Genomic DNA, 57671 nt, shown 5'->3' with positions numbered 1-57671 from the left:
ACCCCCTCTCCTTTTCTTGAGATGCCGTCAGGGGAATTTGTCGTGCGCGAGGAGGAGCGATGAGAGAGATCAGGATCAGCCGCCGGGGAGGGCTCGCCGCGCTGGGCGCGGGCCTGGGCGCCGCCCTGCTCGGCACCAGCCGCACGGACCAGGCGAGGGCGGCGTCGCGCGGGGCCCCGTCGCACGACAGCCGGGCGAAGAAGGACGCCGTCGGCTACAGCGTCACGATTTCGAACGCTTCCGCGCTGGACGGCATGAATGCCATCCTCTTCCAGGAGAACCCCGTGCTTCCGAGCGACGCGGTCACGCTCGCCTGGATGTCGAAGATGTGCCACCCGTCGACGACGATCGAATACAAGTGGACCATCGACTACAACTTCGTCTGGGGGCAGGTCGGCACGCTCGTCCCCGGGACGCAGTTCGTGGCGGGCCAGATCCTGGCGGCCGACCTGACCCAGAACAATCAGGTCGGCCTCTCCTACGTCGACGGTGGTTTCGAATTCGGCCCGACCGGCCCGTCGGGTAAGAACGGGAGCCTGATAATCAAGCAGGACGACAGCGTTCCGGGGCCGGGCAACGACGACCAGGGAAGCGTGGGAATCGGAATGTCGGGAGCCGGCACGTTCGTGGTGCCGACGGTGCCGAACCTCGGGGTCGAGTTCGACCCCAAACCGACCTACTGGCTCGCCTTCGGCAGCTTCGCGAGCAGCGAGGTGATGGACATCTCCGAGCTCACCCAACCGGCCAAGTTGGTGTACCCCGTCGGCATGACCAGCGCCAAGGCCGTCTTCGACGGCAAGGAGTGGAACATCTCCTACGGGAACTGACGGCCGGCCGGGCACGGTGCCGAGCGCCCGCCCCGTCAACCGGGCGCGACGGTGACGGCCCGGTCGACCAGCTCGGGCGGGAGCGGCTGCCGCACCAGCTCCCGCCCGGTCGGGTCGGCGAGCACGAAGTCCCGGTCGCCGTACGGGCGGCGGTAGAGCAGGCGGTCGTCGGTGACGAAGGCGGCATCGGCGGCCGGCAGGGCCCGGACGACCCGGCCGTCGGCGGTCTCGACGAGCAGCGGCTCGTGCTGGCCCTGCACCACCACGAGCCGCCCGTCGGGCGACCAGGCCCACGGGCCGGCCGGGTCGCCGGGCACGGCGACGAACCGGGTCGGCCTGCCGTCGTCGGCGGAGAAGAGCTGCACGCCCCGCCGGGGATGCCGGGCGGACTCCGACTGCGGCCCACCCGATCCGGTCTGCTGGAGCACCACCTCCCGGCCGTCGCGGGTCCAGGTGAAGAAGCAGGAGTCGGTGCAGAAGTAGCGGTCGGTGTCGACGGGGAACGAGTCGAGCGCGCCCTTGCCGTCGAGCCCACCGGCGGGGTCGAGCACACCGATGCGCATCGGATCGCCCTCCGCCCGGAGGGTCAGCAGGAGGCGGCGGCCGTCCGGCGACCACTGCGGCTGCATGAGCCACACTCCGGTCCGGAACCAGGTCGTGCGCTGTCGGGCCGCGTCGGCCAGGCCGATCTCCCCGGGCCGGTCCTCGTCGGCCAGGGCGGTGAGCGTGCCCTCCGGCGCGGGCCACACCCCGGTGTATCCCTGGACGGGGAGGTAGCGGCCCTGGCTGCGGTCGAGCACCCAGCCTGAGCCGCCCTGGTTGGAGCCGCCCCGACCGGCGCCGGTGACCACCCAGCCGCCGGGCAGGGCCAGCGGCGACGTGCTCCAGCTCGGCCCGGGGGTGGGCAGCAGCTCCGGGGTCGCAGTGACCGAGGCCGTCGGCTCGGGCACCGCCGGCCGGACCGGCGAATCCGGCCTCAGCAGCACGAACGGCAGCGCCACGGCGGCGACGGCGACCAGTGCCGCGCCCGCTGCCGCCGCCGCCCGCCGCCGGGCCCGCAGCCGCCGGCCGCGCCGTATCGCCCCGGCCGCCAGGTCCGGCACCGGCCGGGCCTGGCGGGCGAGATCACGTACGGCCGCCTTCAGCGCCTCCTCGGCCGGGGAACTCATCGGGACACCTCCGGGCGATCGGCGTACTCGGCGAAGGCCGGCACGAGCCGGCGCAACTTGGCCAGGGCCCGGGACGCCTGGCTGGCCACCGTCCCCGTCCGGCAGCCCAGCAGCGCGGCGGTCTGCTCGACGCTCAGGTCCTCCAGGTAGCGCAGGGTCAGCACCGCCCGTTGCCGGGGCGGCAGCGTCAGCAGGGCATCCCGCAGCAGCATCCGCAGGTCGGCGTCGTGGCCGCTGTCCCGCTCCGCCGGCACCTCGGGCACCGCGTCGAGCGGCACCTCGGGCCGTCGGGCCCGCCGACGCCAGCCGGAGACCTGGTCGTGGTAGAGGATCCGACGCACGTACGGCTCGGCGTCGCCCCGGATCTGCGGCCAGCGCGTGTACGCCTTGGCCAGCGCGTTCTGGAGCAGGTCCTCCGCGCCGTGCTGGCTGCCGGCCAGGGCGTACGCGACACGCAGCAGGGCCTCGCCGCGGTCGTTGACGAACGCGGTGAACTCCCCGTCGGTCACCTCAGCCACCGTCCACCTCCGATGGTCAAGACGCCGGCCGGGACCGGAAGTTTGCCTCACCCGGCGGGCGGATCGGGCCGGAGCTGGTGGGCCGGGTGGGCGGGGTCGGGGCGCGTCGCGCTGGCGGGGGAGAATGGGGTGTGCGCTGGACCGTGCTCGACTCCCCGATCGGCGAGTTCTCCGTGGCCACCGACGACGCCGCCGTGTGCGGCGCGCACTTCGGGCGGGTGGAGAGCGCCGTCGACGTCCCCGGCGACGAGCTGTCCGGCCGGGCCGTGGCCGAGCTGCGGGCGTACTTCGCCGGGGAGCTGACCGAGTTCACCGTGCCCGTGGCGGCGCGCCGGGGCTCCGAGTTCGAGCGCGCGGTGTGGCGGGAGATGACCCGCATCCCGTACGGGGAGACGTCTACCTACGGCGAGGTGGCCCGGCTGGTCGGCGACGGCGACCCGGGGGCGGCGCGGGCCGTCGGGGTGGCCTGCAACCGCAATCCGATCCCCGTGATCGTCCCCTGCCACCGGATCGTGGGCGCGGGGGCGAAGCTGGTCGGGTTCGGCGGCGGCCTGCCGCGCAAGGTGAAGCTGCTGGAGTTGGAGGCCGGCGTCGCCCTGCGCCGCGCCTGGTCCTGACGGCTGTAGACGCGTCGAAGCACGGCCCACTCGTGGTGCCACTGCCTTCGAAAGGGTCAACCCTGGGCTGGGGCCATGATCGTCTGACGTCTACCGAGAGAAGGAACGGCGTGTCGTGCCTGTAAACGACAGACGATCATGGGCAGGCGGGCGCAGCCGTTCGGATCCCGCGAGATCTTGGAGGATTTCGGCCCCAGAGGGGCCAGAAACTTCCAAGATCTCGGAACTGCGGGAATGGGGATCAGGCGAATCGTCCGGCGCGGAGGCCGGTGAGGAAGGCGGTCCAGTCGGCGGCGGGGAAGAGCAGCGTCGGGCCGGTGCGGTCCTTGCTGTCGCGTACGGCGAACCGGCCGCTGCCGTCGCGCACCGGCCCCGCCTCGACGCAGTTGCCGCCGCCGCTGCCGCTGCGGGTGCTGACGTGCCAGGCCACCGGCAACCCGGTGCTGGTCGATCCGCCGATGCTCGCCATGTGCTCACTCCAGACGCGCTTCCAGATCGAACAGGATCCGCTGTGCGGCACCGTTGCGCAGCGCCGCCCGGCGCAGCCGATCGTAGCGCTGGTGCAGCGATTCGGCCTTCTCGCCTTCCACGACCACAGTCCCGACGGCGGTGGAGATGCAACCGGCCGGCGGGTAGGGGCGGCGCATCCGGAAGACGTCGAAGGTGCCGTCCGGGCAGGCATGGGCTCCCGCGCCAGCCGGCAGGATCATGACCTCGACGTTCGGCCAGCCGGCCACCTTTCGCAGGTGCGCCAGTTGGGCGCGCATCACCGCGGGGCCGCCGACGACCCGCCGGAGGGCGCCCTCGTCGATCACCGTGGACAGCCGGACCGGCTCGGGCTCCTCCAGCCGCTGCTGACGCTGCATCCGCACCTCGACGAAACGGGCGATCTGCTCGTCGTCGGCGGAGTCGTCCCAGGCTCGGATCAGGGCCTCGGCGTAGGCGCGGGTCTGCAACAGGCCGGGGACGACGGCCATTTCGAAGGATCTGATCTCGGTGGCGCGGCTCTCCAGCCAGATCCAGTCGATCAGCGACCCGGCGAGGTTGGCGCTGAACCCATCCCACCAGCCCTTCTGCCAGGCATCCTGCGCCATGGTCTTCAGGTCCTCGCGCCGGCGCGAGTCGTCGACGCCGCACAGGTCGAGGTAGGCGAGCACCTCAGGCACCCGGGGCGGGATCGTCCCGGACTCCATCCGGCTCACGGTGGATGCGTTCCGGTTGATGTAGTCGCCCATGTCCTTGAGCGTCAGCCCGGAGCTCTCCCGCATCGCCCGGAGCTGCTGACCGATCCACTGTGCCCGGAGCGTCGCCGCCTGCTCGTTGACCATCCCGTGCTCCTTGCCCCGTTGAGCCTTCGCCGCCATGCAGGAAAGCATGGTCCGAGAAACGCGGATTCGCAATCTTGCGTAATCGCGATTCGCCATGCATGCTGCGTGTGGCTGTGGTTACCGAAGGTGATCGACGGTCGAGGTAGGACGGACCGGGGTGGGTCGGCTTGGCGGCATGCCCACCCCGGTCCGGGAACGAGCCGAACGGGAGACACATCGCGCTGGACGGCGTCCCGGGGGTACGACTCCCCGACTGTCTACCACGCTGCGCCCGCCACGAGCGGGCACCGGCGCGCGTGCATTGTGCGTACCGCTTCGGTTGTCGGCCGGGGGGTGCGCTGACCCGACAGCGCATCCCCCGGCGTCGAGCCGGGCGGGCGCGCGGACCCCGCCGCGAATCCCCCTCGCGGCGGCGTCGGACCGCGCGCCCGCCCCTTCCGGCGAGGGGTACGCACGAATGGGGCTGCACGAGAACTGGCCGGGGTCGTGACCGGGCGGAAGCTCCCGGTGCTGGTGCGGGCCGCCTGGTTGGTGTTGGAGCACCACCGGCACCGCCGGTGCCGGGCGTGTCGCGACGGGGATGGCTGTCCCGCCGTCGAGGTGGCGCGGGCCCGGATCAGGGCGTGGCGGCGGTACGGGTCGTGAGTGCCGAGGTCAGGGCCGGGGACGTGGTCCACGTGACCGGGGCCGCCAGCGTCCAGTTCGTCAGCCGGCCGATCGTGGCCCGGGTGATCCGGGTGCGGGACGACCTGGTCACCTAGCACGGCTGGTGCTGGATCGACGTCTACCAGCTCGACGCGCGGGGCGAGGCGGTCGAGCGCCGGACGATCTTTGTACGCCCGGACGGGCTCCGCATCCAACGCGACCCGGGGCAGGTTGTGGGGGTACGTCGCGCCAGTCCGTCGACGAGCAGAGGAGTCAACCGATGAAGATCAGACCCGAGGTCGGGCAGCGGCTACATGAGCTGGCCGAAGCCGAGCGCCGCTCGATGCGCGAGCCCGTCGAAGTGGCAGTCCAGGCGTACCTCGACCGTTGCGCGCACGACGAGTGGACGCGGCAGGCCGCCCGGCGGGTCTTCATGGAGGACGCCGGGTTTTTCGAGATGCTGGGCGACCAGTGACGAGATCGCGCTGCGGCTGTCGCCGTACCTGGGGATGCCGGCCTGAACGAACCACGGAGGGCCGGGTCCCGACGGACCCGGCCCTCCGTGATCGTGCTGGGGTCAGCGCGTCAGCGCTCGACCTCGCCCTTGATGAAGGACTCGACGGCGGCGTGCGCGTCGTGGTCGGCGTACTGCACCGGCGGGGACTTCATGAAGTACGACGAGGCCGACAGGATCGGGCCGCCGATCTTGCGGTCCAGGGCGATCTTCGCGGCCCGGACGGCGTCGATGATGACGCCGGCCGAGTTCGGCGAGTCCCACACCTCGAGCTTCAGCTCCGCGTTGAGCGGGGTGTCGCCGAAGGAGCGGCCCTCCAGGCGGATGTAGGCCCACTTGCGGTCGTCGAGCCACGGCACGTGGTCCGACGGGCCGATGTGCACGTCGCTCTTCTGCATCTCGTGCGGGATCTGGGACGTGACCGACTGGGTCTTCGAGATCTTCTTCGAGACCAGCCGGTTGCGCTCCAGCATGTTCATGAAGTCCATGTTGCCGCCGAAGTTGAGCTGGTAGGTGCGCAGCAGCTCCACCCCGCGGTCCTCGAACAGCTTCGCCAGGGCCCGGTGCACGATGGTCGCGCCGACCTGGCTCTTGATGTCGTCGCCGACGATCGGCAGGCCCGCGTCCTCGAACTTCTTGGCCCACTCGGGGTCGGAGGCGATGAAGACCGGCAGGGCGTTGACGAATGCGCAGCCGGCGTCGATCGCGGCCTGGGCGTAGAACTTGTCGGCCTGCTCGGAGCCGACCGGCAGGTAGGAGACGACGACGTCGACCTGCGCGTCGCGCAGCGCCTTGGCCACGTCGACCGGCTCGGCGTCCGACTCCTCGACGATCTCGCGGTAGTACTGGCCCAGGCCGTCGAAGGTCGGGCCGCGCTGCACGCTGACGCCGGTCGGCGGCACGTCGCAGAGCTTGATCGTGTTGTTCTCGCTGGCGACGATCGCCTCCGCGAGGTCCATGCCCACCTTCTTGGCGTCGACGTCGAACGCCGCGACGAACTCCACGTCCGAGACGTGGTAGTCGCCGAAGGTGACGTGCATGAGACCCGGGACGCGGTCGTTCGGGTCGGCGTTGCGGTAGTACTCCACGCCCTGCACGAGGGACGAGGCGCAGTTACCCACACCGACGATGGCGACGCGGACGGAGCCCATAGCGTCTGCCTCCTTCTTCTTCATCACGGCCGCTCTTTCCTGGACTCTCCAGGCGGAGGCGGGCTGTCGTTATCTCGTCGGCCGCCGGCCGTCCCGGTTCCCGGGACCGTCGGGGCACGGCCGGAGCGCTCGTTGGCGATGAGCTCCTCCAGCCAGCGGACCTCGCGTTCACAGGCGTCGAGGCCGTGGCGCTGAAGTTCCAGGGTGTACGCGTCGAGGCGCTCGGCCGCCCGGCCCAGCACGTCGCGAAGCCCTTCGCGGCGTTCCTCGATCTTGCGGCGGCGGCCCTCCAGGATGCGGAGCCGGGTCGCCTGGTCGGTGCGGGCGAAGAACGCGAAGTGCACGCCGAAGCCCGTGTCGTCGTACGTCTCGGGGCCGGCCTGCGCGATGAGCTGGGCGAAGCGTTCCTTGCCCTCCGCAGTGATCTTGTAGACCACCCGCCCCCTGCGGCTGGTCAGTGCGGGGACCTCCTCGGCGGTGGCGGGCGTCTCGTCGGCCTCGGTGATCCACCCGGCCGCCTGCAGCCGGCGCAGGGTGGGGTAGAGCGAGCCGTAGCTGATCGCCGCACGGATCGCGCCCAGCTTGGCCGTGAGCTCCTTGCGGAGCTCGTAGCCGTGCATCGGGGATTCCTGGAGGAGGCCGAGGATGGCGAGATCGAGCACGGGCCACCCTTCCTTACCCCCGACGCGGAGACTCAACCACCGCGATGTATCGGACCGATACATCGCACGTTAGCGGCTCACCCAGGATCAGGGCAAACCCCCATGCCGAATTCTCGGGGTCACCGATTGTGACGGCGGTCGCCTCGCCGCGCCGGACCGCGTACCCTTCTCCGCATGCGTACGCAGCGCCAGGTCGTCGACTACTCGCTCCGGAAGCGAGCGGTGCTGCGTGAACTCCTCGCCGGCCGGGTGGGCACCTACGACGTCTGCGACGCGTCGCCGTACCTGAAGAACGCCGCCCGCTTCCATGGTGAGGCCACCGAGGAGCGCTGCCCGATCTGCCGCAGCGAGAACCTCACCCACGTCCACTACATTTACGGGGACGAACTCAAGCAGTCCGCCGGGCAGGCGCGTACCCTTGCCGAGTTGCCCGTCCTGGCGATGACGCTGCGTGAGTTCCAGGTGTTCGTGGTGGAGGTGTGCCTCGGCTGCGGCTGGAACCACCTCGTCGAGCAGTTCCTGCTGGGCCGGGACGGGCTGGCCGGTGGCGTGGAGGACGGGTCCGACCAGGGCGCGGCCGGTGCTTCGGCCGCCACGGCCCCGGGTGCCGGCCCGGCCGTTCCGCGGAGGCGAGAGGCGCAACGGTGAACCTAGCTGACTCGGTTGGCCCGGTGTGGAGGAGGCGGGACGACCGACAGCTTTTAGGACCGATAGGTCCGATTGATCCGGAAGTGATGCCCTCGGCCCGACTCGTTCGGGCGGCGGCGTCCTGTGTTTCAGCTCACGGCAAACCGGTGGCGGCGCGATCGCGTCCCACCGCGACCGGCAGGGTGTGAGGAATGAACTCGTACGGCGATCCCAGCTCCTCGCGCGGGCGCGCCCAGATACCGGGCGCCAACGGCGACCCCGGTGCGGGCCCGGCCGACGCGTACCGTCGCGGCGACGACGCCCGCGGCAGCTGGTCAGAGGGTACGGCACAGCCGGGCCGCGCCTCCGTGCCGCCCCGCGGCCAGGCCGCGGGAGGCCGCGCCCCGGTGGGTGGCTCGGCGGCCGTGCCGCCGCGCGCCGGCTCCGCGGCGGTGCCGCCGCGCGCCGGTTCGGCGTCGGTGCCGCCGCGCGGCACAGCCGCCTCCGGCTCCGCCTCGGTGGGCTCGGCGTCGGTCGGGCGCGCGGTGCCCGGCCGGGCCTCGGTGCCCGTCTCCCCCGCCCCGGGCGGGTCGACAGCCGGCCGGGCCGGCGCGGGCCGCGCCTCGGTGCCGGTCTCCCCGGCGCCCGTCTCCCCGGCGGGCCGGGCCTCGGTCGGTGTCGGCTCCGCCGGACGAGCGAGCGTGGGCGCCGCGTCCGTGGGCGCCGCCTTCGGCGGCCCCGCCGGCCGAGCCTCCGTGGCCCGCGCGAGCGTCTCCCCGACCTCGGGCATCGGCGCGCCGCCCGGCGGGGGTGACCGCGGCGGCCCCGGCGGCCCCGGCGGCCGGGGCCCCGACGGTCGGGCGAAGTCGGCGCGGGCCCGCAAGCGCCGACGGGCGAACATCCTCATCGCCAGCTTCGCGGTCTTCATCATGCTCGCCGGCATCGGCGTCGTCGGCTTCACGTACTACTCGACCAACGTCGTGCTGCCCGAGGACACCACGCCGCCGCAGGCGACGACGCTCTACGCGATGGACAACAAGACCATCATCGCCAAGGTGGGCGAGCAGAACCGCACCCTGGTCACCATCGACCAGATCCCGCAGCACGTGCAGGACGCGGTGGCCGCAGCCGAGGACCGCAACTTCTACCGGCACTCCGGTGTGGACTACAAGGGCATCGCCCGCGCCGCGTGGAACAACGTATCCGGCGGCGACAAGCAGGGCGCGTCGACCATCACCCAGCAGTACGCCCGCAACGCGTACGACAACCTGAAGGACGACACCTACGCCCGGAAGGTCAAGGAGGCGATCCTCGCCTCCAAGCTGAACGACAAGTACGGCAAGCCGCAGATCATGCAGCACTACCTCAACGTGATCTACTTCGGCCGGGGTGCGTACGGCATCGAGGCGGCGGCGCAGACCTACTTCGGCAAGCCGGCGAAGAGCCTGACCGTCGCCGAGGGCGCGGTGCTCGCCGCGCTGATCAAGCAGCCGGTCGCCAGCGAGACCCACCGGGGGTACGACCCGGCCGTCAACCCGGTCGACGCCAAGTCCCGCTGGGACTACGTCATAAACGGCATGGTCGAGGAGGGCTGGCTGAACGCCCCCGGCCGGCCGGAGCGCCCGACGGAATACCCGAAGAACATCAAGAGCCCCAAGAACGGCGGCGCCGGCATCGACTTCGGCGTGAACACGCCATACGGCAACGTCATCAACTACGTCAAGGTCGAGATGCGGGAGAAGGGCCTCTGCGTCGACAAGGAGGCCGAGGTCACCGACAAGAAGCCGCTCTGTTCGCAGGCGCTGATGGCCGGCGGCTACCGCATCCGCACCACCATCGACACCAAGATCCAGAAGGCGGCGGTCGAGGCCGCCCAGCGCAAGACGAAGGGCTCGGAGCTCGCCGGCCAGCCCAAGAACCTGATGGCGGCGGTCGTCGCCATCGAGCCGGATACCGGGCGCGTCGTCGCCTACTACGGCGGCGACAACGGCACCGGCACCGACTACGCCGGCAAGAACACCGACTCCAACGGCACCGTCACCGGCGGCCACTCCCCGGGGTCGAGCTTCAAGATCTATACCCTGGCCGCCGCGCTGAAGGCCGGCAAGGCGCTGGAGTCGCGCTGGAAGGGCCGGGGCTTCACCCCCGAGGGCACGAAGTTCAAGGTCAGCAATGCGGGCGTGGACAACCCGTCCTGCGGCAACTCCTGCACCCTGAAGGTCTCCACCCTCAAGTCGCTGAACGTGCCGTTCTACCACGTCACCCAGGAGATCGGGCCGGACAAGGTCATCGACATGGCCAAGCAGGCCGGCGTCACCACCATGTGGCGCACGGACACCGACCCCGCCAAGGCGTACGACCTGACCAAGACCGACCCGAAGGACATCGCGCCGTCGCCGTTCTTCCACGTCGTCGGCTACGGCCAGTACCCGATCACCGTCCTCGACCACGCCAACGGCGTGGCCACCTTCGCCAACGGGGGCGTCTACAACAAGGCCCACTTCCTCTACTCGGTGGAGAAGCAGAACGAGACCACCGGCAAGTGGGAGAAGGTCAGCAGCGAGAAGCTCGACCCCAAGCGGCGGATCGACAAGGACGTCGTGGCCGACGTGACCTCGGTGCTGAAGGAATACCCGGGCCAGGTCAACCACCGGCTCGCCGACGGCCGTGAGGCGACCGCCAAGACCGGCACCTGGGAGCTCAAGTCCGACAGCCCGGAGAACGGCGACGCCTGGATGATCGGCTACACGCCGCAGCTCGCCACGGCCGTCTGGGTGGGCAACGTGCAGAAGCGGCTGCCGCTGAAGCTGAACGACGGCCGCAAGGTCAGCGGCGCGAACCTCCCCGGCGGCATCTGGGAACGGTTCATGAACGACGCCCTCAAGGGCAAGCCGAAGGAGACGTTCCCGCCGGCCGCGAACATCGGCGACCCGGAGGCGGGCAACGGCGACCCGCCGCCCCCGCCGCCCACCCCGGACCCGCCGGCGTGCAACCCGCTGGACATCTTCTGCCAGAACCCGGGCAACAACCCGAACACCCCGAACAACCCCAACACCCCGAACAACCCGGGCGGCGGGACCCCCAACAACCCGGGCGGCGGCGGCCCCGACACGCCGACGAACCCCGGGAACGACAACGAGGGGGGCGCCGGCGGCGGCCTGCTGCCGACCATCACCCCCCGCACCAGGGAGTGAACCCACCGCACTGAACACCCGCCGTCGGCGGCCGGACACCACGTCCGGCCGCCGACGGCGTTTCGTCCATCGGAATGTTTTGCGTGGGGGCGGGACGTGAGGGCCATCGGTACGGGATGATTCCTGTCCATGAGCACCCAGTCGACGGCAGACATGGACGACGCCGGTCCCGGCGACCACCCGTCCCGGTCGGACGGCCTCGTCCGGGGGGCCTCCGAGCTGATCGGTGGCCCGCTGGGCGACCACGCGGTGGCGCTGGACCGGCCCGCCGACCGGGAGAGCCGGTTCTGGACGGCCGCCCGGATCGTGCTGGCCCTGGCCTGCCTGACCCTCGCCCTGCACTGGGTGCAGAAGTCCCCCTGCCAGGACGGCGCGTGGCAGAACAACATCCAGTACACGCGGATGTGCTACACCGACGTGCTGGCGCTCTACTACGCCGAAGGGCTCAACGAGGGCAAGGTGCCCTACCGGGACCACCCCGTCGAGTACCCGGTGCTGACCGGCTACTTCATGGGCGCCCTCGGGCTGCCGGTGCACGCCCTCGGCGTCGACAACCCGGAGATCAACCAGGGGCGGTGGGCGTACAACGCCAACGCCCTGGTGCTCAGCGCCCTCGCCGTGGCGACCGTCGCCGTCATCCTCGCCCTGCGCCGCCGACGACCCTGGGACGCCGCCCTCTTCGCGCTGGCCCCCGCCCTGTTCCTCACCGCCACCGTCAACTGGGACCTGCTCGCCATCGGGCTGGCCGCGTTCGGCTTCCTCGCCTGGGCGCGCAGCCGGCCGGCGCTGGCCGGGGTGCTGCTCGGCCTGGCCGGCGCGGCGAAGATGTGGCCGCTGTTCGTCCTCGGGCCGATCCTCGTGCTCGCGCTGCGCGCCAACCGGATCCGCGCCGGCCTCACCGCCGTCGGCACGGCGCTCGTGGCCCTCGTCGCCGTCAACCTGCCGGCGGCCGTGGCCTACCGCGACAACTGGGACCGCTTCTTCGAGCTGAACACCACCCGGCCGATCGACTGGGGCACGCTCTGGTACATCGGGCGCTACCTCGACGGCAAGGTCAACACCGGCGGCCCCGGCTCGATGGGGCCGTTCGAGTGGCTCAACGCCAACATCCCCACCCTGAACTGGCTCTCGTACGCCCTGTTCGGGCTGGCCTGCCTCGGCGTCGCGGTGCTGGCCCTGCGCGCGCCGAAGCGGCCCCGGCTGGCCCAGCTCGCCTTCCTCGTCGTCGCCGCGTTCCTCATCTTCAGCAAGGTCTGGTCGCAGCAGTTCGTCCTCTGGCTGCTGCCGCTGGTCGTCCTCGCCCGCCCCAAGTGGGGCGCGTTCATCGCCTGGCAGGTCGCCGAGATCGGCTACTTCGCCGCCTTCTACGGGGAGCTGCTCGGCTCGGCGACCAGCCGACCCGTCTTCCCCGAGGGCGTCTTCGTGCTGGCGGCGTCGCTGCGGCTGGGCACCGTCGTGCTGCTCTGCGTGCTGGTGGTGAAGGAGATCCTGCACCCCGAGCGCGACGCGGTACGCGACACCTACGCCGACGACCCCGACGGCGGGGTGCTCGACGGCGCGCCGGACGCGCCCTGGGTGGACCGGTGGCGGCGGCGACCCGCGCCCGCCGAGCCCACCACCGTGCCGGCCCCGACGGCGGCCTGACGGCCCTCGGCGCGACCCGGTCGGGGCCGAGGCCCCCGTGCCGGGCCGCGCCGCGCACGGCGGCCCGGCACGGCAGCTCGGCCCGGCCGGTCGTCAGAGGCGGAAGACCACCGCGTTGTCCACCTGCTCGCGGGTGATGCCGAGCGCATCGACCGGGGCGTCGATCGTGGTGGCCCACGGCGTGTCGGCGATCCGGTCGCGCAGCACCACCACGTTGCGCACGCCCAGCGCGCGCAGGTAGGTCACGCTCGCCTGGTCCGGGAAACTCTCGGTCGCCTTCCGGATCTCGGCCTGCCGCGTCGGGGTGAACCCGCTGCCGCCGTTGACCACGTCCTGGAACCGGCTGGTCGACCACAGCATCACCAGCTGGTCGGAGCCCTGGTCGCTGGGCAGCACCAGCAGCGGGCCGTCCACCGACCGCAGCGCCGCGGGCTGGACCGGCACCACCGGGTGCGGGGTGACGTTGAGGCCCTCGGCGATCACCAGCAGCAGCGGCAGCACGGTGGCCAGCCGCAGCCACGGCCCCGGCCACGGCGGGACCCGCTCGGCGGCCCACTCGCGCACCCGGATCGCGAAGGCGCTGACCGCCCCGGCGGCAAGCAGCCCGAGCAGCAGCGTCGTCCAGAGCATCATCCGGCCCGGCGTGCGCAGGCCGTTCCAGCCCGGCAGATACTCGAAGAGCAGCCCGTAGGTGAAGGTGCCGCCGAAGAAGCGGGTGCCCATGGCCAGGACCGCCGTGACCACCACCCCGGCGAGCAGCAGCAGCCGGTGCCGCAGCCGCCACACCGAGAAGAACAGCCCGCCCGCCGCCAGCGCGTAGAGCACGAAGCCGGGCAGCAGGGTCATCTCCGGGGAGTTCCAGGGCAACCCGGCGCGTGCCCCCTCGTGCAGGGTGCCCCAGACGCGGGACTCGGCCGGGGCGGTGAAGAAGCCCGAGAGCGGCGGCGAGTAGATGCCGACGTCGTCGAGGGTGCGGGCCGCGTTCGGGTGCAGCTCGGCGACCTTGAAGTAGGGGACGGCCAGCAGGGCGCCCACCCCCGCGAACAGCAGCGCGCCGACGACGTCGGCGACGAGCAGCCGCACCCCGAACGGCCGCCGCGCCGACCGCCGCCGGACGAACCAGGTCACGGTGGCGACGAGCGTCGCCACCGCCAGCACGTACGCGAACGGCAGCCCGATGCCGAAGCCCAGGCTGAGCTGCCAGGCCGCCACCACCCAGCCGGCGTACGCCCACCCGGCGTGCCGCCGCTCGGGGCGGTAGCCGTGGCGCAGCGACCAGCCGTGCCCCCGGGCCAGCATGGCCAGCGCCAGCGGGATGCCGCCGTTGGAGATGATGTGCAGGTGCCCCGCCTGGGCGAGCAGCCAGGGGGCGTACGCGTAGCCGACCCCGGCCACCGCCGCGCCCGCGCGCCCCGAACCGAGCTGCCGCGCCAGCGCGTACGCCCCGAGCGTGGCGAGCGCGTGGGCCAGCACGAACATGATGTTGTAGCGGAGCAGGGCCGCCTCGGGACCCGTGCCGATCATGCCGGCCGGGGCGTACCCGAGCAGGGTGTCGGAGAAGGCGAAGCTCCACGGCTCCGGGAAGAACGTGTTGGAGTGCCACAGCTGCGCCGGATTGGTCAGCAGGATGTGCCCCGACCAGGCCATCTGCCAGGTCTGGAGGCTCGGGTCCCAGTAGTCCTGCGGGAGCGTGTGCAGCGGGTAGCGCAGCGTCGGCCAGGTGAGCGCGACGGCCAGCGCCAGCGAGCCCAGCACGGCCAGGGTCCACTCGTGGACGCCGAAGCGGCCCACCGCCCGCAGCCCGCGCCGCAGTCGCCCGGGCACCGGCTCCGGGGCGGGGGCGAACGCCTCCCAGCGATCCGGCTTCCGGTCGTCACCGGCGTCGCGGTCGCCCTTCGCGTCGTCGCCGTCTTCGGCCGCGCTGTCCTTGGCCTTGCCGTCCTTTGCCTCGTCGTCCTTGGTCTCGTCGTCGGCGTCGTCCGCCTCCGCGTTGCCGACGCCCTTCGCGCTGCCGTCGGCCTTCGCGGCGTCGATGTCCTTCGCGGTGCCGGCGTCCTTCGCGCCGCCGTCGGCCTTCGCGGTGCCGACGGCTGCTGTGGCGTCGGCGTCCTTTGTGGCGCTGGCGTCGTTTCCGGCCCCGTCGTCCCCGCGGGCCGCCGGGTCGCCGGGGACGGCCTCGTCCGTGACGCCGGACTGCTCGGTGGTCATGCGACCGGGCTCCCCACGGCGAGCCGGTCGCGGAGGAAGGCGATGTCCGCGCCCTGACCGTCCGCGCCACCCGGGGTCTCCACGATCGCCGGGGCGTCCGCCGCCTGGATCACGGCCACCAGCAGCTCCGGGTCGATGGTGCCGCCGTCGAGGTTGTCGTGCCTGTCCCGCCCCGAACCGAACGTGTCCTTCGAGTTGTTGGCGTGCACCAGGTCGATCCGACCGGTGATCGCCTTCACGCGGTCGACCAGGTCGAGCAGCTCCTCACCCCCGGCGTGGGCGTGACAGGTGTCGAGGCAGAAGCCCACCTCGTAGTCGCCGAGCGCGTCCCAGAGCCGGGCCAGCGCGTCGAGGCGTCGGGCGCAGGCGTTGTCCCCGCCGGCGGTGTTCTCGATCAGCACCGGCAGGGCGAAGCCCCCGGCGTCCGCCGCGTACGCGAAGGTCTTGCGCCAGTTGTCGAACCCGACCGCCAGGTCGTCGCCGGCGTTGACGTGCCCACCGTGCACGATCAGGCCCTTCGCGCCGATCTCCGCCGCCGCCGTGGCGTGGCCGAGCAGCAGCTTCCGGCTCGGGATGCGGATCCGGTTGTTCAGCGTCGCCACGTTGATCACGTACGGCGCGTGGACGTAGAGGTCGACCTCGGCGGCGCGCAACCGGTCGGCGTCCTCCCTGGGTTTCGGGGCCTTCCAGCCCTGCGGATCGGAGAGGAAGAACTGCACGGCGTCGGCGGCTCGGGCGGTCGCCTCGGACAGCGGGTCGGCGGAATCGACGTGGGCTCCGATACGCATGCAGGCGAGCCTACGTCGAGGCACCGACGTGCGGGGTGGTGGCGCGGCCGGGTCGTGGTGTCCCACCGCGGGCGGCGGTCGTCACCCGGCCGGCCCGCCGGTCGTTGGTCCGGACGGGGATCGACGATTGGCCGACGCCGATCATCGGGCAAAAGCGCTGATTCTCTCCACACGTGACGAAATCGTTGTACCGTCGGATAACAACACAATGAAGCTCCGCGGGGCGTTTCGGTCCAACCTCATCGGTGTGGTCGTTCCTCCCCAGGTCCCACCCAAGGAATGCGGACGGGACGCCCCGCGGCCTCGTGACCGGGGGCCGAGGCCGACGCATGTCGTCGGCCCGGCCCCCGGTTCCCGTACGCCTGCGGCGGGACGGCCGTGGCCGACCCGTGAACCGGCGAGGTGTGACCCGGCGTCGCGTGAACGACGACACGTGAGCCGACGACGCGTGGAGCGGCGACGGCGACCTGCCCGGGCATGATCGTCCGGGCCGGGTATTCTGGTCCGGTTGTCCGCGCCCGGTCGGGTTCCCCCGGTCCGGAGCGGCCACGACGCCAGACCTCCTGCCACGGAAGGACCGTGGCCGCCTAGCCCACAGGAGGTGAGCACGTCTTGCGTCATTACGAGATCATGGTGATCCTCGACCCCAGCCTCGAGGAGCGCACCGTCGCCCCGTCGCTCGACACGTACCTGAACGTGATCCGGACCGCGGGTGGCTCGGTCGAGAAGACCGACGTATGGGGCCGCCGGCGCCTCGCGTACGAGATCAACAAGAAGGCCGAGGGCATCTACGCTGTCGTCGACCTGCAGGCCACGCCTGCGGCGGTGGCCGAGCTGGATCGTCAGCTGCGGCTCAACGAGTCCGTGCTGCGCACCAAGGTCATCCGGCCGGAGATGCGCTAACAGTCCAACCCGGTTCACCACCCGGATCAGCCTCATCGAGGTTGTCGTAGGGCCCTGAGAGCCTGTACGGCGAACGATGAGTGCGCGAGGAGATGGTCATGGCAGGAGACACCACCATCACGGTCATCGGCAATCTGACCGATGACCCCGAGTTGCGTTTCACCCCCTCGGGGGCCGCGGTCGCCAAGTTCCGGGTCGCCTCGACGCCCCGGTTCATGGACAAGGCGTCCGGCGAGTGGAAGGACGGCGAGCCGCTGTTCCTCGCGTGCACGGTCTGGCGGCAGGCCGCCGAGCACGTCGCCGAGTCGTTGCAGCGCGGTGCCCGGGTGATCGTGTCGGGCCGGCTGCGTCAGCGGTCCTACGAGACCCGCGAGGGCGAGAAGCGCACCGTCATCGAGCTGGAGGTCGACGAGATCGGCCCGTCCCTGCGCTACGCCACGGCGAAGGTGCAGAAGATGTCCCGCTCCGGTGGCGGCGGCTTCGGCGGTGGCGGTGGTGGCAACCAGGGCGGCGGCGGAGGCAACTTCGACGACCCCTGGGCCTCGGCCGCGCCGGCTCCCTCGCGCGGTGGTTCGGGTGGCGGCAACTTCGACGAGGAGCCTCCGTTCTAATGGCGCCGAGCGCCCGCGACCGCAAACCAGGAGCCCGAGCAATGGCCAAGGCCGCTGCACTTCGCAAACCGAAGAAGAAGGTGAACCCGCTCGACAAGGACGGGATCACGTACATCGATTACAAGGACACCGCGCTGCTGCGCAAGTTCATCTCCGACCGCGGCAAGATCCGCGCTCGGCGGGTGACCGGCGTGACCTCGCAGCAGCAGCGGCAGATCGCCCGCGCGGTCAAGAACGCCCGCGAGATGGCGCTCCTGCCGTACACGGCCACGGCCCGCTGAGAGGAGGCACCGATATGAAGATCATCCTGACTCAGGAGGTGTCCGGCCTCGGTGCCCCGGGCGACATCGTCGAGGTCAAGAACGGCTACGGCCGTAACTACCTGCTCCCGCAGGGCTTCGCGATCGCCTGGACCAAGGGCGCGGAGAAGCAGGTCACGGTCATCAAGCGGGCCCGCTCGGCCCGCGAGATCCGCGACCTCGGCCACGCCAACGAGGTCAAGGCCCAGCTCGAGGGCCTGAAGGTCAGCCTCAAGGCCCGCGCCGGCGACGGCGGGCGGCTCTTCGGCTCGGTCACCCCGGCCGAGATCGTCGACGCCGTCAAGGCGGCCGGCGGCCCGGCCCTCGACCGTCGGCGGCTGGAGACGCCCGGCCACATCAAGTCGCTCGGCGCGTACCCGGTCAGCATCAGGCTGCACCCCGAGGTGACCGCCAAGTTCGACCTCAACGTCGTCCAGGGCTGACACCCGACAGCGGCACCGGAAGGGCCCGCACCGGATCGCCGGTGCGGGCCCTTCCGCGTCCAGGTGTGGAAGCCCGCCCGGTGTGGTAGCCCCACCCGGCGACGACCGGGTTCGCGGGCGGCGACCCGCTCGGCGGCGACGCGGCGGAGAGCGCCGCGCGCCCGGCGACGGTCGGGGCGGTCAACCGATGGGCTGACCGGTCACCGCGCTGATCATCACCGTCGACAGCCCGCCGCCGACCACCGCCGCCGCCAACGCCACAGTCGCCGACCGCCACGTCGTGCCGACCCGCCGCAGCAGCAGCGCGACGACGAGGCTGCTGGCCAGCGCCAGGCCGAACCGGGGCGCCCCGTTCACCAGCGAGCCGAGGGCGTGCGACCGTGGCGAGTCGCAGCCGCCACCGCTGATGTCCGTGACGCAGCCGGCCGGCGCCTGACCGTCCAGCGTCAGCAGCCAGACGAAGACCAGCACGGCCGGGAGCAGGTAACACGCCGCGGTGTAGACCAACGGCCGGAACGGCCCGCCCGGATCCGGATCGAGCAGGTCGTCTTCGAGGCGGCGGCTCCAGGACCTGACGGGCACCGGTTCCGCGCGCCGCCGCGACGGCACACCCACCGCCCGCGCGTCGCCGACCGGCTCGCCCCTCCGCCGGCCCGGCTCCGCCCTGCGGCGTGGTGCCGAGCGCGGCCGGGGAGCGGTGTAGGGCACCACCGGCGACTGCGGCGCGGACGGCGGGGCGTCCATCCACCGGGGATCGTCGCCCGCGAGCCGGGTGCCCGACCAGAACCCCTCCACGTGCTCCGGCCAGGACCACCCCTCGGCCGGAGCGTCCCCGGACCGGGGCTCCACGGCCCGGTCCCAGCGCTGACCGTCGTCGACCCGGCCCCACTGCCCGGTCTCGGCGGTCGACCGCTCCCGTCGCCCGGTCTCCCCGATGCGGTCCCACCGGCCGATCTCACCGGTCTGGTCCCACCGGCCGACGTCCCCGGCCTCCTCCCAGCGCCCGAACTCGCCGGTGCGGTCCCACCGGCCGATCTCGCCGGTCTGGTCCCACCGGCCGAGGTCGCCGATCTCACCCGTCTGGTCCCAGCGGGCCGCACCGTCGGGTGACTCCCACCGGCTCTCGACCGCCGGACGGTCCCACGCGTGCACGCCGGAGGCGTCCCACGGGTCCACCGCCGGCTGGTAGGACGCCGCCTCGCCGGTGGTCTCCGGCGCGTCCGCCGCGCCCCGCGCCCACGGATCCACGGCAGGGCGGGTGGACCAGGAGTCCGCGCCCGCCCGGCGGCTGCGGCGGGTCCGCCGCCCCCCGCCCTCGGCCGCGTCCGCGCCGGTCGCGGTGCCCACGTCCTCCAGCCCCGACCAGACCACCTGGGGACGGCGCGACGACGACCGGCGGGGGCGCGCCGCCCGCGCCGCGCCCGACACCGGATCGTCCTCGTCGGCCCGCCTGCTGCCCACGTAGCCGCCGTCGCGGGAAGCATCGTCGCGGGGAGCCTCGTCGCGCCAGCCGCCGGACCGCTCGGGCTCCGGGGCCGCGCCGATCGCGGGCACGTCCCGCCAACCGCCGGGCCGCTCCCGCTCCGGGGCCGCCTCGATCGCGGGCACGTCCCGCCACGTCGTCTCGCTGACGCGCCGCCAACTGGTGGTCGTCTCGGTGGTGCGCCAGCCCGAGCCCGAGCGGGGGCGGGCATCGTCCTCGTCGTCGGGGGCCGCGTGCCGACCACCACCGTCGGCCCGCTCGACACCCGAGTCCAGCGCCCACCGAGGCAGGTACGTCTCCACCGGCTCCTGCTGACCCCGGCGCGCCGCCCGGCGGCGGCTCGGGGTGCGGTAGCGCTCGACGGCCGAGCCGTGCGAGTCGGCCGGGGGCTGGTCGCCGGAGGCGTCCCACGGGAGGCTCGCCTGCCGCTCGCGCGGGCTGCCCTCCCCGCGTCCCCAGTCCCGGTGTCTCACGGCCGGAGCGTGACCCTTCTGAACCGAAAGTGCAATCCGCTGTCCAGGTGTAGCCGTTTGCAGGAGATAGTACGGGACGAAGCGCCCAGGAAGCTCACCAGAAATTTCTCCTCCACAGGGTGGGGACGGTGTCTATGCAGGTCACGGCGTTTCGGGCCGGAATTCCCCAACACTTATCCACAACCTGTGCACACCCTGCACACATGTTGTCCACCGGCGTCCACAGGTTGTCCCAAGGCTCGTCCACCGGCCTGGTTGAGTCGCTGACCTCGGGTTCCGTATGGTTGCCTCTCGACCGACGGTGCGATGACCCCCCGATCGACCCGACCGGTCCGATCGGACGTCGTCGTGCCCGGCGGCGCAGCGGTAGTCAACGCCGACGCAGCGGAGGGGGGATCCCGTGTCGGTCACCGACGACATGCGGACGGAGCCACGGGGCGGCGGCCAGCCACCGGCACCCGCCCAGCGGGACGGCCAGTTCGAGAAGACCCCACCACAGGACGTCGCCGCCGAGCAGTGCGTCCTCGGCGGCATGCTGCTCTCCAAGGACGCCATCGCCGACGTCGTCGAGATCCTGAAGTCCACCGACTTCTACCGGCCGGTGCACGCGACGATCTTCGACGCCATCCTCGACATCTACGGCCGGGGCGAGCCCGCCGACGCGATCACGGTGGCCGCCGCCCTGGCCGACTCGGGCGACCTCGCCCGCATCGGCGGCGCGCCCTACCTGCACACCCTCATCGCGACCGTCCCGACCGCCGCCAACGCCGCCTACTACGCCCGCATCGTCGGGGAGCGGGCCGTGCTCCGCCGCCTCGTCGAGGCCGGCACCAAGATCGTGCAACTGGGCTACGGCACCGGCAACAACGGCAGCCGTGACGTCGACGACATCGTCGACCTCGCCCAGCAGGCCGTCTACGAGATCACCGAGCGCCGGGTCAGCGAGGACTTCGCCATCCTGGCGGACATGCTCCAGCCGACCCTCGACGAGATCGAGGCGGTGGGCGCCCAGGGCGGCGTCATGACCGGCGTGCCGACCGGCTTCACCGACCTCGACCGGCTGCTCAACGGCCTGCACCCCGGCCAATTGATCATCGTGGCGGGCCGGCCCGGTCTGGGCAAGGCACTGGCGCTGGACACCCCGCTGCCCACCCCCGACGGCTGGACCACGATGGGCGAGGTGGCGGTCGGTGACCGGCTCCTCGCCGCTGACGGCACCCCGACCACCGTCACGGCCGCCTTCGAGGTGTGGCACGACCGCCCCTGCTACGAGGTCGAGTTCTCCGACGGCTCGGTCATCGTGGCCGACGCCGAGCACCTGTGGCGGACCACCGCCGCCCCGGAGGCGGTGACGACCGCCCGGATCGCCGCCACGCTGCACACCGACACGGCGAACCGGGAACCCCGCCACGCCGTCGGGAACTGCGCGCCGCTGCGGCTGCCCGCGCGGGATCTCGCCGTCGCGCCGTACACCCTCGGGGTGGGCGTCGGCGAGGGCAGCGCCGAGCCGCACCTCCCGCCGGACTACCTCCGCGCGTCGGAGGACCAGCGCCGCGAGCTGCTAGCGGGGCTGATGGACGCCGCCGGAACGGTGGGCCCCGACGGGAACCTCCGGTACGCCTCGACCTCCCGACGGCTGGCCGGCTGCGTCGGGGAACTCGTGGTCGGCCTCGGCTACCGGTGCACGGTCGGCGAGCAGCCGGCGCGGGAGGGCTCGCCCGTCGCGTACACCGTGGACTTCTCGACGCCCGACCCCGTCTTCCGCCTGGCGGACAAGCGGGCGGCCCACGCCGCGTGGCAGCGGACGGCCCCGGACGCCGGCGTCCGGTTCGTCGTGGACGTGCGGCCGGTGCCGAGCGTCCCGGTGCGCTGCGTGACCGTGGACAACCCGGACCACCTCTACCTGGCCGGCCGGTCCATGATCCCGACGCACAACAGCACCGCGAGCATGGACTTCGCCCGGAACGCGGCGATCCGGGCCAACCAGGCGTCGGCGATCTTCTCGCTGGAGATGAGCAAGGTCGAGATCGTCATGCGACTGCTCTCGGCGGAGGCCCGCGTCCCGCTGCACGTGCTGCGCAGCGGCCAGCTCTCCGACGACGACTGGACCAAGCTGGCCCGCTGCATGGGTGAGATCAGCGAGGCGCCGCTCTTCGTCGACGACACGCCGAGCATGAACCTGATGGAGATCCGGGCGAAGGCGCGTCGGCTCAAGCAGAAGCACGACCTGAAGCTGATCGTCGTCGACTATCTCCAGCTCATGACGTCGCCGAAGCGCACCGAGAGCCGGCAGCAGGAGGTCGCGGACCTGTCCCGTGGCCTCAAGCTGCTGGCCAAGGAAGTCGAGTGCCCGGTGATCGCGGTGAGTCAGCTGAACCGTGGCCCGGAGCAGCGGACGGACAAGCGACCGCAACTGTCCGATTTGCGCGAATCGGGCTGCCTCACCGCAGAGACCAGGCTTCTCCGTGCGGACAACAACGCCGAAGTGACCCTGGGTGAACTCCTTGCCGCTGGGGCCAGGGACATCCCCGTCTGGGCGCTCGATGGGAGTCTCCGTTACACCCCGCGCACGATGACCCACGTCTTCCCGAGCGGAATCCGTGAGGTTTTCCGGATGACCCTTGCCTCCGGGAAGCAGATCGAGGCCACGGCCAATCATCCCTTCCTGACCTTCGCGGGCTGGGTGCCGCTCGGAGAGCTGACGGCCAAAGCCCGCATCGCCACGCCGAGGCATGTGCCCGCACCCCTTTCCTGTAGGCCGTGGCCCGAGGAAGAGGTGGTGTTGCTGGCACACCTGCTGGGGGACGGCTCGTTCGTCCGGCGGCAGCCGATTCGATACGCCAGCTGCGACGAGCAGAACCTGCAGGTTGTCGCCGAGGCGGCGAAGCACTTCGGCATCTCCGCTGTCCGGGACGACTACGCCGCAGCACGCGTGACCACCCTGCGGCTGCCCGCCCCGTACCGCTTGGCCCGAGGCCGCCGAAACCCGATTGCGGAGTGGCTGGACGGGCTCGGACTGTTCGGGCTCAGGTCTCACGAGAAGTTCGTGCCGCAAGCTGTCTTCGGTCTGCCCAAGGCGCAGATCACCACCTTCCTCCACCACCTCTGGGCGACGGACGGTTCCGTTTGCCTCAACAAGTCCGGCCGGGGCGGCAGGGTCTACTACTCCTCGACCAGCCGCCGCATGCTGGAGGACGTCTCCCGCCTGCTGCTCCGATACGGCATCACCGCCCGCCTCAAGGTCGTGCCTGTCGCGCGCCACCGGACCCAGTACACGCTTGACATCTCCGGTCGAGACGACCAGCTCCGCTTTCTGCGGGAGATCGGGGTGCACGGCGAGCGGTCGACCGGCTGCGCTGCCCTCCTGGCGGCCTTGGAGGCGCGGGAGAGCAACACCAACGTCGACACCGTGCCGAGGGAGGTCTGGTCGGAGGTCCGCAGGATCCTGATCGACCAGGGCATGAGCCACCGGGACTTCGCGAAGGCGATCGGGACCCAGTTCTGCGGCAGCGCGCTGTGGAAGCGGGCACCGAGCAGGTCCAGGCTGGCGAAGATCGCCTCGGTGCTCGACTCTGTGGACCTTGAGCTGCACGCCACCAACGACATCTTCTGGGACGAGATCGTTTCGATCGAGTCGATCGGTGAGCGAGAGGTATACGACGCGACCGTCCTCGGCACGCACAACTTCATCGCCAACGGCATCGCCACCCACAACTCCATCGAACAGGATGCGGACGTGGTCATCCTTCTGCACCGGGACGACTACTATGACAAGGAGTCGCCGCGCGCAGGCGAAGCGGACTTTATTGTCGCTAAGCACCGGAATGGGCCGACCGATTCGATCACGGTGGCCGCGCAGCTCCACCTGTCCCGCTTCGTCGACATGGCGATCGTCTGAGCCGACGGGCCGAGCCCGGCAGGACCACCCCCACCAGCGCCCGGCCGCTCAGCCGATCAGCGGGAACCAGCCGGCGGCCTCGCCCAGCTCCCACCGGTCCCGGTCCGTCAGCGGCACCCGGCCGGTGGCCCTGAGCAGGAAGTCCCGGTCGTCCCAGCCTGCCGGCCGGACGGCGTCGTCGCTGAGCAGCCCGCAGAGGCTCGCCACCGCGACCCGGGCGGGCAGCGCGGCCGGCGGCGGGGCGTCGGGCAGGTCGACGATCAGGTCGAGGTGGTGCACGACCGCCTCGGTGGTGAGCGTGGCCAGCAGGTCCGGCACCCGCAGCACGTGGCCCTGCGTGGTGACGAAGCCGTCCGGGTCGGCGGCGGCGGCGGCGCGGACGGCGGCCGGCGCAGTGTCGGCCCAGACCCGGAACACCCCGCTCGGGTGCTCGAACGCGGCGACCGAGCGCCGGACCCACCCGGCGTGCCGGTCACCGCTGTCGCCGTCGTCGCGGGCCGCCCGCCGGCTGGTGCCCGCCCCTGTGGCGTCGGCCGCGGCGGCGAAGCCCCGCCAGTAGGAGACGTCGTCGCGGTCGGCCGGCCCGTCGGCGGGGCTGGCGAGCGCGACCAGCGCCCGCTGCGCGTCGCAGAGCACGTGGAACAGCAGGTCGGCGACGCGCCAGCCCCGACACCGGGTGGGCCGTCGCAGGCCGGCGTCGTCGAGCGGGGCCACGACGTCGGTGAGCCCCGCGTACGCCTGGGCCAGCGCCTCGGGCTGCGAAACGGCTGTCATGGACGCAGCCTCGCACGCCGGACGCGCCCGGGCAGGTCGGCGACGTGGGGCCGTCACCCGGATCGGGCCTGCCCCACGTCGCCGACCTGGCGACCGCCGAACGGATCAGTCAGTCGAAGAGCTCGCCGAGGAAACCGCCGTGGTGCTTCTTGCGGCGGTAGTGGCCGTGGTAGCCGTAGTGCGGTTGGGCGTGCCCGCCGTACGCGGGGGCGGGCGGCGGGTAGCCGTGCGTGGGCGGCGGGGGCGGGGGCGGGGGCACCGCGCCGTAGCCCGGCTGCTGCGGCTGGTGCGCGGGCGGAGGCGGCGGGTAGGCGCCGGGCGCCTGGGCCGGCCGGGCCGGGTTCGGTGCGCCCGCCGACTGCTGCCGGTTCCAGTTCGCCTCGGCCTCGAACAGTTTCTCCAGTTCGCCGCGGTCGAGGAAGATCCCCCGACACTCGCCGCACTGGTCGATGACGACTCCGCTGCGCTCGTACTGGCGCATGTCTCCGTGACACTTGGGACAGGTGAGCTGCATTACCCGAAGGTACCCGGTGAAGTCACCCGATTGCCGCGAGCGCGTCGGTCACCTCGTCGTCGGACACCTCGTGGAAGTCGAAGTAGTAGGCGCCGACCGCGCCGAAGTCGGGGGGCCGCTCGGCGCAGACGACCTCGTCGGCCTCGGCGGCGAGCATCTCGTACGCCTGCTGCGAGCCGACGGGCACCGCGACGACCACCCGGCGGGCCCCGAGGTGCCGGGCCACCTGGACGGCGGCGCGGGCGGTGGCCCCGGTGGCGAGGCCGTCGTCGACGACGACGGCGGTCCGGCCGGTCAGGTCGAGCGGGGGCCGTCCGGCCCGGTAACGGTGTTCGCGGCGGTCCAGTTCCGCCTGCTCACGGCGCTGCACCTCGGCGACCTCCGCGGCGTCGAGCCGGGCGGCCACCGTCTCGTTGAGCACCCGCACGCCGTGCGGGCCGAGCGCGCCGAAGGCGACCTCGGGGGCCAGGGGCAGGCCGAGCTTGCGGACCACCAGCACGTCGAGGGGGACGCCGAGCCGCCCGGCGACGACCCGGGCCACGGGCACGCCGCCCCGGACGAGCGCGAGCACGGTGACGTCGGAGCGCCCGACGAGGCCGGCGAGCCGGTCGGCGAGGACCCGGCCGGCGTCTTCCCGGTCGCGGAAGGTCGTCGTCATGTCTCAGGTGTACGCCGTGCCGGTCGACCGCGCCGGCCGTCGGGGGCGAAGCCCCCCGGTCAGGGGGCGGCGGGGGCCGGCGCGGGGCGGGTCAGGGCGGGTGCCCAGGCCAGCAGGGCGACCGGGTAGAGCAGGTAGCCGAAGCGGGTGGTGGGCATCAGCAGGATCGCCGCGAGCAGCCCGTACCCGCAGATCAGGGCGGTGGCGGTGGCCGTGCGGGGCGGGCGGCGCAGGAGCCGGACGGCGATGGCGGCCCCGGCGGCGACGAGCAGCGCGGCGGCGACGACCCGGCCGCCGGGCAGGGTGGTGGCGATCAGGTGACCCGGGAACGGGGATTGCGCCGGGCTGGTGACCAGGCCGTGCCCGAGCGGGAAGCGCAGCACGTTCTCGACCAGCGCGTCGCGGTCGACGAGCAGGGCGGGCAGCAGGGCGAGGGCCGGCAGGCCGAGCGCGCCGGCGGCGAGCCGCCCGGCGCGGCGGTGGGTGGCGGCCCAGGCGATCAGCACGAGGGCGACCGGCCAGGCGAAGAGCTTCAGCGCGCCCGCCGCGCCGACGGCGAGGCCGGCGCGGCCCGGCCGGCCGGTGGCGGCGAGGGCGAGGGCCAGCAGGCAGGCGGCGAGCACCGGCAGGTCGTCGCCGCCGGTGGCGAGGGTGAGGGCGCAGACCGGCAGCACGGTCGCCGCCTGGATCCCGCGCAGCACGGCCGCCGCCCGGTCGCCGCCGCCGGCCGGGTCCCCGGCGGCGGTCGGGGTGTCGGCGGCGGTCGGGGCTCCGGTGCGCAGGACGCGAACCGCGAGGGCGAGGAGCAGCGCGGTGGCGACCGCGAACCAGACGCGGGCGTCGGTCCACCAGCCGTCCGCGGCGGCGCGCGGCAGCCCGAACAGGGCCATGCCCGGCTGGTACGGGGTGTAGCCGAGCAGCCGCTCGTCGGCGGGAAGCGCGGCGATCGCGTCGTGCCCGAGGTAGGGCGTGCCGGTCTCGGCGAGGCGGTTGCCGCTGTGCTCGACGACGACCACCTCCTCCTGCGCCCGGTCGGTGCGGCCGGCGGCCCGCTGCACGCTCTGCGCCAGCAGCGGCAGCAGCGTGGTGGTGGCCCAGGCCAGCCCGGTGACCGCCCAGCGGGCCGGCAGGCCGGCGAGCGGCGCGGCGGCGTCCCGGCGGCGGGCGGCGAGTTGGCCGGCGACGGCGAGCGCGGCGGCCAGGTAGCCGAGCGCGGCGATGCTTCCCCAGGCGCGGTGCGGCGGCAGGGTGGAGGTGGCGGCGGTGACGGCCGCGAACGCGGCGGAGGCAGCGTAGAGGCCGAGGTCGAGGGCGAGGCCGCCGGCGGCCCGGTCGATCCTGCGCCACGGTGCGGGGGCGCGGGTGGCCCGGTCGGCGGCGGCGGTCACGCGGGCAAGTGTGGCAGACGCTCTCCCCGGCTGCGTCCGCCCTGCCGCCGCCCGGCGGGGAGCCGGACCACGGTGCCCGCGTCGTGCAGCGGCGGGGCGAGGGTGCCGGTGCGGCCGCCGAAGCCGCGGTGCAGGGTGGACAGGAGGGTGCCGGCCGGCACCGGCCGGCCGAAGAGGTGACCCTGCCCGGCGGTGCAGCCCAGCTCCCAGAGGGCACGGCGCTGCGGTTCGCTCTCCACCCCCTCGGCGACGACGGTGAGCCCGAGGCTGCGGCCGAGGTCGAGGGTGGACCGGATGACGGCGGCGGCCTCGGCGGACCCCTCCATGGCCGACACGAAGCTGCGGTCGATCTTGAGCTCGTGGACGGGGATGCGGGAGAGCAGGGACAGCGAGGAGTAGCCGGTGCCGAAGTCGTCCAGGGCCAGCCGGACGCCCTCGTCGCGCAGCCGGCTGAGCACCCGGTCGACCACGTCGAGCTGGCTGAGGGTCAGCGTCTCGGTCAGTTCCAGGACCAGCCGGTCCGGCGGCAGGTCGTGGGCGCGCAGCCGGGCCAGCACGGAGCTGGGGAAGCGGGCGTCGAGGAGGCTGCGCGGCGACACGTTGACCGCCACGGGCAGGTCGAAGCCGGCGTCGCGCCAGCTGTTGGCGGCGATGAGCGCCTGGTCGAGGATCGCCTCGGCGAACGCGGGGAGCAGGCCGGAGCGCTCGACGGCCTCCAGGAAGCGCAGCGGGTCGATCACGCCGTGCACCGGGTGGTGCCAGCGCGCCAGCGCCTCCGCGCTGGTCACCTCGCCGGTGCCGAGGTCGACGATGGGCTGGAAGTTGACGGTGAACTCCTGGTCGGCGACGGCCCGGGGCAGCTCACCGCCGAGGGTGAGCCGGCCGAGGTCGGCGGTGTCCCGGGTCGGCGCGTAGGTGGCGATGCGCTGGCCGGCGCGCTTCGCCTGGTACATCGCGACGTCGGCGCGGCGCAGCAGCTCGGGCATGCCGCCGCTGGCCGGGGCGATGGCGATGCCGCCGCTGGCCTCCACGCTGATCCGCATGCCGTCGAGGTCGAGGGGCTCGTGCAGCGCGGCGAGCAGGGCCTCGGTGCGGTGCGCGGCCACCGCCGGGGCGGGCAGGCCGCGCAGGAGCACGGCGAACTCGTCGCCGCCGAGGCGGGCCACCAGGTCGCCACCCTGGGCGGCGCCGCGCAGCCGGTCGGCGACCTGGAGGAGCACCTGGTCGCCGGCGGCGTGGCCGAGGGTGTCGTTGACCTCCTTGAAGTGGTTGAGGTCGATCAGCACGAGCGCGGTCACCCCGTCGGCGTGCCGGGCGTTGAGCTGCTCGCTGCCCTGGTCCAGCAGGTGCCGCCGGTTGGCCAGGCCGGTGAGGGTGTCGTGGGTCGCCGCGTACGCGTGCTCGTTGGCGACGCGGGCCAGCTCGGCGTACGCCTGGGCGTTGCGGACGGCGGTGCACAGCGCCGAGGTGAAGGTGCGCAGGGTGTACTGCTCGCGTTCGGAGAACCGGACGGGGCCCCGGAACCGCAGGCGGAGGGTGCCGACGTCGACGGTGCGGTCGTGCCCCTCCAGGCGGGCGGAGATCACCGAACCCTCGGTCGGGCCGCCGGGGCCGGTCGGCCCGTCGTAGGTGAGGGTGCCGGCGGAGCCGCGGACCGTCCGGCCCGTCCCGCGCAGGGAGATCTCCACCTCGTCGGCGGAGAACAGCTCGGCGGCCTGGGTGACGGCGGTGGTGAGGACCTTGTTGAGGTCGACGACGTTGAGCGCGTCGGTGGTGCGGGCCAGCCGTTGCCACGCCTGCTGCTCGGTGCGGGTGCGGACCCGGTTGGAGTAGAGCAGGTGCAGGCTCAGCACCAGGGGCGGGACGGCGAGGAGCAGGCGGCTGTCGGCCCGGAGGATGAAGACGGTGCCGACGATCACCAGGAGCCGGGCGGCGGCGGTGGCGGCCCGCAGGCCCCAGTCCTCCCGGAACAGGTCGCGCAGCCGCTCGCCGGTCGCCATCGCGATGACCGGGAGGGTGACCAGCTCGTCGAGGACCACGGCCGCCAGGTAGGCGACGGAGAGCGGCAGGACGAGGTGGACGAGCAGGTCGTCGCCGGTGCGCCAGCCGGCGGCGTGCAGGACCGTCCCCGCGACGGCGGCGACGAGCGTGTTCTTGCCGATGCCGAACAGCGTCTTGAGCGTGGTCTTCCGGTCCAGCCAGGTGGTGATCGCGATGCCGAGGGCGGTGGCGAGGACCACCACGGGGGTGGGGGCGACGGCGAGGCCGATGAGGATGGCGGTCTCGGTCCAGGCGATGTCGTGGTTGGTGGCTCTGATCCGGACCCGGACCTTCACGGTGACGCCGATGGCGACCAGCGAGACGAGCGCCGCCCAGAGCGCCAGGTTACCGGGGTCGCCCCCCGCCAGGAGCTGGTTCGTGGAGACGACGAGGGCGGCGGACGCGCAAACGACGACGAGACCGACTAGCGACTGGAGTCGCCGATCGGTCTCGGTCCGTCGATTCGTCGGAGCGGCCACCCATCGTCCTCGCGTTGTCACCGATGGCTATGCGTTCCTCAGGGTACTGGCCTTTATCCGCTCCGAGAAGTGCCCTCAACTCCACTCGTGCGACTTCATCACAGCCCTCACCCTTTCTGCCGTTCCTGTCCGACGAACGAAAGCTTAAGGCGGTGGACGTCCAATTCTGTACTGATAAATGTCGGTATGCGCAATATAAGCCAACCTGGGGATGATTTGTCACTTTGTGTTTACGGGACCTGTGCGGAGCGCTCTACAGGTAATTGCGTCGCGCTTGTCAGTTCTGTGTCGCGCGGCCACGTGGTCGGCAAAGAGTACGGCTCGTCCCCGTACCCAGTCTGGTGAGGTCCGCCCCCCGGTTCATCCCCGCTTCGGGTTTTTCTCTCCTGGTAGGTCCCGAATCGGCGGGGTGCGCGGCCACGCCGTGACGCGCCGGGACGGACCGACTCCCGACAGTCGCCCGGATTGACCCGGGCGGGGAAACGCCGCCCCGCCGACGCAATTCCTTTGGCCCCGGGTGCCCGTCCACCCCGGGTGCCCGTCCACATGGTGCCGCACCGCGCGCCCGCCGAAGGTGGGACCGGGGCCGGGCGTACCGGAGGATAGGCTCGCGATCGTGACGGATCCCGCCCAGCTCACCCACGTCGACGCGGCGGGCGCGGCCCGCATGGTCGACGTCTCCGCCAAGGCGGTCTCCGGCCGGCTCGCCGTGGCCGCCGGCCGGCTGCGGACCACCGCCGAGGTGGTCGACCTGCTGCGCCGCGACGGGCTGCCCAAGGGCGACGCGCTCGCCGTCGGCCGGCTCGCCGGCATCATGGGGGCCAAGCGGACCCCGGACCTGATCCCGCTCTGCCACCCGATCGCGCTGCACGGCGTGACGGTCGACCTGGCGCTGACCGACGACACCGTCGAGATCACCGCCACGGCGCGGACCGCCGACCGTACGGGCGTGGAGATGGAGGCGCTGACCGCCGTCGCGGTCGCCGGCCTCGCCCTGGTCGACATGGTCAAGGCGGTCGACCCGGCGGCGTCGGTCGACGCGGTGCGGGTGCTCCGCAAGGAGGGCGGCAAGACGGGCCTGTGGCAGCGGCCGGCGGACCGGCCGTGATCCGCGCCCGGGTGGTGGTCGCCTCCAACCGCGCGTCGGCCGGGGTCTACGCCGACACCAGCGGGCCGCTGCTCGTCGCCGGCCTGCGCGAGCTGGGCTGCCAGGTCGACGACCCGGTGGTGGTGCCCGACGGCGAACCGGTCGGCGCGGCGCTGCGGGCCGCCCTGGCCGACGGGGTCGACGTGGTGCTGACCAGCGGCGGCACCGGGATCAACCCGACCGACCGCACCCCCGACGTGACCCGCGCGCTGCTCGACCACGAGATCCCCGGCATCGCCGAGGCGATCCGGGCGCACAGCCGGGACCGGGTGCCGACGGCGGCGCTGTCCCGGGGCGTCGCCGGGGTCGTCGGCCGGATGCTGGTCGTCAACCTGCCGGGCTCCACCGGCGGCGCCCGCGACGGGCTCGCCGTCCTCGGCCCGATCCTCGCCCACGCCGTCGACCAGCTCCGCGGCGGCGACCACTGAGCGACCGGCACCCGGGACGGCGCGGCCACTGGCCGGGTGGGTCCCGCCGGCCGACGATAGGCTCGGCCGGTGAGCACGGAAACCGCGTCCGCCGCGGAACAGGTCGCCGTACCGCCGCCGGCCGGCTGGGAGGAGGCCCGCTCCCGGGTGTACGCCGTCGGCCTCGCCGCCGCGCTGCCCGCCGTCGGCCGGCCGCTCGCCGAGACCGACGGGCACACCCTCGCCGAGCCGCTGACCACCCGCACCGACCTGCCCGCCTTCCCCACCTCCAGCGTGGACGGCTGGGCGGTACGCGGGGACGGGCCGTGGCGGGTCGTCGGCCGGGTGCTGGCCGGTGGCAGCCCGGCCCCGCTTACCGACGACGGCACCACCGTCGAGATCGCCACCGGCGCGATGGTGCCCGAGGGGGTCACCGCGATCCTGCGGGTCGAGGAGTCCACCCGCACCGCCGACGGCCGGGTCGCCGGCACCCCCCGGCCGACCCCGGAGTGGCGCGAGCCCGGCGAGGAGGCCCGCGCCGGTGAGGAGCTGCTTCCGGCGGGCACCCCGGTCGACCCGGCGGTGATCGGCCTCGCCGCCTCCTGCGGCCACGACACGCTGCGGGTCCGCCGGCCGCCCCGCGCCGCGCTGCTGGTCTTCGGCGACGAGCTGCTGACGTCGGGGCCACCGGCCGCCGGCCGCGTCCGGGACGCCCTCGGGCCGGCCGTGCCGGCGTGGCTGCGCCGGTACGGCTGCCAGGTGCGCCCGGCCGACGTCGTCGGCCCGGTGGCCGACACCCTGCCGGCGCACGTGGCGGCCCTGCGCGCGGCGCTGGCCACCGCCGACCTGGTCTGCACCACCGGCGGCACGATGCACGGCCCGGTCGACCACCTGCACCCCACCCTGGAGGCGCTCGGCGCGGACTACGTGGTCAACACGGTCGCCGTCCGCCCCGGGTTCCCGATGCTGCTGGCCCGGCTGGTCGACCCGGACGGCCGGGTCCGCTTCGTCGCCGGGCTGCCCGGCAACCCGCAGTCCGCGATCGTCGCGCTCGTCTCGCTGGTCGCGCCGCTGCTGGCGGGCCTACAGGGCCGGCCGATGCCGGTGCTGCCGCACGCCACGCTGGCCGACGCGGTGCCGGGGCGCGGCGACCACACCCACCTCGCCCTGGTCCGGCTGGACCGGGCCGCCGGCACCGCCCACCCGGTCCGGCACGTCGGGTCGGCGATGCTGCGCGGGCTGGCCGGCGCGGACGGCTTCGCGGTCATCCACCCGGGCACGACCGGCGAGCCGGGCGCGCGGGTGCCGGTCGTGCCGCTGCCCCTGCTGCCCGGGGAGCGGTCGTGTCCGTGAGGAGGGGCATCCGGTGACGATCGAGGAGTCGACGGTCTTCGGCTCGGTCACCACCGAGCCGCTGGACCTGGCCGCGCACGAGGCGGCGGTCGCCGACCGGCGGGCCGGGGCGGTGGTGTCGTTCCAGGGCGTGGTCCGCGACCACGACCACGGCCGCGCGGTGCTCAGCCTGGAGTACGAGGGGCACCCGAGCGCCGCCGCCGTGCTCCGGGAGGTCGCCGCCGAGATCGCCGCCGACCCCGACGTCTACGCGGTCGCCGTGTCGCACCGCGTCGGCCCGCTCGTCATCGGCGACGCCGCCCTGGTGGCGGCGGTGAGCACCGCGCACCGGGCCGCCGCGTTCGCCGCCTGTGCCCGGCTCGTCGACGAGGTGAAGGCGCGGCTGCCGATCTGGAAGCGGCAGGTGTTCGCCGACGGCACCGAGGAGTGGGTCAACTGCCCCTGACGGCGCTGGCGGAGCGGCCGAACCGGTCGGCGTAGAAGGCCGGCTCGGCGCCCGGCCGCCACGGCAGCGCGGCGACCAGGACGATCAGCGCCACGGCCAGCGAGTTTTCCATCAGCGCGCCGAACAGGCCGTCCTGGTAGTGCGACACCTCGGGGAGCTGGTGCTCGTACGGCCAGATGGGCGAGATCAGGAACAGCAGGTAGAGCCCCACCGCCGCCGCGCCGTGCCGCAGGCCGGTCAGCGTCGGATACCAGATCGGCGGGCGCAGCCCGTTGACCCCGGGAAGCCCGCCGTAGGACGACGCCGGGCCGGTCCGCTGCGCCACGCCCCGGCTCGCCTCGCGGCGGCGCAGCGCGGCGTCGGCCAGCACGACGATCGCCGGGATGACCCAGACCAGGTGGTGCGACCAGGAGATCGGGCTGACCACGTTCGCGGTGAGGCCGACCAGGGTGAACGCGGTCAGCTCGTCGCCGTCGGCGCGCGCGCTGACGGCCCGGGACAGCCCGAGCGCGAGCACCAGCACCGAGAACGACAGCCAGAGCAGCCCGGGGGTCTCGATCGAGTCGTAGAGGCGGGCCAGCAGACCGGCGAGGGACTGGTTGGGGGTCATGTCGGCCGCGCCGACCCGCTCGGTCTGCCAGAGCACGCCGCCGAAGTAGGCCCGCGACTCGGTGCCGACCAGCGCGAAGCCGGCGAGGGTCACCCCGATCGTGGTGCCGACCGCCGTGGCCGCCGCACGCCACTGCCGGGTGATCACGAGGTACACGACGAAGAGCGCCGGGGTCAGCTTGACGGCGGTGGCCAGGCCGATGCCGACCCCGGCCCACGCCCCGCTGAACACGAACCGCCGCAGCGGACCGGCCGCGTCGTCGAACCGGGTGCCCCGCCGGGCCCGCCAGCGCAGCCCGATCAGGTCGGCCATGATCAGGGCGAACAGCAGCAGGTTGACCTGCCCGTAGCCGAGGGTCTCGCGCCCCGGTTCGAGGGCGATCGCCATCGGCGTCGCGATGCCCACCGTGTACCACAACGGCCAGCCCAGCCGGTCGACGACCGGCCGCAGCAGGCCGGCCAGGACGAGGGCCAGCGCACCGATGCTGGCCAGCGCGTTCAGCCAGCCGGCCACGTCCACGGGCACCAGCGCCATGGGGAGCATCACCAGCGCCCCGAACGGGGGGTAGGTGAAGCCGAGCGTGGTGGAGGGGGCGATGAACTCGTACAGCTCGTTGCCGTTCGCCCACCACACCACCGCGCCGTGGTAGATCTTCATGTCGAAGAAGTTGTAGGGCCGCCCGAAGGCGCCGATCGCGAGCCACGCCGCGTACGCGACGGTGGCGATCACACCGGCGCGCACCGCCGTCCTGCGGTCGATCCCACGGGTCGCGCGACGGACCGGGGCGAGGCGGTCCATCCGTCGTCCGACGGTCGCCGGCACGTCGTGGCCACCCCCATACCAAGGTCGTCCTGCCCGTCCAGGTCCAGCACGGAGCCTAGAACGGCGCCTCACGTTGATGCCTCCCGCGTTATGCGACCGTGTCCGATCCCACACTGGTTTTTTACATTTCCACCGCGTTAACGCCTACCGGGCGGTTCAGGTAATTCGTGGCGTTGGTGGGGGCGGGCCGCCGCCAGGAGGGGTCGCGCCGCAGGTCAGCCGGGCAGTCGACGGGCCGTGGCCGCCGAGCGTACGGCGATCCGGGCCTCGCGGCGGGCCGTCCGGACGGCCCGGGCCACCGACCGTCGCGAGTGGCCGATCCGGTGACCGGCCCGCCACCGCAGGCCGGGCCTGCCCTCGGTGTCGGCGGCGGCCAGCAGCAGCCCGCCGAAGAGCCCGAGGTTCTTCAGGAAGTGGACCTGGTTCTGCATGCGCTCGGCCGGGTCGGCGTTGTTCCAGAAGGGATGACCGGCGGCGGTGGTCGGGATCAGCGTGCCGGCGAGCAGCAGCGCGGCCGGGCGGGTGAGCTTCCCGGTGGCCAGCATCAGCCCGCCGACGAGCTGGACGGCTGCGTTGGCGCGGACCAACGTCTCGGTGTCGGTGGGAATGCGGGGGGAGACCTGCTGGAGCAGCGGGGTCACCCGGTCGGTGACCGGCTTCGCCGCCGACACCAGCCGCCCCGGGTGCTGAAGGTTGCGGGCGCCGCTGACCACGAAGATGCCGCTCAACATGACGCGGGCGAGGGAACGCACGGGTGTCATGGGTCAGTCATACCCCGTCGCGGGCGTCGCCACCCCTGCAACGGCCCGATCCGATCGGCGACCGTGGACGTCGCGGCCCCGGCTGCGGCTGCGGGCCGGCGCGGCGGGCAGGACCCGTCGCGCGCTCGACGCGGCCCAGGCGCGCGACGCGGGAACGCCACGCCGATCGGGGCGACCGTCGGTGGTGGACCCGGCCCGGCGGGTAACCTCGCCCGGGTGACGACTCTGCGGCTGCGTCCCGAGGGCCCGGCGGACACCGGCCCCGTCCGGCGGGTGCTGACCGCCGCGTTCGCCCGTCCGGACGTGTCGACCCCGCCCGAGGTGGGGCTGGTCGAGGACCTGCGCGGCACCGACGCCTGGATTCCCGAGCTGGCCATGGTCGCCGAGTACGGCGGCGAGGTGGTCGGCTGCGCCCTGCTCACCCGGGTCCACGTCCGCGGCGACGGCGGGAGCGCCCCGGCGCTGGCCCTCGGCCCGGTGGCGGTCTCCCCGCACCGGCAGCGGGTCGGGCACGGCACGGCCGTGGTGCAGGCCGCCCTGGACGCCGCCACCGAGCTCGGCGAGCGACTCGTGGTGGTGCTCGGCGACCCGGCCTACTACCGGCGGTTCGGCTTCACCCGCGCCGACCGGATGGGGCTGAGCAGCCCGTGGTCCGGCCTGGGCGAGCCGTGGCAGGCGCTGGTCCTGCCCCCCAGCACCAGCGGGGACGGCCCCGCGCCCCGGGGCGAGGTGCTGTTCCCGCCACCCTGGTCGAAGGTCTGACCACCCGCGCTCCGGCCGCCCGCGCTCCGGCCGCCCGCGCTCCGGCCGCCCGCGCTTTGACCACCCGGCGCTCCGACCACCCGGCGCGCGCTCAGGCCGGCTGGGTGCGCAGGTAGCGGCCGAAGTGCGGGACGGTGAACGCGACCGTGCCGCGCTCCCCGGAGTAGATCAGCCCCTTCTTGATCAACGCGTCCCGCGCCGGGGAGAGGCTCGCCGGCTTGCGCCCGAGCGCCCGGGCGATCTCCGCGGTCGGCACGGCGGCGTCCATGTCGTCCCGACCGCCAGCGTCCCCCTCCACCAGCGACAGGGTGGCCATCGCGCGCATGTACTCGCGCTCGGCCGGCGTGGCCCGCTCGAACCGGGAGCCGAAGAAGCCCACCGCCAGCTCGGCCTCCGCCTCGGGGGCGGCCACCCGGACGTCCGCGTCGGTGATCGGGGACCGTGGCGCGTGGTCCCAGGTGGCCTTGCCGTACGCCTGGACGAAGTACGGGTAGCCGCCCGACTTCTCGTAGAGCAGGTCGAGGGCCTTCGGCTCGTACGCGACCTCCTCGCGCTCGGCCGGCGCGCAGAGCGCCTGGTCGGCGGCGATCCGGTCGAGCCGGTCGATGCGCTGGTAGCGGAACAGCCGCTCCGAGTACGACTTGGCGGCGCTGAGCACGGCCGGCAGGTGCGGCAGGCCCGCGCCCACCACGATCAGCGGCGCGCCGAGCTGCGACAGCTCGTGGCAGGCGGCGCAGAGCGCCGAGACGTCTTCGGGGCCGAGGTCCTGCATCTCGTCGATGAAGACGGCGATGCCGGTGCCGACGTCGGCGGCCACCGCCGCGGCGTCGCTGAGCAGCTCCACCAGGTCGATCTCGATGTCGCCGGAGTCGGCCCGGCCGGTCGCGGCCGGCACGTCGATGCCCGGCTGCCAGCGGTCGCGCAGCTTCGGGGCCGCGCCCGCCCGACCCGTCGGCGCGGACCGCTGGGCGAACGCCTTCAGCACCCCGAGGAACGCGTCGATCCGGTCCGGGGCCCGGTGCCGGGGGGCCAGCTCGCGCACCGCCATGTGCAGCGCGGCGGCGACCGGGCGGCGCAGCGACTGGTCGGGTCGCGCCTCGATCTTGCCGGTGCCCCAGAGCCGGGTGATCGCCTGCGAGCGCAGGGTGTTGAGCAGGACGGTCTTCCCCACGCCACGCAGGCCGGTGAGCATCAGGCTGCGCTCGGGGCGGCCCCGGGCGATGCGCTCCAGGACGACGTCGAAGACGTCCAGCTCCCGCCCCCGCCCCGCGAGCTCGGGCGGGCGCTGGCCGGCGCCCGGCGCGTACGGGTTGCGGACCGGATCCACGAATCGCACAGTATCGGGCCGTCTAGCTGCGAGGCTAGACATCCGTAGAGGACCCTACCGGCGTGTCGCCGGCCGTCGAGGCAAAACTAGGGCTGTCTAGCGTCCACGCTAGACAGCCCTAGTTTCGGGTAGCGGACGCGCTCCCTCAGCCCGTGCGTCGCTTCAGGCAGAGCACGTAGTCGAGGGCGTTGATCGGGTTGTCGCTGACGAAGTTGGCGGTCGCGTCCGGCGACGCCGTCTTGCACCGGTCGCCGTTCGTGGTGCCCGGGATGCGCAGCAGGACCTCGTACGTGTCCGGTCCGCACGGGACCTTCCGCAGGTCGGCGTTGGCGTCCGTGCCGTCGTTGACCACGCAGTCGCCCCTGACGAAGTCCCCGTCGTCGTCCTCGGTGGGGCTCGGCTCGGCCGTGGTCGGGGCGGCCGTCGGCACGTCGCTCGACTCGCCCGTCGGCACCGCCGACGCGGTCACCGTCGGCGCCGCGGAGCCGTCGTCGTCGGCCGCCTGCCAGATCCCCCACCCGGCCAGGCCGAGACAGGGGCAGAGCAGCAGCACGACCACCAGGGCGATGATCAGGCCGATCCGGCGGCCCCGGCCCGGCGTGGGCGCGGCGACGGGCGGTGGCCCGTACCCCGGGGGCGGCGGCGGGCCCCACGGCGCGGCCGGGCCCGGCTGGCCGGCGGGCGGGAAGGGACCGGGGGGTGGGTACCCGCCCGGCTGGCCGGCGGGCGGGAAGGGGCCGGGCGGCGGGTACCCGCCCGACTGGCCGGCCCCGGGCCCCGGCGGCGGGTAGCCCGGCTGCTCGGTGGGGTGGCCCGGCGGGCCCGGCGGATACGCGGCCTGGCCCGGCGGATACCCCGGCTGGTCACCGCCGGGTGGCGGGCCCCACTGCGGCAGGGTCGGGTCGACCGGCGGGCCGGCGGGCGGCCTGGCGTACGGGTCGTCGGGCGCGCCGGAGCCGGGCGGTCCGAAGGATGACATCTCTCCCCCAGGGGTGTGGCGGACGGAGGGCGCGGCACCGGACGAGCGGCGTCAGCGCAGCTTCGGCGCGGGTCAGCGGAGCTTCAGGCAGAGCACGAAGTCCAGGGTGTCCAACTGGCTGTCGAAGAAGTACCAGTTGGTGTAGCCGGCCACCTTGGCGCACTTCGCCTCGGCGTCCTTCTCCCCGCTGGTCTGCCCGTCGAACCGGCGCAACACCTCGTACGTCTTCGGGCCGCACGGGCTGATCAGCAGCTTGGGTTTGCCGCCCGACGGCCCCTCGTTGCGCACGCACTGGCCCACCTTGACGAACCGGGGATCCGCCGACGACTCGGGCGCCGGGGCGGTGGGCGCGCTCGTGGACGCCGCCGGGGTGTCCTCCGGCGTCGGACCGGCGCTGGGCGCGGCGGGACCCGCAGCGGGCGGCGGATCGTCCTGCCGCAGCAGATACCACACGGCCGCGCCGCCGACGAGCGCGAACACGACCAGGGTGGCCAGCACGGCGATCAGCGGACCCCGACCGCGCTTACGGCCCGCCTCGCCGGGGTAGGGCGGCAGCGGCTCGCCCGGATATGGCGGGCCCGGCTCGCCCGGGTAGGTCGGCACTCCGCCCGACCTCGGGTAGGGCGCGGGGGCCTGCCGGTCGTCCACGTACCGGTCCCCGGGGTGCGCCGGGCCCGCCCCCACCGGCCGGTAGACGTCGGTGTGCCCCGGGTCGTGCGGCCCCGGCCCGCCCCACGGGCCGGGCTGCGGCTCGCGGGGGCCGCCGGCCGCGAACCGGCCGGGGTCGCCCGGCCACGGCGCCCGGTCGGCCGGCGGGGGCCCGGGCTGCGGGGAACCGTACCGCCCGGCGGGACCCGGCTCGGGCGGATACCCGGCGTACGTCGGATCGGGACCCGGCTCCGGCCGGTAACCCGGATGCTGGCCCGGCTCGGGCGGGCGGCCGCGCTGCGGGCCCGGCTTGGGCCGGTAGCCGCCCTGCGGGTGCGGGGCCGGGTGCGGGGCGGGCCGGTAGCCGCCCTGCTGGGCCGGGCCGGGCCGGTGGCCGCCCTGCGCCGGGAACCCCGGCTCCGGCGCGCCCGGCCGGCGCGGCGGCGCGTCCGGGTCCGCCCAGGCGTCGTCCCCCCAGGAGTCCTCCGCCCACGGCTCGGCCGGCGTGCCGTACCCGTCGTCGGGTCGTCGCCCGGGTCTCGCCCCGGCGGGACCCTCACCCGGTGGTCCGTAGTTCGACATGCACACCCTCCTACCCCGAGCGGTGAGGCCGGCCACCAACCAGGGACGCCGACGCCGTGGTCACCGTAGCGTGGCGAACCGATGACATCACCACCCCGGCGGGTTACGCCACCCCTACCGAACGTGCCGGATCCGACCGGCGCGGCCGCCGCGCCGGCGGTCCGACCGGCGCTGATCTGGGCGGCGCTGGCCGTCGTCTACGTCCTCTGGGGCTCCACCTACCTGGCCATCCGGGTCGCGGTGGAGTCGCTGCCGGCCCTCGCGTCGGCCGGCCTCCGGTTCGGCGCGGCCGCCGTCGTGCTCGCCCTCGTCCTCCGGGTACGCCGGGGCGCCGGCGCCCTGCGCGTCGACCGGCGGCAGCTCGGCTCCGCCGCGCTCGTCGGCGTGCTCCTGCTGGCCGGCGGCAACGGTCTGGTGGTGCTCGCCGAGTCGGGGCCGCCCGGGACGGCGGTGCCCTCCGGCATCGCGGCGCTGCTCGTCGCCACGGTCCCGCTGCTGGTCGTCGTGCTCCGTACGCTCGGCGGCGACCGGCCCCGGGTGTGGACCTTCGCCGGGGTGACGCTGGGCTTCCTCGGCCTGGTCCTGCTCGTGCTGCCGACCGGCGGATCGGCAGCGGCACCGCTGGCCGGCGCGCTGACCGTGGTCGCTGCGGCCACCTGCTGGTCGGTCGGCTCCTTCCTGGCCGGGCGGCTACGGATGCCCACGGACCCGTTCGTCGCCACCGTCTACGAGATGGTCGCCGGTGCCGTGGCGCTGACCGTGCTCGCCGCCGCCCGGGGCGAACTGCGGGACCTCGACCCCGGGCAGGTCACCGGACGGTCCTGGCTGGCCCTCGCGTACCTGATGGTCGCCGGCTCGCTGGTCGCCTTCACCGCGTACGTCTGGCTGCTGCACCACGCGCCGATCTCGCTGGTGTCCACCTACGCGTACGTGAATCCGGTGGTCGCGGTCGCGCTCGGCGCGCTGCTGGCCGCGGAGCCGGTCACCGCGCAGGTGCTGCTCGGCGGCGCGGTGATCGTCGCCGGGGTCGCGCTCGTGGTCAGCATGGAACGCCCCGGACGGCGCACCGGGGCGGCGGCCCGACCGGCCCGGCGGTAGCGTCCGGCCGGTGCCCACCACCGGCGTGCCCGCTCTCGCCCTGACCGGCAGGCCGACCGTCGGAGTCCTCGCTCTCGCCCTGACCGGAGCGGTGCTCGGGGCGTTCGTGCCGTGGCTTGCGGGGCGCTGGGCCGGCGTACCCCGGCTCGATCCTGCCCGGGTCGGTGCTGGTCGACCCGGCGCGGGCCGGCGCGGCGGGGCCCGGGGGAGGGCGGCTGTGGCCTGGGCGGCGATGGCCGCCGTGGTCTTCGCCGGGCTCGGTGCCGCGCCCGGCGTCGGCCCGGCGCTGCCGGCGTTCCTCGCGGTGGCGGCGGTCGGCCTGCTGCTCGCGGCGGTCGACCTGGCCTGCCTGCGGCTGCCGGACCCCCTGGTCGGCCTGGCGGCGCTCGGCGCGGCGGCCGGGCTGGTCGCGGCGGCGGCCGACGGCCGGCCGGGCCGGCTGCTCGCGTCGCTGACCGGGGCGGGGCTGTCGTTCCTCGGGTACGCGCTGCTCGCCCTCCTGCCCGGCTCGCGGCTCGGCTTCGGCGACGTGAAGCTGGCCGCCGTGCTGGGGCTGCCGCTCGGCTGGCTGGGCTGGCCGGCGCTGCTGACCGGGCTGGTCCTGCCGCACGTGCTGCACGGGCTGGCCGTGCTCGGCCTGCTGGCCGCCCGCCGGATACGCCGGGACACGCTGCTGCCGCTCGGGCCGGCCCTGCTCGCCGGCGCCTGGCTGGCGACCCTCGCCGCCTGAGCCGCCCGCCACCGCCCCGCCCCGCCCCCACCGCGCCCGCCACCGCGCCCGCCGTGAGAAGGGGACCCTTCTCTACCTCAGGCGTTAACAGGGGGCCCTTCCTTTCACAGCAGGCGGAGCTGGCGGTCCTTCGGGCGGCGGGGCTCCGCCTCGCCGAGGCGTTCGAACAGCCCCGGGTCGATCACGTCGAGGAACGGCGTCGGCCGGCAGTCCCGCTCCGCCCCGTGCCGCGTACGCCGGGCCGCGTGGCTGACGTAGAGCCGGTCCTGGGCCCGGGTGAGGCCGACGAAGAACAGCCGCCGCTCCTCGGCGATCGCGTCCTCGTCGGGCGTCGAGCCGGGCCAGCGCAGCGGGAGCAGCCCGTCCTCGCAGCCGACGAGGAACACGACGGGAAACTCCAGCCCCTTCGCGGCGTGCAGGGTGAGCAGGGTGACCGCCTCGGCGCGCGGGTCGAGGGCGTCGACCTCCGCGCCGGTGGCGAGCTGGGACAGGAACAGCTCCAGGTCGTCGCCGCAGCGCCGGGCCAGCGGGGTGAGCAGGTCGACGGCGGCGCGGACCTCCTCGGGGCGCACCACGCCGGAGCCGTCGAGGGTGGGCGCGGCGAACCGGTCGGCGACCACCTGCGCGGCGAGCCGCACCCGGGCGGGCAGGCCGCCGGAGCCGTCGGCGTGCCGCAGCTCGCGGGCGATCGCGGCCACCCCGGGCCGGTCGCGCAGCCGGTCGTGTGAGCGCTTCTGCACTGGCACGTTGGCGCGGGCCAGGGCGTCCACGATGGGGGCGGCCTGCGCGTCGGTGCGGTACAGCACGGCGATGTCGGAGAAGGACAGCGAGGTGGACCGGCCGTCGATGCGCCCCGAGTCCAGCGACCGGTGGGACAGGCCGCCGACGAGGTCGTCGACGGTGCGTACGACGAAGTCGGCCTCGTCGGCGACGGACGCGGCGGCGTACCGGCCGACCAGCGGGGCCTCCGGGTCGAGCCGGGCCGGGTCGAGCCGGCGGCCCCGGACCAGCGACGACGGCGCGATGGCCTGGACGGCGGCGGCGAGGATCGGCGCGGACGAGCGGTAGTTGCGGTTGAGCCGCACCAGGCGGGCGTCGGTGAAGTCCTGCGAGAAGCGCAGGAAATAGCCGACGTCCGCGCCCCGGAACGAGTAGATCGCCTGGTCCGGGTCGCCGATCGCGCACAGGTTGCCGTCGGCGGGGCTGAGCAGCCGCAGCAGCTCGTACTGGACGGCGTCGACGTCCTGGTACTCGTCCACGAAGATCCACTGCCAGCGGTCCCGGTAGCGCTGCACCAGCTTCCGGTCCGCGCGCAGCAGCTCCACCGGCAGGGTGAGCAGGTCGTCGAGGTCGACCAGGTCCCGCTTGCGCAGCAGCGCGGTGTACGCCGCCTGGTCCTCCCCCGCCTCGGCCTTCGCCGCCGCCCGGTCGGCGTCGTCGGCGATGCGGAAGTCGGCCGGCAGCCCGGCCGCGCCCGCGTTCTCCCGCAGGACGGTCAGGCCCAGCGAGTGGAACGTGCCGACGGTGATGTCCTCCGCGACGGGCCCGAGCAGCCCGTCGAGGCGGTGCCGCAGCTCCTCGGCGGCCCGCCGGGTGAAGGTGATCGCGAGGCAGCGCTCCGGGAACACGTTCAGCTCGGCGCACAGGTAGGCGATCCGGTGGGTCAGCGTGCGGGTCTTCCCGGTGCCCGGGCCGGCGACGATCAGCAGCGGCCCGCCCGGCGCGGACGCGGCCACCCGCTGCATCGCGTCCAGCCGGTCCAGCAGCCCCGTGCCGACCTCCTCCATCCCGGCGAGCATCGGCTCGAACGGCTCGTGCGGGGAGGGCTGCGGCGGGATCGGCGGCGGCGGGGCCGGCGGCGCGGGCTTCCGCTTCGGCTCGGCCTTCGCGGCGGCCGGGCGCTTCGCCTTCGCCGCCGGCTCCGCGGCCGGTCGCTGCGCCGGCACGGGTACGTCGAACAGCGTCTCCGCCTGCGCCCCGGCTCCCTTCCCGCCCAGCTCCGCCGGGTCGAAAAGGGTGATCACCCCGTACTCCCCGTCGTAGCCGGGCACCCGGCGCACGTCGCCCCGGCGCAGCCGGCCGATGCCCTCGGCGAGCAGCTCCCCGCCGACCCGGCCGATCTCGTCTAGCGGGGCGCGGGTCAGGATCTCCAGCTCCGGGCCGAGCGCGGCCACCAGGTCGTTGAGCTTCCCCTCGACCTTCTTGGACTTCGGGCCCACCCGGTTCAGCTCGCCGAGGATCTCGGCCAGCGGCACCAGGTGGGTGACGTCCCGGGCGTGGGCCGGCCGGTGCCCCTCGGGCCGGTCGGCCAGCTCCTCGACGCGGCTGAGCACGCCGACGGTGAGCGGCTTGCCGCACTCGGGGCAGCGCCCGCCCGCCGCCCGGGTCCGCTCCGGCGACCAGTTGACGCCGCAGAGTCGGTGCCCGTCGGCGTGGTACTTGCCCTCCTCGGGGAAGAACTCGATGGTGCCGGCGAGCCCGTCGCCGGTGCGCAGCGCCTCGCGGATCGCGAAGTAGTCGCGGCCCGTGGCGAAGACCGTCGCCTCGCGGGCCAGGGCGGGCGGCGAGTGGGCGTCCGAGTTGGACACGAGCTGGTAGCGGTCGAGGCTGCCGACCCGCCAGTTCATCTCCGGGTCCGACGACAGCCCGGTCTCCACCGCGAAGACGTGCCCGGCCAGGTCGGCGTAGCAGTCGGCGATCGCGTCGAAGCCGGACTTCGAGCCCAGCGCCGAGAACCACGGCGTCCAGATGTGCGCCGGCACGAGGTAGCCGTCCGGGCTGGCCTCCAGGGTGATCTCCAGCAGGTCCCGGGAGTCGAGGCCGAGGATGGGCCGCCCGTCGGAGGCGATGTTGCCGATCCGCCCGAGGGTGGTGTTGAACCGCTCCACCGCGTCGAGGTCGGGCAGGTAGACCAGGTGGTGCACCTTGCGGGTGCGGTCGTCCCGCTTGTAGATCGTGGAGATCTCCACGCTGAGCATGAACCGGACCGGGTCCGCCTCCGCCTCGCTGGCCAGCCGGGGCGGCAGCCGGCGGGCGACGTCCCGCTCCGTCTCGGGGGAGAGCCGGTACAGGCCCGGCTCGGCCGGGTGCAGCGTCTCCCGCAGGTGGTCGTACCAGGCGGGGTGGGTGAAGTCACCGGTGCCGAGCACCCCGACGCCCTTGCGCCGGGCCCACCAGGCGAGGTTCGGGGTGGTCAGGTCGCGGCTGCACGCGCGCGAGTACTTCGAGTGGATGTGCAGGTCCGCGACGAACGGCGAGGGGCCGGCCGGGGGTACGGCGCTGAACGGGAGCACGCCGCATCCTGTCACGCCCGCCCCGACGCCCGCCCGCCGCCACGCGTACGCGTGACCTGAGCAATCCTTGTCTGGACACCGGGGCGAGGGCGCGGTACGCCGATCAGGGCGCGCGCAGCTCCACAAGGGTGACCTGGGGGTTCGCCCCCACCCGCACCGGCGGGCCCCAGAAGCCGGCGCCGTTGGTGACGTACACCTTCGTGCCGTCGACCTCGCCGAGACCGGACACGACCGGCTGCTGGAGCCGGACGGCCAGGTTGAACGGCACCATCTGGCCGCCGTGGGTGTGCCCGGACAGTTGCAGGTCCACGCCGAACTTCGCGGCCTCGACGGCGGCCACCGGCTGGTGGGCCAGCAGCACCACCGGGCGGCCCGGGTCCCGGTCGCCGAGCGCGGCGGCGAAGTCGGCGGGACCGGCCAGCCCGGTCCCGGCGGCGGTCACGTCGTTCACCCCGGCCAGGTCGAGCACCCCCGCCGGGGTACGGATCTCCTGGCGGACGTTCTGGAGCACCCGCAGGCCGAGCCGGTCCACCTCCCGCACCCACTCCTCCACGCCGGAGTAGTACTCGTGGTTGCCGGTGACGAAGAAGCTGCCGTAGCGGGAGCGCAGGTCGCCCAGCGGGGCCGCCGCCTCGCCCAGCTCGGCGACCGACCCGTCGACCAGGTCACCCACGACCGCGACGAGGTCGGCGTCCAGCCGGTTGATCATCGCGACGATGCGCTCGGTGTGCGCCCGGCCGCGCAGCGGGCCGAGGTGGATGTCGGAGACGGTGGCGATGCGCAGGCCGTCCATGCCGCGCGGGAGCTTCGCCAACGGGATCTGCACCCGGTCCAGCCGGGGCGGGCCGAGGGCGTTGCGCACCCCGTACCCGACGGTCCCCGCGGCCGTGAGGCCCGCGAAGATCGCCGCGCTGCGGGCCAGCAGCAACCGGCGGGCCGGGTCGTGGTCGGGCGGGTCGACGACCTCGGCGGCCGGCGGGTCGGCGGCGCCGGGCGCCCCGACGAGCACCGGCTCCGGCGCGGCGGCGGCCGGCTCGGCGGCGACGGCCCGGCGGCGCAGCGCCAGCCGGGCGACCAGCAGCGGCACCTCCAGGACGACCAGCACGACCAGCAGGTAGAACATCAGGGCCAACCACACGTAGCCCGGCCAGGCCAGCCAGTAGAGGCCGTTCTGGGTGCCGGCGAGCGTGGCCGGCACGAGCAGCGTGAGCAGCGCCGCCGCGACCGCGCCGGCCCGGCGCAGCCGCCGCGACCGCGTGGTGTCGGCGACCAGGCGCTTCCACAGGTAGAGGTGGATGAGGCCGATCACGACCAGCACGAAACCCACCAGAGCCACAACCGCCAACACCGAGCCTCCTCAGCCACCCGCGAACGGCGGCAGCACGTCGATCGTCGCCCCTGCCGGCAGCGGTGTCCGGCGATCGTGACAGGTCACGCCGTCGACCAGGAAACTCGCCACCCTCAGCACGGCGGCGAGGCGCTCGCCGTGCCGTCGTGTCAGTTCGTCCGTGAGTTCGTCCAGACCGCGGCCGGCGGATGCGGTCTCCTCGGCCGTGCCGGCGGCGGCCCGCGCCCCGGCGAAGTAGCGGATGGTGAGCTGGTCGGGCACGTCGTGGCGCACGGTCACCCGCCGATCGCGGACATCGGCCGGGCCGGCTGGAGGAACGTCGGGTCGTCGATGCCGTGCCCGGCCCGCTTGCCCCACATCGCCGCCCGCCACCGCCGGGCCAGCTCGTCGTCGTCCGCACCGGCCCGCAGCGCGCCGCGCAGGTCCGACTCCTCGGTGGCGAAGAGGCACGCCCGGACCTGCCCGTCGGCGGTGAGCCGGGTGCGGTCGCAGTCGCCGCAGAACGGCCGGGTCACGCTGCCGATCACGCCGACCCGGGCGGGACCGCCGTCGACCAGCCAGGTCTCGGCGGGGGCCGCGCCCCGCTCGGCCGGGTCGGGGGTCAGGTCGAACCCGGTGCGGGGCAGGCCGGCCCCGGTGTGCGGGTCGGCTTCGACGCGTGCGCCGGCTCCGGTGGGCGCGCCGGCTCCGGCGCGCAGGGTGGCGAGGATCTCGTCGGCGGTGACCATCGCGGCGCGGTCCCAGCCGTGCTGGGCGTCCAGCGGCATCTGCTCGATGAACCGCAGCTCGTAGCCGTGGGCCAGGGCGAAGCGGAGCAGCGCGGGGGCCTCGTCGTCGTTGACGCCCCGCATCAGCACACTGTTGATCTTCACCGGGGTGAGCCCGGCGGCGGCGGCCCCGGCCAGCCCGGCCAGGACGTCGGCGAGCCGGTCGCGCCGGGTCAGCCGGGCGAACCGAGCGGCGTCGAGGGTGTCCAGCGACACGTTCACCCGGTCCAGGCCGGCGGCCCGCAGCGCCGGGGCCAGCCGGTCGAGCCCGAGCCCGTTCGTGGTCAGCGAGATCCGGGGGCGGGGCGTCAGCGTGGCCACCGCCGCGACGATGCCCACCACGCCGGGACGGATCAGCGGCTCCCCGCCGGTGAACCGCACCTCGGTCACCCCCAGCCGCTCCACCGCCACCCGCACCAGCCGGACGATCTCGTCGTCGCTCAGCAGCTGCGGCCCCGCCAGCCAGGGCAGCCCCTCGGCGGGCATGCAGTAGGTGCAGCGCAGGTTGCACTTGTCGGTCAGCGAGACGCGCAGGTCCCGGGCGACGCGGCCGTACCGGTCGACGAGGACGCCGTCGGTCCCTCGCGCGGCGGTCACCGTTCGACGGTAGCGCGCCCCGCTCCGCGCAGGGTGTCCCGGGCGGCGGCACCGACCGCATCGCGGTACGCCGCGCCGAACAGGGCGGTGTGCACCAGCAGCAGGTGCAACTGGTGCAGCGGCACCCGCTCGCGCCACCCGTCGGCCAGCGGCCACGCCTCCCGGTAGGCCGCCATGATCCGCTCGCGGTGCGGCGGGCCGCCGAACAGCGCCAACTGGGCCAGGTCGGTCTCCCGGTGCCCGCCGTGCGCGGCCGGGTCGACCAGCCACGCCCGCTCGTCGGCCCCCCAGAGCACGTTGCCCGGCCACAGGTCGCCGTGCACCCGGGCCGGCGGCTCGTCGCCGCCGAACTCGCCGACCCGCTCGACGACCTGTTCCACCAGGGCGGCCTCGACGGCGGTGAGCGCGCCGGAGTCGACCGACATCCGCAGGTACGGCAGCAGCCGCCGCCGGGCGAACCACGCCGGCCAGGGGCCGGCATCAGGCGTGTTGTCCTGGGGGAGCGCGCCGACGAAGCCGGCCCACTCCGCGCCGAACGCGGGGGCCCCGGCACGGTGCAGCGCGGCCAGCTCCCGGCCGAACCGCTCGGCCGCCTCCGGCGTCGGCTCGCCGGGCTCCACCCAGTCGAGCGCCAACAGCTCCGGCAGCGCCACCACCACCTCCGGTACGGCCACCGCGCCGGCGTCCCGCAGCCAGCGCAACCCGGCCGCCTCGGCGGCGAAGAAGCCCTCCGGCACGGGCCGCCCCGCCCGCTGGGCGGGCCACGTCTTCGCGAAGACCGAGTGCCCGTCGTCCAGGGTCAGCCGGGACGCCGCGCAGACGTCGCCGCCGGCCACCGGCGTCTCCCGGATCCGCTGGTGGGTGAGGAACGTCGGGAGGTGCTCCGGATGCGCCCGCAGGTACGCCAGGTCCATGTGCGCAAGGTAGCCGTTACGCCGCCCTGCCGTGCGCGCCGCCCCTTCGGTGCGTCGTCGATGCAGTGCGCTGAGCTGGGTGAATACTGTGCGTAGTGTGGATGGCGCGGCGTGTCGTCCACAGGGCCTCCGGAGGTGCCCCCGCCCGGCCCACGCTGCCTGCATGACCCGTACCGACCCCGCCCGGCTCACCGTCCGGTCCCCCGCCGACCTCATCGCCGCCGTGCCCTACCTGCTCGGCTTCCACCCCGCCGACAGCGTGGTGGTGGTCGCCCTGCAGGGCCGGCGGATCGTCTTCGCCGCCCGCGCCGACCTGCCCGGTCCCGGCGACGACCCGCTGGACCCCGCCGTTCACCTGGCCGGCGTGATCGCCCGGCAGGGGGCCGAGTCCGCCACCGTGCTCGGCTACGGCGACGCGTCGGGGGTCACCCCGGCCGTCGACGCGGTACGCGACTCGCTGGCCGAGGCGGGGCTGGCCGTCCTCGACGCGCTGCGGGTCACCGGCGGCCGATACTGGTCGTACCTGTGCGACGATCTGGCCTGCTGCCCGCCCGACGGCACCCCGTACGACACCGGCACCAGCGAGGTCAGCGCGGCGGCCGTCTTCGCCGGCCAGGTGGCACTGCCCGACCGGGCGGCCCTGACCGCGCAGGTGGCCCCGTTCGGCGGGCCCGCGCGGGTGGCGATGCGTCACGCGGTCGACCGCGCCGACCGCAAGCTGGACGCTCTGATCACCGCAGCCGGCGAGGCCGACCTGCTCGGCGGCCGGGCGTTGCGCCGGGCCGGCATCGACGCCGTCCGTGCCGCCCTGCGGGCGAGTCGCCGGGGCGAGCGGCTCACCGACGACGAGGTGGCCTGGTTGACCCTGCTGCTGACCCACCTGCCCGTCCGCGACCACGCCTGGGAACGCACCGACGGGCGGGACCGGGACATCGCCCTCTGGACGGACGTCCTGCGCCGGGCCGAGCGGGATCTGATCGCCGCCCCGGGCTCGCTGCTCGCCTTCGCCTGCTGGCGGGCGGGGCAGGGGGCGCTCGCGGCGGTGGCGCTGGAACGGGTGCTGGAGGCGCACCCGAGCTACTCGCTCGGCCTGCTCCTCGACGACCTGCTGCGCCGCGGGGTGCCGCCGTCGCGGCTCGACGGCTGGCCGGCGAGCCGGCCCCCGGGGGTGCTCCGTCGCCGTCGACGTCGCCGTGGTCCCTGATCCTTCAGGCGGGTGCTGGTCGGCCCGCCCGTCGTGTTCGCTGGCCTGCTGGTGGAGTTGGCGCGCCGGTCCCTCCTGACTGTGTCGTCGCCTGCGACGGGTCCTTGATCGTCTGCTGAAAGGTGAGACGACGCGCCGGCGGGAGTGTCCGAAAACGACAGACGATCATGAAAGTGCTCGTCGGGTGAGCCGGGGAGGCGGCCGGCAGGACGGGCGGCAGGAGCCTCCTGCCGGGCGTCCTGCCTGGTTCGGGCGTACCACCGTGGGTTGACTCTCAGTCATGAAACGAACCTGGAAGGTGACCTCCCGCGTCCTCGCCGCAGGGGTCCTCGCCGGTGCCACGGCGCTGGCCGGTCCGGGGGCGGCCCCCGCCCCCGCGCAGGCCGCCCCCGCTCCCGGCGCGGAGGGCACGACGATCCTCGACCTGATCCCGGGCGGCACCCGGGACCGGATGGTCGCGCAGGTGCCGCTGGTCGACGCCGCGACCGGGCTGCGGGCCGCCGTGGAGCGGGGCCCGGCACGCGGGTACGCCGGGATCGGGCTGGTCGGCGACCACGTCACGCTCTGGTGGAAGGGTGGCCTCCCGGCCGACGTCGCCTCGGCCGTCGCCGTCGCCCGCCGGATCGCGCCGGTCGAGGTCGCCAAGGCGACGTACGCCAGGACCGAGCTGGCCGCCGCAGCCGCGCGGGTCGCGCCCGTGGTGGATGGCGACGCGGGCGACTCGGCGTACGACGTGCGGTTGCGTACCGACGGTTCGGGCATCGAGATCGCCGTCGACGACGCCGACGCGGCGCTGCCGAAGCTGCCGGCGACCGGGGTGCGCACCACGATCGTCGAGCGGGACCGGCTGGTTCCCCGCTCCCGCGAGGACGACTCCGCGCCGTGGAACGGCGGGGCCCGGATCTGGAACGACTCGGGCGCAGGCTGCACCGTCGGCTTCGGTGTGCGCGAGGTGGCAACCGGCACCAACCACCTGCTCAGCGCCGGGCACTGCGGCTCGGTGGGGTCGCAGTGGAGCGACGGCCTGGGCGAGCCGATCGGCGTGCAGACCCACAAGAACGCCGACCACGACACGATGCTCATCGGCACCGCGTCGGCCGGCGGCTGGCTCTACGTGGGCGGCTCGAACGACGAGGTGAAGGCCCGGGTGGTCGGCTGGACCGAGGTGTTCCCCGGCCAGCTCCTCTGCCAGTCCGGCGCGACGTCGGCCTGGGAGATCGGCGTCCCGGTCTGCAACCTTGAGGTGCAGTTCCACTACGACGACCGGGAGGACCTGGTCGAGGCCACCCAGCTCGACGGCGACGAGTCGGCCCGCAGTGGGGACAGCGGCGGCCCGGTGTACGCCGTCAACGCCAACGGCACCGTCCTGGCCGCCGGCACCACGACCCGTTCGGCGGGCCCCGGTTTCGGCTTCCAGGACTTCGCCACCGCCCGGGACGACTTCGGCGACATCGTGCCGGTCACCGGGACGGCCGCCACCTGCCGGGTGTCCTTCACCGTCGTCAACTCCTGGGGCACCGGGTACGAGGCGGCAGTCACCGTCTACAACGACGGCCCGCAGGTCACCGGCTGGAACGTCGGCTGGACGTTCGGCGGGAGCCAGGTCGTGCAGGGGCACTGGAACGGCGTCTTCCAGCAGACGGGCGCGTCCGTGACGGTCACCAACGAGAACCACAACGCGACGATCCCGTCCGGTGGCTCGGTGAGCTTCGGCTTCACGGCTAGCGGGTCCGCCACCAACCCGGCCCCGTTCACCCTGAACGGCGCCACCTGCTCCTGACCCCAGCTACCCACCACGGGTGGGTCCCACCGGGCGGGCACCCGGTGGGACCCACCGTTCTGCCGGCCACGCCGAACCCTCCGCACCGAACCGCCCCCGTCCGCGCCGCCCCCGTCCGCGCCGCCCCCGTCCGCGCCGAACCGCCCGCTGCGCCGCCCCCGCCAGCGCGCGCCGCCTCCGCCCGCGCGCCCCGGCCGCCCGGGCGTGAGAAGGGGGCCCTTCTCTACCTCAGGCGTTAACAGGGGGCCCTTCCTTACTCCTCCAGCGCGAGGAGTTCGCGGGCGTAGATGCGGGTCAGGCCGTGGAAGGCGTACCGGTCGCCGCGGGGCAGCAGCAGGCCGGCGTCGACCAGATCCTCGGCTGCGGCCGCCGCGCTCTCGACGTCGACGCGCGTGACGGCGGCGAGTAGGCCGGCGTCGAACTCCGTCCCCGGCACGAGGGACGCCCGCCGGAAGACCCCGGCGACCGTCGCGCCGAGCCGGCGGTACGACACGTCGAACGCCGCCCGGATGTCGAGGTCCCCGGCGGTCAGCGCGGTCAACCGGCGGCGCGGGTCGGCGAGCTGGGCGACGAGCTGGGCGACGGGCCAGCCCGGCCGGCTGGCCAGCCGGTTTCCGGCGACCCGGATCGCCAGCGGCAGCCGGCCGCAGAGCTCGACCAGCTCGGCCGTGCCCGTCGGGTCGGCGGCCAAGCGGTCCTCGCCGGTGATCGAGGCGAGTAGCCGCCAGGCGGCGTCCGGGGCGAGCAGCCCGACGGTGACGCGGACGGCCCCGGTGAGCCCGGTGAGCGGTCGCCGGCTGGTGACCAGGGTCAGGCAGTGCCGCGCGGCCGGCAGCAGCGGGCGTACCTGTGCCTCGTCGGCGGCGTCGTCCGCCACGATCAGCAGCCGCCGGTCGCGGGTGAGGGTGCGGAACAGCCGGCCCCGCTGTTCCGGCGGCCCGGGGATGGCCTCCTCGGGCACGCCGAGCGAGCGCAGCAGCCCGGCCAGCGCCTCGGCCGGGTCGACGCTGCCGGCGAGCGCGGCACCGGTGAACGCCCCGCCAGCGGACGCCCCACCGGCGGATGTGCCGTCGGTGAATGCCCCGTTGGTGGGCCCGGTGTGGGTGGGCGCGGTGCCGTGCAGGTCGAGGAAGAGCTGGCCGTCGGTGAACGCGGCGCCGAGGCGGTGCCCGGCGGCGACGGCGAGGGTGCTCTTGCCGGTGCCGGGCGGGCCGTGCAGCACGACGACGGAGGCGGTGGTGGCGCTGCCGTCGGTGACCCCGCTGGTGAGTTGGGCCAGCACGGCGAGCTCGGCCTGCCTGCCGACGAGGCTCGGCACGGCGGCGGGCAGCTCCGAGGGGACCACCGGGGACGCGGCGACGCCCCCGGGGCCGGGTGGCGGGCGGTGGCCGGCGCGGGCCAGACCGACGAAGCGGTCGCGGTCCACGCCCGCGAGGCCGAGCGCGTCGGCGAGCAGCGCGACCGTACGACGCTGGGGCGTCCGGACCCGGCCGCGTTCCATCTCCCGGATGGTGCGGACGCTGGAGCCGGACGCCTCGGCCAGCTCCTCCTGGGTCAGGCCGCGGGTGCCCCGCAGCGCCCGGAGCCACTGCCCGAAACCAGCTCGATGTTGCATGCCGACGCGCATGTCCCCCCACAGCCGTTGACACGTCCGCGCTCACTGAGCGTGTGTCGATCGTGGCACGGTGCTTTGGCGCGGCGGTATCCACAGTGGCGTGAGCATCGCCATAACAACCGGTGAGTAACCGGCCGACGCCGGCGATGCCGGTCAGGCCCTGCCGGCGTCGGCCTGCCCCGGCGGCCCGATGCGGTGGGCGCCCGTGTAGACGTTCATGGTCCGGCCGCGCAGGAAGCCGACGAGGGTCATGCCCGCCTCCTCGGCCAGGTCGCCGGCCAGGGTGCTGGGGGCGGAGACCGCCGCGAGCAGCGGCACCCCGGCCATCCACGCCTTCTGGGTTAGCTCGAAGCTCGCCCGCCCGGAGACCAGCAGCAGGTGCCCGGCCAGCGGCAGGCGGCCCTGCCGGACGGCCCACCCGACGACCTTGTCGACGGCGTTGTGCCGGCCGACGTCCTCGCGCAACACCACCAGTTCCCCGTCGCCGGTGAACAGGCCGGCCGCGTGCAGCCCGCCGGTGCGGTCGAAGTGACGCTGGGCGGCGCGCAGCCGCTCCGGCAGCTCGGCCAGCAGGGCGGCCGGCACGGCGAGCGGGTCGTCCGCGACGACGTACGGGGAACGGGTGCGCACCGCGTCGATGCTGGCCTTGCCGCAGACCCCGCAGGAGCTGGTGGTGTAGAAGTTGCGGGTCGGGTCGGCGGCCGGCTCGGGCACGCCGGGGGCGAGCACCACGTCGACCACGTTGTACGTGTTCGGGGTGTCCGGGCCGGCGCAGAGCTGGGCGGTGCGCACGTCCGCGTCGCCGCGGATCAGCCCCTCGGTGAGCAGGAAGCCGATCGCCAGGTCCAGGTCGTCGCCCGGGGTGCGCATGGTGACCGCCAGCGGCCGCCGCCGCCCCGGCCCACCCGGCCCGACCCGGATCTCCAACGGCTCCTCGACGGAGAGGCTGTCCGGCCGCCGGGTCGCGACGCGGGCCGGCTCGGCGGCGTCGAGGTCGATCCGCAGCACGTTCCGCCGGTCAGTCGCCCGTCCCATCCCGCCATCCTGCCCGACCGGCCGCCGTGGCGAGGCGCGGACCCTGGCTGCCGCCGGCCGTGGCGGCGAGGCTTGTCGCCGGGGATGCAACGGATCCGGCGGCGATCCCGTAGCAGGGGTGTCCGAGTGGCAAGCGGGGACGGGAAGAGGTGGGTGGCCTGTGAAGCGGCCTTCCGAACGGGATCGCGAGTTCACCGAGTTCGTGACAGCCCGGCGCGCCGCACTGGTGCGCGTGGCGACGCTGTTGGTCTCCGGTGACCTGGCCAAGGCCGAGGACGTGGTGCAGACGGCGCTGACCCGGCTGTATCTGGCGTGGCCGAGGGTGCGGCCGGACACCGCGTACGCGTACGCCCGGCGGTGTGTCGTGAACGCGGCGACGGACGAGCGCCGCAGCCTGTTCCACCGGCGGGAGCGGGTGCACGCGCAGCTGCCCGACGTCGTCGCCGGCGAAGAGCCGGGCGGCGACGAGGCGAGGGTCCTGGCGTTGCTGGCCACCCTGCCGGCGGGCATGCGGGCGGCGGTGGTGCTGCGGTACGTCGAGGGGCTCAGCGTCACCGAGGCCGCCGACGCGATGCGGTGCAGCGAGGGCAACGTCAAGAGCCAGAGCGCCCGGGGGCTGGAGCGGCTACGGCGGCTCCTCCCCACGCACACGTACGACTACGCCTGATCCGACCCCTGATCCGACTGAACGAAGGAGTTACCGACATGTCAGACGTCATGGACGTCCTGCGGACCCTGCCGGGTGCCGTCACGCCCGACCGGACCGACCCGGACGTGGTCGCCGGGGACGTGGCCCGGGGGCACCGGGCCCTGACCCGCCGCCGGCGGCAGCGCTTCGCGTGGTCCGGCGTCGCCGTGGCCGCCGTCGCCGTCGCCGTGGTGGGCGTGGGGCAGTTCGGCGGGGCCACGCCCACCACCACGGCCGCGCACGGGCCCGCCCCGACGGGGACGCAGGCGGTCCGGCTGCGACTCGTCGCCTACACCGGCGCCCAGCCGGTCGGCTTCAAGGTGAGCACCGTGCCGCAGGGCTGGCAGGTGGTCTCGTCGGACCGGAGCATGTTCGTGGTGACGCCGCCCGGCCAGCCCACGGCCCCGCCCGGCCCCGGGCGCGCCGTCAGCCTCCAGGGCAGCATCGCGGTCTCCCTGCAGAGCCTGTCCCGGCTTCCCGAGGGCGCGCCCGTGACGCGGGTCGAGGTCAACGGCAGGGCGGGTCAGCTCGGCTTCCCGTGGGAGGCGAAGGGCAAGCTGTCGGACATCCGGTGGCTGATCTTCCCGGACGCCTCGGGACGGCAGGTCCTGGTGCAGGTCCCGGCGGCGCTGGGCCTCGGCGACGACCAGATCGTCCGCTTCGCGGAGGGCGTCACCGTCACCGCCGAGGCGCAGACCGTGGGCGGCTGATCCACCAGCCTGCACGGCGGCCAGCGCCTCGACGGACCTCGGGGTTCGGGTCAGACGTTCGGTGACTTGCCGAGGCTCACACCGTTGGCCGCTCCGACCGAGTTGACCGGACCGCTCTGGGTGAGGGTCCGCCCGAAGCAGACCGACCACGAGTTCGCCCCGACCCCCGACGACGAGCAGACCCAGTCGCCCAGGTAGCCGCCCGAGGAGGTGTACAGGTCCATCGCCGCTGTCACGGAGTAGAGGCTGGAGCGGTTGTTGCGCACGATGACCGCCGCCTGGACGGCTCCTCCGCCCGAGGACCTGATCGCGCAGACCTGCGCGAGCACGTCGGTGACCACCGTCTTGGTGCTGGCGCAGTGCCACGTGCTGGGGCTGGAGGTGATCGGGTTGGTGTTGCCGTAGGCACGCCAGGAGCCGGCTTCCGTGGCCGCGGCGGGGCCGGCCGTCGCCAGGCTCAGCCCGAGAACGGTGCTTGCCACGGCCGTGGATCGCACGGCCATCCGGGTGACTCCCATGTGTATCCCCTCTCGGCTCCGATGGAGATGGAACTGAGGCTGGAGCCTAGCGGGGTGTCCGATTTCGGTGGGACGCGCATTTTACATTGACTTTTCCTAATGATTTTGGTTGCCGGTCGGTTCCTCCGCCTCACCGGAGAGGGCCTCGGCCTCACCGGCCAGGACGCTCTCCAACCAGCTCGCCACGAGTTCGGCGACCGCGTCCGGCGGGGGCATGGCGATGCCTACCGCGTTCTCGCGTCGCCACAGCTCGAAGATCACCCGCTCCTGCGGTTCGACGACGGTGTGGCCCCCGTCGCGCAGCGTCTCCACGTGCCCCTGGGTGGTCTTCTTCGTCCACATCGACCTGTTCATGCTCGGGAAGAAGATCGCCGGGCGTTCGCTGGCCAGCAGGGCGGTCTGCGCGGGGGTGCCGGCGAGGCCGAGCGCCGCGGCGGCGATCGTGCCGGCGGTCGCCGGCAGGACCACGATGCCGAGCGAGCGCCGGGCGAACTCGGTCGGGTTCAGCGCGGGGTCGCCGCTGGCGTACACCTCGTCCGCGTACCAGGCGGCGACCTGGGGCTGCACGAACCGCTCGGCGCTGGCGGTGAGCAGCACCCGCAGCGGCAGGTCGATCTCCTGGCGCAGCCAGGAGAGGTAACCGGAGGTGGCCATGGCGGCGCTGGAGCCGCAGATGATCACCGAAAGCGCGTCGTCTCGCATCCGGACAGCGTCGCGGCGCGGGGACGCCGGCGACATGGGGGAACGACCCCATCTTCGCCCCCGCCCACAGGCGGGAGTTTGGGGGCCGTCCCCCATGCCGCCGGGCATGCCCGGCTGGCAGGTTCGTCCTCAGCCGGCCGCCCCAACGACCAGCCGGCCGAGGAGGTGAACGGGAATGAAGAAGATCACGATCCGCAAGACGGGCTCCATCAAGCTCACCACGTCGGCGCCGCTGTACTGCACCGACTGCTGCTGACCGGTCCGGCCGTCCCGGCCCCCGAGCCGGGACGGCCGTCGCCGGTCCACCCCCGGGGAGGCCCCACCCGTAAGGCCCGGTCCACGCGCTGGAGGAGCGATGTCAAGCACCCGCCTGGAGTTCCATCCGCTCACCTACGTGCCGGAGCGGGACGGGGTGACGGTCGGCCGGGTCGACGCCGCGTCCTTCGCCCTGCTGCCCGAGGACGGTGTCGCGCTGCTGCGCCGGCTCGCCGACGGGATGCCGGTCGGTGAGGCCGAGCAGTGGTACCGGCACACCTTCGGCGAGCCCGTCGACATGGCCGACTTCGTCGACACGCTGCGCGAACTCGGCTTCGTCCGCGCCGACGGGGAACCGCCGGCCACCGCGCCGGACGTACGCTTCCGCCGGCTCGGCCGGGCCGCCTTCTCCCCGCCGGCCTGGGCCGCGTACGCGCTGATCGTGGTCGCCGCCGCCGTGGCCATGGTGTCCCGGCCGGAGCTGCGGCCGCACGCCTCGAACGTCTTCTTCGTCCCGTCGCTGCTGGCCGTGCAGCTCGGGCTGGCCCTGTGCCAGTCACCGGCGATCCTGTGGCACGAGTGGTACCACCTGCTCGCCGCCCGCCGGCTCGGCCTGCCGACGAAGCTGCGGGTCGGCCGCCGGCTCTACTACGCGGTGGTCGAAACCGAGCTGGACGCCCTGCTCACCGTGCCGGCCCGGCAGCGCTACCTGCCGATGC

The 57671-nt window shown here is 74.1% G+C and carries 51 protein-coding genes and 1 pseudogene (1 of these 52 only partly in view); 24 read left to right on the top strand and 28 right to left on the bottom strand.

The genetic code is table 11. From position 1 onward, the window contains the following. The first annotated feature begins 59 nt into the window (after positions 1-59). Positions 60-827, top strand: coding sequence for a hypothetical protein (locus O7628_RS12200; RefSeq protein WP_278130437.1), 768 nt, complete (start codon positions 60-62; stop codon positions 825-827). Positions 828-862: 35 nt separating this feature from the next. Here the strand turns inward: O7628_RS12200 and O7628_RS12195 are convergent, their stop codons facing one another. Further along, positions 863-1996, bottom strand: coding sequence for a hypothetical protein (locus O7628_RS12195; RefSeq protein WP_278130436.1), 1134 nt, complete (start codon positions 1994-1996; stop codon positions 863-865). Further along, positions 1993-2514: a SigE family RNA polymerase sigma factor gene (locus O7628_RS12190; RefSeq protein WP_074478218.1), complete on the bottom strand. Its 522-nt coding sequence runs from the start codon at positions 2512-2514 to the stop codon at positions 1993-1995. Before O7628_RS12190 ends, O7628_RS12195 begins: the two co-directional genes overlap by 4 nt. 131 nt (positions 2515-2645) lie before the next feature. Between O7628_RS12190 and O7628_RS12185 the strand changes: the two genes are divergently transcribed. Then, positions 2646-3131 carry a methylated-DNA--[protein]-cysteine S-methyltransferase gene (locus tag O7628_RS12185; RefSeq protein ID WP_278130434.1) on the top strand — a complete coding sequence of 162 codons (486 nt, stop codon included), beginning with the start codon at positions 2646-2648 and terminating at the stop codon, positions 3129-3131. Between the two features lie 241 nt (positions 3132-3372). Here the strand turns inward: O7628_RS12185 and O7628_RS12180 are convergent, their stop codons facing one another. Both O7628_RS12180 and O7628_RS12175 read right to left on the bottom strand, forming a co-directional pair. After that, the gene (locus O7628_RS12180; RefSeq protein WP_278130432.1) at positions 3373-3600 is read right to left on the bottom strand and encodes a DUF397 domain-containing protein; all 228 of its coding nucleotides are present in this window, start codon (positions 3598-3600) and stop codon (positions 3373-3375) included. Between the two features lie 4 nt (positions 3601-3604). After that, on the bottom strand, positions 3605-4459 hold the full coding sequence (locus tag O7628_RS12175) for a helix-turn-helix transcriptional regulator (protein ID WP_278130430.1): 855 nt from the start codon (positions 4457-4459) through the stop codon (positions 3605-3607). A gap of 641 nt (positions 4460-5100) precedes the next feature. Between O7628_RS12175 and O7628_RS12170 the strand changes: the two are divergent. Next, positions 5101-5388, top strand: a pseudogene (locus tag O7628_RS12170) (hypothetical protein). Next, a complete protein-coding gene (locus O7628_RS12165) occupies positions 5385-5579 on the top strand; it encodes a hypothetical protein (protein WP_278130428.1) in 195 nt (64 codons plus the stop codon). The pseudogene O7628_RS12170 and the gene O7628_RS12165 overlap by 4 nt, the downstream one beginning before the upstream one ends. A 110-nt stretch (positions 5580-5689) precedes the next feature. Here the strand turns inward: O7628_RS12165 and O7628_RS12160 are convergent, their stop codons facing one another. Together O7628_RS12160 and O7628_RS12155 are read right to left on the bottom strand one after the other, a co-directional pair. Further along, entirely contained in the window at positions 5690-6769 is a 1080-nt protein-coding gene (locus tag O7628_RS12160; RefSeq protein WP_077935340.1) for an inositol-3-phosphate synthase, read from the bottom strand. Positions 6770-6792: 23 nt separating this feature from the next. After that, a complete protein-coding gene (locus O7628_RS12155; RefSeq protein WP_178066972.1) occupies positions 6793-7431 on the bottom strand; it encodes a PadR family transcriptional regulator in 639 nt (212 codons plus the stop codon). Between the two features lie 174 nt (positions 7432-7605). On the opposite strand from O7628_RS12155, the gene O7628_RS12150 reads away from it, so the two are divergent. The 3 genes from O7628_RS12150 to O7628_RS12140 all read left to right on the top strand — a co-directional run bounded on the left by O7628_RS12150 (position 7606) and on the right by O7628_RS12140 (position 12896). After that, positions 7606-8079, top strand: coding sequence for a DUF5318 domain-containing protein (locus O7628_RS12150; RefSeq protein ID WP_178066971.1), 474 nt, complete (start codon positions 7606-7608; stop codon positions 8077-8079). 191 nt (positions 8080-8270) lie between these two features. Then, positions 8271-11252: a transglycosylase domain-containing protein gene (locus O7628_RS12145; RefSeq protein WP_278130424.1), complete on the top strand. Its 2982-nt coding sequence runs from the start codon at positions 8271-8273 to the stop codon at positions 11250-11252. Between the two features lie 129 nt (positions 11253-11381). Beyond that, on the top strand, positions 11382-12896 hold the full coding sequence (locus O7628_RS12140) for a glycosyltransferase 87 family protein (RefSeq protein ID WP_278130422.1): 1515 nt from the start codon (positions 11382-11384) through the stop codon (positions 12894-12896). 93 nt (positions 12897-12989) lie between these two features. On the opposite strand, the gene O7628_RS12135 is transcribed toward O7628_RS12140, so the two are convergent. Together O7628_RS12135 and O7628_RS12130 are read right to left on the bottom strand one after the other, a co-directional pair. Next, on the bottom strand, positions 12990-15104 hold the full coding sequence (locus O7628_RS12135; RefSeq protein WP_278130420.1) for a hypothetical protein: 2115 nt from the start codon (positions 15102-15104) through the stop codon (positions 12990-12992). Further along, positions 15101-15892 carry a deoxyribonuclease IV gene (locus O7628_RS12130; protein WP_278130418.1) on the bottom strand — a complete coding sequence of 264 codons (792 nt, stop codon included), beginning with the start codon at positions 15890-15892 and terminating at the stop codon, positions 15101-15103. Before O7628_RS12130 ends, O7628_RS12135 begins: the two co-directional genes overlap by 4 nt. 612 nt (positions 15893-16504) lie before the next feature. Here O7628_RS12130 and rpsF point away from each other — a divergent pair. From rpsF to rplI, 4 genes are all read left to right on the top strand, one after another. After that, positions 16505-16795, top strand: a complete 291-nt coding sequence (gene rpsF, locus O7628_RS12125) for a 30S ribosomal protein S6 (RefSeq protein WP_007073791.1) — start codon at positions 16505-16507, stop codon at positions 16793-16795. Positions 16796-16875: 80 nt separating this feature from the next. Beyond that, positions 16876-17406: a single-stranded DNA-binding protein gene (locus tag O7628_RS12120; protein WP_176734099.1), complete on the top strand. Its 531-nt coding sequence runs from the start codon at positions 16876-16878 to the stop codon at positions 17404-17406. 41 nt (positions 17407-17447) lie between these two features. After that, the gene (gene rpsR / locus O7628_RS12115) at positions 17448-17687 is read left to right on the top strand and encodes a 30S ribosomal protein S18 (protein ID WP_007073789.1); all 240 of its coding nucleotides are present in this window, start codon (positions 17448-17450) and stop codon (positions 17685-17687) included. 14 nt (positions 17688-17701) lie between these two features. Then, positions 17702-18148, top strand: coding sequence for a 50S ribosomal protein L9 (gene rplI / locus O7628_RS12110; RefSeq protein ID WP_007073788.1), 447 nt, complete (start codon positions 17702-17704; stop codon positions 18146-18148). A gap of 180 nt (positions 18149-18328) precedes the next feature. Here the strand turns inward: rplI and O7628_RS12105 are convergent, their stop codons facing one another. Next, positions 18329-20104 carry a hypothetical protein gene (locus tag O7628_RS12105; protein ID WP_278130414.1) on the bottom strand — a complete coding sequence of 592 codons (1776 nt, stop codon included), beginning with the start codon at positions 20102-20104 and terminating at the stop codon, positions 18329-18331. A gap of 400 nt (positions 20105-20504) precedes the next feature. On the opposite strand from O7628_RS12105, the gene O7628_RS12100 reads away from it, so the two are divergent. Further along, the gene (locus tag O7628_RS12100; RefSeq protein WP_278130412.1) at positions 20505-24002 is read left to right on the top strand and encodes a replicative DNA helicase; all 3498 of its coding nucleotides are present in this window, start codon (positions 20505-20507) and stop codon (positions 24000-24002) included. Between the two features lie 48 nt (positions 24003-24050). Here O7628_RS12100 and O7628_RS12095 read toward each other — a convergent pair whose 3' ends face one another. The 5 genes from O7628_RS12095 to O7628_RS12075 form a co-directional block, all read right to left on the bottom strand. Further along, positions 24051-24776 (bottom strand): maleylpyruvate isomerase N-terminal domain-containing protein, encoded by a 726-nt coding sequence (locus O7628_RS12095; protein ID WP_278130411.1) that lies wholly within the window; start codon positions 24774-24776, stop codon positions 24051-24053. 109 nt (positions 24777-24885) lie between these two features. Then, a complete protein-coding gene (locus O7628_RS12090) occupies positions 24886-25290 on the bottom strand; it encodes a zf-TFIIB domain-containing protein (RefSeq protein WP_278130410.1) in 405 nt (134 codons plus the stop codon). Between the two features lie 22 nt (positions 25291-25312). Beyond that, positions 25313-25948, bottom strand: coding sequence for a phosphoribosyltransferase family protein (locus O7628_RS12085; protein WP_278130408.1), 636 nt, complete (start codon positions 25946-25948; stop codon positions 25313-25315). Positions 25949-26007: 59 nt separating this feature from the next. Next, positions 26008-27336: a glycosyltransferase 87 family protein gene (locus O7628_RS12080; RefSeq protein WP_278130407.1), complete on the bottom strand. Its 1329-nt coding sequence runs from the start codon at positions 27334-27336 to the stop codon at positions 26008-26010. Continuing rightward, positions 27333-29855: a bifunctional diguanylate cyclase/phosphodiesterase gene (locus O7628_RS12075; RefSeq protein WP_278130406.1), complete on the bottom strand. Its 2523-nt coding sequence runs from the start codon at positions 29853-29855 to the stop codon at positions 27333-27335. The genes O7628_RS12080 and O7628_RS12075 overlap by 4 nt, the downstream gene beginning before the upstream one ends. 616 nt (positions 29856-30471) lie before the next feature. Between O7628_RS12075 and moaC the strand changes: the two genes are divergently transcribed. From moaC to O7628_RS12055, 4 genes are all read left to right on the top strand, one after another. Next, positions 30472-30963 carry a cyclic pyranopterin monophosphate synthase MoaC gene (gene moaC / locus O7628_RS12070; protein ID WP_043960949.1) on the top strand — a complete coding sequence of 164 codons (492 nt, stop codon included), beginning with the start codon at positions 30472-30474 and terminating at the stop codon, positions 30961-30963. After that, positions 30960-31430 carry a MogA/MoaB family molybdenum cofactor biosynthesis protein gene (locus O7628_RS12065; RefSeq protein WP_178066962.1) on the top strand — a complete coding sequence of 157 codons (471 nt, stop codon included), beginning with the start codon at positions 30960-30962 and terminating at the stop codon, positions 31428-31430. The genes moaC and O7628_RS12065 overlap by 4 nt, the downstream gene beginning before the upstream one ends. Positions 31431-31499: 69 nt before the next feature. After that, positions 31500-32762, top strand: a complete 1263-nt coding sequence (locus O7628_RS12060; protein WP_278130404.1) for a molybdopterin molybdotransferase MoeA — start codon at positions 31500-31502, stop codon at positions 32760-32762. Between the two features lie 13 nt (positions 32763-32775). Then, entirely contained in the window at positions 32776-33207 is a 432-nt protein-coding gene (locus O7628_RS12055; RefSeq protein WP_278130402.1) for a molybdenum cofactor biosynthesis protein MoaE, read from the top strand. Here O7628_RS12055 and O7628_RS12050 read toward each other — a convergent pair. Together O7628_RS12050 and O7628_RS12045 are read right to left on the bottom strand one after the other, a co-directional pair. Then, positions 33194-34639 carry a glycosyltransferase 87 family protein gene (locus tag O7628_RS12050; protein WP_278130401.1) on the bottom strand — a complete coding sequence of 482 codons (1446 nt, stop codon included), beginning with the start codon at positions 34637-34639 and terminating at the stop codon, positions 33194-33196. The two genes, O7628_RS12055 and O7628_RS12050, sit on opposite strands and share 14 nt — an antisense overlap. Positions 34640-34854: 215 nt before the next feature. Further along, complete coding sequence (locus O7628_RS12045; RefSeq protein WP_278130400.1) at positions 34855-35400, bottom strand: DoxX family protein; 546 nt, start codon at positions 35398-35400, stop codon at positions 34855-34857. Positions 35401-35616: 216 nt separating this feature from the next. Between O7628_RS12045 and O7628_RS12040 the strand changes: the two genes are divergently transcribed. Beyond that, positions 35617-36162 (top strand): N-acetyltransferase, encoded by a 546-nt coding sequence (locus tag O7628_RS12040; RefSeq protein WP_278130399.1) that lies wholly within the window; start codon positions 35617-35619, stop codon positions 36160-36162. A gap of 91 nt (positions 36163-36253) precedes the next feature. Here the strand turns inward: O7628_RS12040 and O7628_RS12035 are convergent, their stop codons facing one another. The 3 genes from O7628_RS12035 to O7628_RS12025 all read right to left on the bottom strand — a co-directional run bounded on the left by O7628_RS12035 (position 36254) and on the right by O7628_RS12025 (position 39023). Further along, a complete protein-coding gene (locus tag O7628_RS12035; RefSeq protein WP_074478174.1) occupies positions 36254-37489 on the bottom strand; it encodes an ATP-binding protein in 1236 nt (411 codons plus the stop codon). Between the two features lie 145 nt (positions 37490-37634). Continuing rightward, on the bottom strand, positions 37635-38468 hold the full coding sequence (locus O7628_RS12030) for a hypothetical protein (protein ID WP_278130397.1): 834 nt from the start codon (positions 38466-38468) through the stop codon (positions 37635-37637). A gap of 72 nt (positions 38469-38540) precedes the next feature. Beyond that, positions 38541-39023, bottom strand: coding sequence for a hypothetical protein (locus O7628_RS12025; protein WP_278136291.1), 483 nt, complete (start codon positions 39021-39023; stop codon positions 38541-38543). 798 nt (positions 39024-39821) lie between these two features. Between O7628_RS12025 and O7628_RS12020 the strand changes: the two genes are divergently transcribed. Together O7628_RS12020 and O7628_RS12015 are read left to right on the top strand one after the other, a co-directional pair. After that, a complete protein-coding gene (locus O7628_RS12020) occupies positions 39822-40796 on the top strand; it encodes an EamA family transporter (protein ID WP_278130395.1) in 975 nt (324 codons plus the stop codon). Positions 40797-40806: 10 nt separating this feature from the next. Next, positions 40807-41526 (top strand): prepilin peptidase, encoded by a 720-nt coding sequence (locus O7628_RS12015; protein ID WP_278130393.1) that lies wholly within the window; start codon positions 40807-40809, stop codon positions 41524-41526. Between the two features lie 104 nt (positions 41527-41630). Here O7628_RS12015 and O7628_RS12010 read toward each other — a convergent pair whose 3' ends face one another. From O7628_RS12010 to O7628_RS11990, 5 genes are all read right to left on the bottom strand, one after another. Beyond that, positions 41631-44819 carry a UvrD-helicase domain-containing protein gene (locus tag O7628_RS12010; RefSeq protein WP_278130390.1) on the bottom strand — a complete coding sequence of 1063 codons (3189 nt, stop codon included), beginning with the start codon at positions 44817-44819 and terminating at the stop codon, positions 41631-41633. A gap of 103 nt (positions 44820-44922) precedes the next feature. Then, positions 44923-46167, bottom strand: a complete 1245-nt coding sequence (locus O7628_RS12005; protein WP_278130388.1) for a metallophosphoesterase — start codon at positions 46165-46167, stop codon at positions 44923-44925. A gap of 9 nt (positions 46168-46176) precedes the next feature. Then, entirely contained in the window at positions 46177-46428 is a 252-nt protein-coding gene (locus O7628_RS12000; protein WP_246384233.1) for a MoaD/ThiS family protein, read from the bottom strand. A 14-nt stretch (positions 46429-46442) separates the two neighbouring features. Further along, positions 46443-47531, bottom strand: a complete 1089-nt coding sequence (moaA, locus tag O7628_RS11995) for a GTP 3',8-cyclase MoaA (RefSeq protein ID WP_278130385.1) — start codon at positions 47529-47531, stop codon at positions 46443-46445. Continuing rightward, entirely contained in the window at positions 47528-48445 is a 918-nt protein-coding gene (locus O7628_RS11990) for a fructosamine kinase family protein (RefSeq protein WP_278130383.1), read from the bottom strand. The genes moaA and O7628_RS11990 overlap by 4 nt, the downstream gene beginning before the upstream one ends. Before the next feature lie 163 nt (positions 48446-48608). On the opposite strand from O7628_RS11990, the gene O7628_RS11985 reads away from it, so the two are divergent. Together O7628_RS11985 and O7628_RS11980 are read left to right on the top strand one after the other, a co-directional pair. Next, positions 48609-49649, top strand: coding sequence for a DUF4192 domain-containing protein (locus tag O7628_RS11985; RefSeq protein WP_278130381.1), 1041 nt, complete (start codon positions 48609-48611; stop codon positions 49647-49649). Between the two features lie 280 nt (positions 49650-49929). After that, positions 49930-51429 (top strand): cellulose binding domain-containing protein, encoded by a 1500-nt coding sequence (locus tag O7628_RS11980; RefSeq protein WP_278130379.1) that lies wholly within the window; start codon positions 49930-49932, stop codon positions 51427-51429. A gap of 253 nt (positions 51430-51682) precedes the next feature. Here O7628_RS11980 and O7628_RS11975 read toward each other — a convergent pair whose 3' ends face one another. Beyond that, positions 51683-53044 (bottom strand): helix-turn-helix domain-containing protein, encoded by a 1362-nt coding sequence (locus tag O7628_RS11975; protein WP_278130378.1) that lies wholly within the window; start codon positions 53042-53044, stop codon positions 51683-51685. A 153-nt stretch (positions 53045-53197) separates the two neighbouring features. Then, complete coding sequence (gene fdhD / locus O7628_RS11970; RefSeq protein ID WP_278130377.1) at positions 53198-54079, bottom strand: formate dehydrogenase accessory sulfurtransferase FdhD; 882 nt, start codon at positions 54077-54079, stop codon at positions 53198-53200. Positions 54080-54239: 160 nt separating this feature from the next. Here fdhD and O7628_RS11965 point away from each other — a divergent pair, with 160 nt between their 5' ends. Continuing rightward, positions 54240-54746: a sigma-70 family RNA polymerase sigma factor gene (locus O7628_RS11965; RefSeq protein WP_278130376.1), complete on the top strand. Its 507-nt coding sequence runs from the start codon at positions 54240-54242 to the stop codon at positions 54744-54746. Positions 54747-54784: 38 nt separating this feature from the next. Next, entirely contained in the window at positions 54785-55477 is a 693-nt protein-coding gene (locus O7628_RS11960; RefSeq protein ID WP_278130375.1) for a hypothetical protein, read from the top strand. Positions 55478-55527: 50 nt separating this feature from the next. Here O7628_RS11960 and O7628_RS11955 read toward each other — a convergent pair whose 3' ends face one another. Then, positions 55528-55959, bottom strand: coding sequence for a hypothetical protein (locus O7628_RS11955; protein ID WP_278130374.1), 432 nt, complete (start codon positions 55957-55959; stop codon positions 55528-55530). 132 nt (positions 55960-56091) lie between these two features. Next, positions 56092-56697, bottom strand: coding sequence for a flavoprotein (locus O7628_RS11950; protein WP_278130372.1), 606 nt, complete (start codon positions 56695-56697; stop codon positions 56092-56094). 355 nt (positions 56698-57052) lie between these two features. Here O7628_RS11950 and O7628_RS11945 point away from each other — a divergent pair, with 355 nt between their 5' ends. Beyond that, on the top strand, positions 57053-57671 hold the 5' portion of the coding sequence (locus O7628_RS11945) for a hypothetical protein (protein WP_278130370.1). The gene runs 572 nt beyond the window's last position; only the first 619 of its 1191 coding nucleotides appear in the window; the start codon lies at positions 57053-57055; its stop codon lies beyond the right edge, outside the window.

The organism is Micromonospora sp. WMMD956 (assembly GCF_029626125.1).
Taxonomy (GTDB): Bacteria; Actinomycetota; Actinomycetes; order Mycobacteriales; family Micromonosporaceae; genus Micromonospora; species Micromonospora carbonacea.
This window is presented reverse-complemented; position numbering and strand designations above follow the sequence as displayed.

Coding starts and splice junctions, on each gene's coding strand:
- O7628_RS12200 (WP_278130437.1), top strand. CDS start 60: ATGAGAGAGATCAGGATCAGCCGCCGGGGAGGGCTCGCCGCGCTGGGC.
- O7628_RS12195 (WP_278130436.1), bottom strand. CDS start 1,996: ATGAGTTCCCCGGCCGAGGAGGCGCTGAAGGCGGCCGTACGTGATCTC.
- O7628_RS12180 (WP_278130432.1), bottom strand. CDS start 3,600: ATGGCGAGCATCGGCGGATCGACCAGCACCGGGTTGCCGGTGGCCTGG.
- O7628_RS12175 (WP_278130430.1), bottom strand. CDS start 4,459: ATGGTCAACGAGCAGGCGGCGACGCTCCGGGCACAGTGGATCGGTCAG.
- O7628_RS12165 (WP_278130428.1), top strand. CDS start 5,385: ATGAAGATCAGACCCGAGGTCGGGCAGCGGCTACATGAGCTGGCCGAA.
- O7628_RS12160 (WP_077935340.1), bottom strand. CDS start 6,769: ATGGGCTCCGTCCGCGTCGCCATCGTCGGTGTGGGTAACTGCGCCTCG.
- O7628_RS12150 (WP_178066971.1), top strand. CDS start 7,606: ATGCGTACGCAGCGCCAGGTCGTCGACTACTCGCTCCGGAAGCGAGCG.
- O7628_RS12145 (WP_278130424.1), top strand. CDS start 8,271: ATGAACTCGTACGGCGATCCCAGCTCCTCGCGCGGGCGCGCCCAGATA.
- O7628_RS12140 (WP_278130422.1), top strand. CDS start 11,382: ATGAGCACCCAGTCGACGGCAGACATGGACGACGCCGGTCCCGGCGAC.
- O7628_RS12135 (WP_278130420.1), bottom strand. CDS start 15,104: ATGACCACCGAGCAGTCCGGCGTCACGGACGAGGCCGTCCCCGGCGAC.
- O7628_RS12130 (WP_278130418.1), bottom strand. CDS start 15,892: ATGCGTATCGGAGCCCACGTCGATTCCGCCGACCCGCTGTCCGAGGCG.
- rpsR (WP_007073789.1), top strand. CDS start 17,448: ATGGCCAAGGCCGCTGCACTTCGCAAACCGAAGAAGAAGGTGAACCCG.
- rplI (WP_007073788.1), top strand. CDS start 17,702: ATGAAGATCATCCTGACTCAGGAGGTGTCCGGCCTCGGTGCCCCGGGC.
- O7628_RS12095 (WP_278130411.1), bottom strand. CDS start 24,776: ATGACAGCCGTTTCGCAGCCCGAGGCGCTGGCCCAGGCGTACGCGGGG.
- O7628_RS12090 (WP_278130410.1), bottom strand. CDS start 25,290: ATGCAGCTCACCTGTCCCAAGTGTCACGGAGACATGCGCCAGTACGAG.
- O7628_RS12085 (WP_278130408.1), bottom strand. CDS start 25,948: ATGACGACGACCTTCCGCGACCGGGAAGACGCCGGCCGGGTCCTCGCC.
- O7628_RS12045 (WP_278130400.1), bottom strand. CDS start 35,400: ATGACACCCGTGCGTTCCCTCGCCCGCGTCATGTTGAGCGGCATCTTC.
- O7628_RS12030 (WP_278130397.1), bottom strand. CDS start 38,468: ATGTCATCCTTCGGACCGCCCGGCTCCGGCGCGCCCGACGACCCGTAC.
- O7628_RS11990 (WP_278130383.1), bottom strand. CDS start 48,445: ATGGACCTGGCGTACCTGCGGGCGCATCCGGAGCACCTCCCGACGTTC.
- O7628_RS11985 (WP_278130381.1), top strand. CDS start 48,609: ATGACCCGTACCGACCCCGCCCGGCTCACCGTCCGGTCCCCCGCCGAC.
- O7628_RS11980 (WP_278130379.1), top strand. CDS start 49,930: ATGAAACGAACCTGGAAGGTGACCTCCCGCGTCCTCGCCGCAGGGGTC.
- O7628_RS11975 (WP_278130378.1), bottom strand. CDS start 53,044: ATGCAACATCGAGCTGGTTTCGGGCAGTGGCTCCGGGCGCTGCGGGGC.
- fdhD (WP_278130377.1), bottom strand. CDS start 54,079: ATGGGACGGGCGACTGACCGGCGGAACGTGCTGCGGATCGACCTCGAC.
- O7628_RS11960 (WP_278130375.1), top strand. CDS start 54,785: ATGTCAGACGTCATGGACGTCCTGCGGACCCTGCCGGGTGCCGTCACG.
- O7628_RS11950 (WP_278130372.1), bottom strand. CDS start 56,697: ATGCGAGACGACGCGCTTTCGGTGATCATCTGCGGCTCCAGCGCCGCC.